Raw genomic sequence first — 57671 nt, 5'->3', positions numbered from 1 at the left:
TACTACAACAACGAGAAGATCTTCGACGTCTTCGCCGCATCGTCCAAGAAGGTCGACACCAGGTTCGCCTGGGGTCCCACGCAGAAGACGGTGAACCTGGCACTGCAGGACGCGATGGCCAAGGCGGCCGCCGGTGACGGCACGCTCACCGATGCGCTCGCGGCCGCCCAGACGGCAGCGCTGAAGTCGATGAAGGACCAGGCGATTCCGGCCGCGGCGGGCAAGTGACCGCAGCATGACCGACATTGCAACCCGCGCGACTCGCGTGGTGGAGTCGTCCGTCGGCCGCCACCGTCGTTCCAACGGCGGCGGCCCCCGGGCGGGCACCGTCGCCGCGTTCCTGACCCCTTTCTTCCTCCCCTTCGTGCTGTTCTACCTGGTGCCGGTCGGCTACGCGCTCTGGCAGAGTTTCCGCGTCGTGCGCCGTACCGGCGGCCAGTACGGGACGTCGTACACGACCTTCGGCGGTTTCGAGCAGTACGTGGAGGTGCTCCAGAACAGCGAGTTCTGGGCCAGCATCGGGCGCATCGGGCTGTTCGGCATCGTGCAGGTCCCGGTCATGCTGTTCGTCGCACTGATCATGGCGCTGCTGCTGGACACTCCCCTGCTGAGGCTCAAGTCGTTCTTCCGCATCACGGCGTTCATGCCGTACGCCGTGCCCGGTGTCATCGCCGCCATCATGTGGTCGTATCTCTACTCACCGCAGCTCAGCCCCGTCGTCGACCTGTTGAAGGGCATCGGCCTGGAGCCCGACTTCCTCGGCCCCGGTGCCGTGTTGTGGTCGGCGGCCAACGTCTCCACCTGGCTGTGGACCGGCTACAACATGCTGATCATGTACTCGGCCCTGCAGTCGATCCCGCAGGAGCTCTACGAGGCCGCCAGGATCGACGGTGCGAGCAACTGGACGATCGCATGGTGGATCAAGGTCCCGATCATCGCCCCGTCGATCGTCCTCACCACGGTGTTCTCGATCATCGGCACGCTGCAGCTCTACGCCGAGCCGGCTGTGTTGCGTCAGATCTCCTCGAACATCTCGAGCACGTTCACACCGAACATGCTCGCGTACGCGGTGGCCTCCGGGAACAACTACCAGCAGGCCGCGGCGATCTCCGTGATCATCGCCGTCATCACCTTCGTCCTGAGCTTCGGCTTCATGCGACTGACCTCGAAGAAGGCCGGGCTATGAGCAACCAACCCGTGACCAGCGAAAGCCGCGTCAGCCGCACGGCTGTCATGGCTTTGATGTCCCTTCTGGCGATCTACTTCCTGCTGCCGGTCTACTTCCTGATCGTCGCGGCGACGAAACCACAGGGCGACCTCGCCTCCACCAACGGGCTGGCGTTCTCGCACTTCAACCTGTTCGAGAATCTGCGCGTCCTGTTCACCCGCAGCGACGGCATCTTCGGCCGGTGGGCCGTCAACACCGTCATCTACGCGGTGCTGGGCGCGGCCGTGGGAACCCTGATCTCCGCGCTGTGCGGCTACGCGCTCGCCAAGTTCCGCTTCCGGGGCCGCGAGTTCCTGTTCTCGGTCATCCTGGGCGGCGTCCTCGTTCCCACCACCGCGCTCGCGCTCCCGCTGTTCCTCCTCTTCTCGGCAACCGGGCTCGTCAACACCTACCTCGCGGTGTTCCTGCCCAGCATCGTCAGCCCGTTCGGCGTCTATCTCGCGCGCATCTTCGCCAACGCCGCCGTCCCCCAGGAGCTCATCGAATCGGCGCGCCTGGACGGCGCGGGTGAGTTCCGCACATTCTTCTCGGTGGCGTTCAAGCTGATGACGCCGGCGCTGGTGACGATCTTCCTGTTCCAATTCGTCGCCATCTGGAACAACTTCTTTCTGCCGATGGTGATGCTGCAGAAGGAGTCGCTCTTCCCCATCACGCTCGGCCTGTACCAGTGGAACGGTCAGACCGCTCGTGCCCCGCTCCTGCAGCAGTCCGTGATCACCGGCTCGCTGGTGTCGATCGTGCCCGTGATCATCGTGTTCATCCTCCTCCAGCGGTTCTGGCGCTCCGGCCTCGCCGCCGGATCCCTCAAGTGACCGCCCGCCCTTCCCCCGACCAGCACAGAAGGTCCGTATCACCATGCCCGACTCCGCCGTCTTCGTGCCCCATTTCCACTGGGACCGGGAGTGGTACGAGCCTTTCCAGGTGTTCCGGCACCGGCTCGTCGCCGCCCTCGACACCGTGCTGGAGACGGCCGAGGCGAACCCGGACTTCCGGTTCACCGTCGACGGACAGATGGCCGCCATCGAGGACTACCTTCAGATGCGGCCGGAGAACCGCGACCGTGTCGTGGCCCTGGTCAGCGAGGGCCGGCTCGCCATCGGGCCATGGCTGATCCTGCTCGATGAGTTTCTCTGCTCCGGTGAGACCATCGTGCGCAACCTCCAGATGGGATGGGCGGCTGCGGAGGGCCTCGGCGGTGCGATGTCCATCGGGTATCTGCCGGACATGTTCGGCCACATCGCGCAGATGCCGCAGATCCTGGCGCGCGCCGGGATCGAGCATGCGGCGCTGTGGCGCGGGGTGCCCGGCTCCGTCGGCGGTCACGCCTTCCGCTGGCGCGCCCCCGACGGCTCCGAAGTGCGTACCGAGTTCCTCTTCGACGGCTACGACAACGGCCTCGACGTCCTGCTGGTGCCCGACCAGATCGGCCGCGCGCTCGGCGAGTACGCCCGGATGACGGCCGAGCGGTGGGGCGGCGATCCGGTGCTGGCCATGGCGGGCACCGACCACAACGCGCCCGACCCGCAGCTGGCGGCCTGGCTGCGTCGCGCGTCCAGCGAGGAGCGCCCCATCACCATCGCGACGCTCGACGAGTACATCCGCAAGCACGTACATGACGACGTGGACACCGTCGTCACCGGTGAGCTGCGCAGCCATGTGCGCGGCAACATCCTCCCGGGCGTGCTGTCCGTACGGCTCGGACTCAAGCAGCGGATGGCCGTCGCCGAGCGCACCATCGACCACGCCGAGCGGGTGAACGCCTTGTGGTCCCGGCGCGATGACTCGCCGTTCCTCTCGCTGGCATGGCACAAGATCATCGAGTCGACCGCGCATGATTCGGTGGTCGGCTCGGGCACCGACGAGACCTGCGACCAGGTCGAGGCGCGGCTCGCCGAAGCCGCGCAGGCCGCACGGGCCGTTCGGGACGCGGCCCTCGCCGAGCCCGCCGCCTTGGTGCCGAGCGACGGCTACCTGGTCGCCAACCCGCTGCCGTCGGCGCGTACAGCGCTGGTCGAGGTGGATGTGGTGGCCCCGGCGGAGGGAACCACGCTGGTCGCGACCGCCGCCGACGGATCGGTGCATCCCGTGCAGCTGATCTCCCAGGCCCCGACCGTGCTCAGCGACGAGCGCATGGACGCCTCGCAACTCGAACGGGTGCTGCGCCGTATCCACCGTCGCGAGCTGTTCGGCCTTCTGATCGACCGCTACGAACTCACCGCGGGCTCACTCGTCTTCCACCTCGCCGAGGTGCCGGCCGGTGGACCGTTCGACCTGCTGATCCTGCGCCGCGAGGTCGCTGCCGCGGCCGCCGCGCATCCGGGTGAGTGGCAGGTGCGGACGCTGGCGGAGGCCCGGGCCACCGCGCTGGTGCCCGTGCACGTCCCCGCCTGCGGGCTGACGAGTTTCCGGGTCGAAGCGACCGACCGGAACGCCGCGACGGCGATGCAGTTCGCACCCGCGACGGCGACGGCCGACGCGCTCTCGAACGGGCTGGTCGAGGTTGCGGTCGCCGCCGACGGGACCCTGGACGTGACCGGCGCCGACGGCACCGTCCTGTATGGAGTCGGCCGTCTCGTCGACGGCGGTGACCGCGGCGACAGCTACAACTATGCTCCCCCGGCTCTGGACGTGCTCGTGTCGGAACCGACCCGGGTCACCGTTGACTTCCTCGAGAGCGGCCCGCTGCGTGCCAGGTTGCGTGTCACCCGCGTCTACGAGTGGCCCGCCGCGCTCTCCTCCGACCGTGATCTGCGCTGCGGCCGGACCGTGCCTACGCCGGTGGAGATGCTGGTGGAAGTGCACGCGGGCGAGCCGTTCGTCCGGGTCTCCACGTCGTTCCTGAACCAGTGCGCCGATCACCGGCTGCGCTTCCATCTGCCGCTGCCCGAGCCGGTGGCCAAGTCCGCGTCCGCTGGGCAGTTCGCCGTGACCGAGCGTGGGCTCACCGCCGAGGGCGGCTGGGGCGAGTACCCGATCCCGACCTTTCCCGCGAGTTCGTTCGTGTCGGCCGGCGCCGCCAACGTCCTGCTCGACCACTCCAGTGAGTACGAACTCGTCGACGACGGCTCCGCACTCGCCATCACCCTGCTGCGCGCGATCGGCTCGATCAGCGTCAACATCCATCCCCTCCGCGACGAGCCCGCGGCGAGCGAGATCCCTGCACCGGGGGCGCAGGATCTCGGCATGCGGATCGAGAACCGTTTCGCCGTGGTGCCCTCGGCGGCCGGCTGGCAGGGTGCGAACGCGATCGCTCTCGCCGAGGAGTTCCGCAACGACGTACTCGTCGCCCGCGGGACCGCGCCCGCCGCAGACCACCTGCCCCCCGACGCGAGTGGTGTGCGGGTCGACGGCAATGACGTCCTCGTCTCAAGCATCCGCCGCGTCACCGACAGCGATTGCGGGGTTGGCACCGAGGTCCGGTTGGCCGCGATGAGCGACACCGCGTCGACCGTCTGCGTGACCGGCACGTTCACCGAGGCCACCACGGTCGACCTGCTCGGCCGGCCACTCTCCCTGGCGCCGGTGCGGGACCGGCTCGAACTCGTCCTCGGGCCATGGGAGATCCGAACTGTCGTGCTCCGGTAGCCACCAACAACCCCACGCACAGATCGAGCTTCCCCTTTTGCTACCACGAAAGTTGTGACCTCTTGTCCTCCGAGCTCTCCGCATATGTTTCGGACACCGCACCAGGGCGTGGCGCGCTGCGCCCGGCTCGCTCGTGGCTGCACTCCGACGCCCCTTCTCGTTCGCTGAACGGGCTTTGGCGTTTTCGTCTGTCGCCCACGGCGTCGGTGGCGGAGGGCTTTGCGACCGAAGGCTTCGACGACCACGGCTGGGACAGCATCCCCGTGCCCTCCCACTGGGTGCTCCAGGGCGACGGAGCCTATGGCCGACCGATCTACACCAACATTCAGTTCCCGTTCCCGATCGACCCGCCGCACGTCCCGGACGAGAACCCCACTGGCGACTACCGCCGTCACTTCGACATGCCCATCGACTGGTCCGATGCCGACCGTGTCGTCCTGCGGTTCGACGGTGTCGAGTCGCTGTTCAAGGTGTGGGTGAACGGCGTCGAGACCGGCAGCGCCAGTGGCAGCCGGCTCGCCCACGAATTCGACGTCACGTCCGTGGTGCGCCCGGGCGACAACGTCGTCGCTGTGCGGGTGCACCAGTGGTCGGCGGCAAGTTACGTCGAGGACCAGGACCAGTGGTGGCTGCCAGGCATCTTCCGCGACGTCACTCTGATGGCCCGACCGACCGGAGGCATTGAGGACGTCTGGCTGCGCACTGGTTTCGACGACGGGCACGGGCGCATCGACCCGGAGGTCACCGCCGATGCGGCGGCGTTCCCCGTCACCCTACGCATCGCCGAACTCGGCATCGAGCAGGTCTGGGCGACGGCGGCCGACGTGGCCCCCCTCGACGTCGCCGGCGTGGAGCCCTGGTCGGCCGAGCAGCCGCGCCTGTACGACGCCACCGTGTCAACGGCCGCAGAGAGCATCGCCCTGCGTGTGGGTTTCCGCACGGTCGAGATCCGCGGCGACCGGTTCCTGGTCAACGGCCGTCGCGTGGTGTTCTACGGGGTGAACCGCCACGAGACCCATCCCCAGCGCGGCCGCGTCTTCGACGAGAAGCACGCCCGCGAGGACCTGGCCCGTATGAAGCGGTTCAACGTGAACGCGATCCGCACCAGCCACTACCCACCGCATCCCCGACTGCTCGAACTCGCCGACGAACTCGGATTCTGGGTCGTCCTCGAATGCGATCTCGAGACGCACGGCTTCGACAAGGTCGGCTGGGCCGGCAATCCGAGCGACGACCCGGCGTGGCGCGCGGCATATCTGGACCGCATCCAACGCACCGTCGAACGCGACAAGAACCATCCCAGCATCGTCATCTGGTCGCTCGGCAACGAAGCGGGAACCGGCAGCAACCTCGCCGCCATGTCGGCGTGGGTTCACGCCCGCGACGCCGGACGCCCCGTGCACTACGAAGGTGACTACACCGGCGAGTACACCGACATCTACTCGCGCATGTACACGTCGGTGCCGGAGACCGAGCAGATCGGCACCGACGGCGCACGCTCGGCACTGATGAACTGCACTCCCGCACAAAGCACCCGGCAGCGCACCAAGCCGTTCCTGCTCTGCGAGTACGCCCACGCGATGGGCAACGGGCCAGGAGCGCTCGACCAGTACGAGGCGCTGGTACATCAGTATCCGCGGCTGCACGGCGGCTTCGTCTGGGAGTGGCGCGATCACGGCATCCTGACCACGGCCCCGGACGGGACGCCGTACTACGCCTACGGCGGCGACTTCGGAGAGGTCGTGCACGACGGCAACTTCGTGATGGACGGCATGCTGTTGAGCAACGACGTCCCGACGCCCAGCCTCCACGAGTACAAGGCAGTTGTACAGCCGGTCCGTTTCGTCTTCGACGGTGACACAGTCGCGATCACGAACCTGCGGCACTCGGCCGATACATCCGACCTGCGCTTCCGCTGGCGCGTCGAGCACGACGGAACACCCGTGGATTCCGGGGACTTGGAGGTCCCCGTCGTCCCGGCGGGCGGGTCGTGGTGGGTCCCGCTGCCCCAGATCCCGGTGTCCCCGGACGCCGAAACATGGCTCACGATCGACGCGGTGCTGGCCGCTGGAACCCCTTGGGCACCCGCAGGGCATGTGATCGCAACTGCCCAACTGGACCGTTCCATACGTCGTCCCGTTCCTGCTGTCCGGCTCCGGACCGGTTGGCACCCGGACGAGGGCACGCTGACGCTCGGGATCGCCGAGTTCGCCAACGGATCCCTCGTCCGCCTCGCCGACCGGGCTGTGACGGGTCCACGGCTGGAATTGTTCCGTGCGCCGACCGACAACGACGAAAGCCCGTCCGACGGAGTCGAGGAGAGCGACGCCAGCATCGCCGGGGTGTCCAGCGCCGACCTGTGGCGTCGCGACGGTCTCCACCGGCTGGCCACGCGACGCATATCGGTGGAGCGCGCCGCGGAAGCCCTCCGCACCACCGACAAAGTCTCCGCGGCCGACTCCGCCCTGTCGGTGATGGTGGAGTCCGTGTGGTCACTCGTGGACGACGAACTGGAACTGCGCGTGGAGATCGAGCCTTCGAGCGGCTGGCGGACAGTGTGGCCCCGGATCGGGGTCCGTTTCGACCTTCCCGACGGGACGGCTCCCGTCGACGGCGCCGAGTGGTTCGGCCTGGGACCCCTCGAGTCCTACCCCGACAGCCTCCGTGCGGCACGCACGGGCCGTTTCTCCTCCTCCATCGGGGACCTCTCGGTCGACTACGCGCGCCCCCAGGAGACGGGGCACCGCTCTCAACTGCGTCGGCTGACGCTGACGAGTGGCAACATCAAGGTGCTGCACATCGTGGCCGTCCCCGACACGCACGGACGCCGCCCCGGCTTCACGCTCAGCCGCCACACCCCCCAGCAGATCGCACAAGCCGGACACCCCTTTGAGCTTCCTGATGCCACGACGAGTCACCTGATCATCGATGCGGCCCAGCACGGGCTTGGCTCACGGGCCTGTGGACCGGATGTGTGGCCCGAGTTCGCGCTTCGCCCTGAATCTCGCACGATCAGGCTTCGCATGGCAGCAGGCTAGTGCCGCGGCAGGCGTACCCGGTCCCGGGGATATCCGTGGAGGAGGCGGGCGCCGTCGTCGCATGCCGTTCACCGCCCGCGGGTCTCCTTGCGGATGGCGGGGGGCGACTTCGGTGGCGAGGAGTTCGATGGAGTCGTTGACCATGGCGGCGGGCACGCCGCCGAAGTCGATCCGGCCCATGAAACGGTCAGTGCCCAGGAGTTCGTGTTCCGTGAGGGTCTTGTCGATGGCTTCCTGCGGGCTTCCGGCCAAGAGGGCGCCGTACGGGCTGGAGACGGCCGCGAACTCGTCGGGGCCGATGAGCCAGCCGCGTCCGCCGGGGATCTTGGGCCTCAGGTACTCCCAGGAGTAGGGGTAGAGCGCCTCGCGGGCTCCCTGGGAGGTCCTGCCGACGTAGAAGTGGCTGGTGGGTTCAGCTCCCGTCCGGCGCGAACGTCGAGGCGAACGTCCACGTACCGGAACCGACTTCGTACACGGCCGTTCCGTTCTCCGTACGCAGCAGACGCGCATCGCCGTCGGCGCGGACCGTGCCGGAGCTGACCGGTACGCGTATCTCGGCGGTCGTCCCGGCCGGGACCGTGGTCTCCAGGCGGAAGGCGGAACCCTCACGCGACCACTTCGTGCGGACCGTTCCGTACGGGGTGGTGTACGAGCCGGCCGCCGAGGCCAGATCGCCCACCACCGCCGGGGCGATGAGCAGTTCGCGGTAGCCGACGGAGCCCGGACGCTGCTGGATCCCGGCGAGGCGGCCGGTGAACCAGGCGTCGATCGCGCCGAGCATGAAGTGGTTCTGGGACTGGCCCGGGCCGCCGTCCCAGGTCTCGCCCAGCGTGGTGTTGCCGGCGAGGACCTGGTAGCCGTAGCTGGGGCTGGTCGTCTGCGTGGCGATCCGGTACACGATGTCGTCGCGGCCCGCCTCGGACAGCACGCGGATCGCCGCGGGCAGCGAGATCTCGCCGAGGATCAGATGGTGGTCCGCGGCCACGACCGACTGCGTGAAGTGGTCGAGCAGCCGGGCCCGTTCGCCTTCGGGCACGGCTCCCATGTCGAGGGCGAGCGCCTGCGCGCCGTGGCCTCCGCCGCCGAAGGTGCCAGTGGCCGGGTCGTAGTACCGGTCCGACAGCGCCTTGGCACTGGTGTCCGCCTTCTGCCGGTAGAGCGCGGCGTCGGCGTCCTCACCGAGCACCTTTGCGATCCGGCTGAGGCCGTCGACGACGCGCCAGTAGCCGTACGTGCCCGCCACCGCGCGCGGGAAGGTGCGGTCGGGGGTGATCCAGTCGCCGAGACCGTAGTCGAGGATGCCGCCGGAGACCTTCTGCTCCAGGAAGGTCACGTACTGCTTCATCCGCGGGTAGTAGGTGCGCAGCGTCTCCTCGTCGCCGTAGGTGGTGTACAGCTGCCAGGGCACGAGGACGAAGGCGCCTCCCCAGTTGGCGTCGTTGCGGTAGCCGCCGGCGAGTTCGACGTAGTCGGGGACGGTGCTCGGGATCAGGCCCTCGGGTGTCTGCGCGTCGGCCATGTCGCGGACGATCTTCCTCAGGTACGCCCGCATGTCGTAGTTGGCTGCGAGAGTGGGGAAGACGAGCTGGTTCTGCTCCAGCCAGCCGAGCTTCTCGCGGCTGGGGCAGTCGGTGAGGACGCTCATCATGTTGCCCTGCACGGCGCGGCGGACGAGCCCGTGGATGCCGTTGATCAGCTTGTTGGAGCTGGTGAAGCTGCCGGCTGAGGCGTTGTCGGTGTGCAGGACCTTGCCGCGTACGGAGACGGTGGCGCCGGCCGGGAGGCCCTGCAGCTCCAGGTAGCGGAAGCCGTGGTAGCTGAAGGTCGGGTGCCAGGTCTCCGCACGGCCCCCGCCCTTGGTGGTGTAGCTGTCCCACAGGGGTGCGCCGACGTTGCTGATGGACTGGAAGGCGTGGCCGTCCTTCAGGCTCTCGGCGGGCAGGATGCGCACGGTGGTGCCCGCGGGGGCGGTGACGGTGATCTCCGGCCAGCCGGCGATGTTGCGGCCGAGGTCGAAGACGCGGCTGCCCTCGGCGCCCGCCACCTCGGTGCCGTTCAGGGTCTCCATCACCCGGACCGGTTCGGTCTCGCGGGCGCTGAGGACGGCCGGTTCCTCCGCAGTGCCGGGGCGTCCGAGGGCGACGGCCGAAGGCCAGGCGGAGCGGTCGCGTCCGGGCTTGTCCCAGCCGGGAATCTCCCGGCGGGCGTCGTAGTCCTCGCCGCCGTACCAGTTGGACGAGGTCGTCGGGCCGAGGGTGGTGCGCCAGTCCGTGCCGCTGGCGATGCGGCGGACGGTGCCGTCGTCGAGGGTGATCTCCAGCTGGGCGACGAGCTTGGGATCGCTGATGTTGCCGTACAGCTTGCGGTAGCGGTCGGCGGTGCTCACCACGTTGGAGATGCCGTTGCCGAGCGCGACGGCGAGGGTGTTGCCGCCGCGCCGCAGCCGCTCGGTGACGTCGTACGTGGCGTACTGCACGCGGTCGCGGAAGTCGGTGTTGGCGGGCTCGAGGACGGCGTCCCCGACGGGCTTGCCGTTGATGCGCGCCTCGTGGATGCCGAGCCCCGCCGTGTAGAGGCGGGCGCTGCGGGTGCCCTTGGGGAGGGTGAAGTCCTTGGTGAAGAGGGGGAGGCCGGACGGCAGATAGGGCTTGGGCGCCTGCTGTCCGGTGATCTTCGCCGCCCTGGTCCATGGCCCCTCGGCCGCGTCGGATGTGGACACCGTGTAGTCGACGGGGAAGTGGGGCACCCGGCCGTCGCCGGTGAGAACGTCGGCGCGCGGGTAGAGCAGGACCTGGTCGAAGGACTTGGCGGCCTTGAGATCGAGGGTGAGCGTGACCGGGGACGAGGACACGTCGGGGCCGGTGTGCTTCGGGCTCGTGTAGCCGGCGGCCCGGTCGAGGGCGCTGTTGGTGAGTCCGTCGACGGCGAGCGCGGGCTCCCAGATCTTGCGCACGGTTTCGGTCTCGGAGGCGGTGACGGCGGCGCCCTGCGCGTGGTTCACGTCCGGCGCGGCCGAGTCGCGGATCTCGATCTCGCCGAGCTGCAGGCGCCGGGCTCCGTCGAGCGGCAGGCCCAGCTTGGTGACGTCGAGCCGGACGTGACGGGCGGTCGTCCTCGGCAGGGTGATGACGACGGGTTCGAGCTGGTGCTCGCTCAGCCGCCACGCGTCGTGGGTGATCCACTGCGCGGACCAGTCCTGGGCGCGGGTCAGGCCCGTCTCGAAGACGGCGATGTCGCTCCACTGCGAGACGCGGGTCCCGGACCACAGCTGGACGCGCCAGTGGACCCGGTCGCGCGAGCCCAGTGCCCGGCCCGCGTAGACGGCGTGCGGCTCGGCGGAGCGGACCTTTCCGGAGTCCCACAGGTCGGGGCGTCCCTGTTCCAGCTTTTTCCTGCTGGTGGCGGCCTGGACGCGGTAGGCGCTCTGGAGGACGTTCCGGCCGCGGCCGGCCGGCTGCCAGGTCAGGTCGGGGGTGGTGTCGTCGATGCCGAGGGCGCTGCGCAGGTGCTGGGTGCGCAGTGCGGTGGCCCGGGCGCTGCCGCCCTGCGAGGCGGAGGCGGGCAGGGCCGACGGCACGACGGTGACCAGCGCGGTCAGCCCGGTGGCAAGGATCAGCGCAGGTCTGGCGAGTGGACTCATACCGGTCTCCATACGGGATTGCGGGTCAGTGCAGGTCGGCGGTGACGGGGCGGCGTGGGCGCAGGAACACCGGGCCGAGCAGCCCGGAGGGCAGGGGCTTGTTGCGTTCGTTGGAGAGGGTGTTGGAGACGCGCACGGCGATGTGGTTGGTCCCGGGGCGCAGCGCGTCGGTGACGTCGACGACGTAGGGGGTCCACAGGGCGGGCGGCAGGGCCGTGCCGTTGACCGTGACCTGGGCGACCTCGCGGACGGTGCCGAGGTCGAGGTGGAGGCGGCGGCTCTCGAGGGCTGCCGCGTCGAGGGTGATCGCCTTGGTGTAGGTGGCGCTGCCGGAGAAGAGCCGGGCGATGTCGCTCCAGCTGCCGAGCGGGCGTACGACGGGTTGGGCACCGTCCTGGTGGAGGGTGAGGGTCCAGTCGCCGTCGAGCGGGATCGGCTCCAGCGGGTCGGTGACGCGGACGGTGGCGCGGTAGGTGCGCCGGCCGTCGGTGCCGGTGAGGGTGTGGCTGCCGGGGTTCTCGGCCAGGGCCTCGACGCGCAGTGCGCCCCGGCGGGCGGTGACGGAGGTGACGGGCAGGCTTCCGGCGTCGGTGAGGTGCGGGGGCTCCGGGGCGGGGTGGCGGAAGACGACGCCCACTGTCCGGTACGGCCCGAGCTTCAACGGCACGGCCACGCCGTCCCGTTGCGCGCGGTACATGGGCGCGGGCACGGCCGTTCCCTCCTCCGGGTCCCACCACTCCGGCGTGCCACGGGCCGGCAGCGTGGCCCAGGTGTCGACGGGTGTGGCGCTCTCGTTGTTGAACAGGAAGGCGATGTCGCTGCCGCGCGTGGTGCGCAGGACGCGCACGGCGGGCGCCGCCGGCTCCAGGCGTGCCGCAGCGAACTCCCGGGTGACCGCGCCGAGTTCACCGGCGGCCGGCACGCGGAGGGCGCGACGGTGTCCGAACAGGTCGTCCAGGGCGCGCCGCAGGTCGTCGTCATGGCCGTCCGCCTCCCGCTCCGGCAGCGCGCCGACGGCCACCACGGTGCCTCCGGCGCGGGCGAAACGGGCCAGGGCGCGGACGGCTTCCGCCTCCAGGACGGGGGTCTCGGGCAGCACCACCAGGTCGTAGCGGGCCCGGCCGACGGCCAGCCGGTCGTCGTGGAGGCGGGCGTGGAGCAGCAGTTCGGGATCGCCCGCGAGCGCTCCCTCGTGGAGGAGGTCGAAGTCGACCTGGGCGCTCTCCAGGGCGTAGGCCGCCGCGGCGAAGGCGTCGTCGACCTCGCCCTGCCGTTCGGTGCCGGTCAGCTGCTCGGCGGCGCGCTGCGGCTGGAGGAGGGCGCTGCGGGCGGCCGAGGTGCCACGGGCGAGCTCCATGACGCGGCCGGTCCAGTCGGCGATCGGGCGCATCGCCCACCACCAGGGGGCCCGGGGGCCGAACGGCGGTGGGAAGTAGACCTTGGCTTCGTCGGTCCACAGCGCGTGCAGCACGGTGAGGTTGCAGCCGCGGGTCGCGAACGCGCCGAGCAGCGCGTGCACGAACTCGGGCGCCACCTGCCAGCCCATGTTGCCGAAGGCCTCGATCACCACCCGCTCGCGGCCGGTCTGGTGGGCCACCGACGCCGGGTTGCGCGGGTCCATGGTGGGCTCCCCCGCCACGTACTCGCCGGTGATGACGTCGCCGCCGGGGATCTGCGCCCACTGGTTGGCCTTGTGCAGATCACCGGTGGAGAGGATGCGCTTGGCGGGGCCCGTCTCGTCGTAGAGCGGATTGGTGATCAGCCGGACGCGCCGGTCGGCGTACCAGTGGGCCTGCTTCTCGAAGTACCGGGAGAAGCGGTTGGACACGGCCCGCCAGTAGCGGCCGCGCAGGATCTGCCCTGCCGTGCCGAGGTCGTCGAAGCTGCTCGTGTAGGCCTTGCCGGGCTCGGCGCCGACCTCGTGCAGGGCGGCGGCGAGCGTGGGCGACCAGGGCAGCCGCTTGAAGGGGTGCGGTCCGGCGGAGGCGATGAACGGCTCGTCGTCCCAGAAGCCGGGCACGACGGTGCCGAAGTGGCGGCCGAAGCGGCGGTGGTACTCGCCGGGGACCATGTCGAGCATCAGCTCGACCGGCTCGTCGTCGAGCAGGTCGAGATAGGCGCGCGTGTAGCCCTGGGTGTCGTCGATGAGCGTGGCGCCGCCGAAGAGGTCGATCTGCCAGCGGCCCTCGGGCACCTGCCAGGCCCGCCCGGCCTCCAGGTCGCCGGTGAGCTCGACGAGTGCGACGGCGTCGGCGAGGCCGGCGGGACGCGCGGCCCCGGCGACCGGTGCGGCGGCGGCCGCCGGGATCGTACGGGTGTGGAAGTCACCGGCCGATGCCGGGTCGTCGAAGGCCGTGGCGTAGCGGGGGCTGCCGTCGGCGGCCGTGACGGTCAGGTCCTCCCACAGGGCGCGCTGCCCGTCGACGGCCCGGACGCCGACACCGCCGCGCTGGTGCGCGTCGTCGGTGACGGTGCCCTTGTCCTTGCCGTCGAGGGTGACGGAGAGCGTGGCACCGCGGGCGGTGACGGCGAGAGTGTGGAACTTGGTGCGGTTGAAGCCGTCGGTGCGGCTGCTCCTGGCGAGCTGCTGCGAACTGCCGCCCGTCAGCCGGGAGATGGTGACGACACCGGTCCGGTCGAACTCCACCGCGTAACCGTCGTCACCCGATGCGGACGCCCTCACGACGAGCCCCACGGATCCGGTCTCCGTCTTGGCGTTACCGATGACGTCGTAATCCGTCCACTCTCCTCCCCCGCGCAGCACGGCGGCCCCGGCGAGCACGGCCGCGTCGGCGACGAGTCGGCCGGAGGCGACCGCGACGCCCGTGGTCTGCCGCAGGTCGACGCGTGCCGGTCCCTCGACGACGGCCGTGGACCGCCACAGGCCCTTCAGCCGCAGCTCGGGGCGCGGGGCGTAGGTGCGGGAGCCGACGGTGCCGCCCTGGGCGACGAGGTAGGCGGCCCGTCCGCTGGGGAAGTGGTTGTCGTTGAAGATCCACACCCGCATGCTGGTGCGTTCGGCCTCCGCCAGCACGTGGCCGACGACGTCGAACCACTCCTCGCTGAAGAAGACGGGCTTCATGTCGGCGTTGTCGTAAGGGAAGAGGACGACCTCGTACATCCCCTTGGCGCGCAGGTCGGCGAGTTGGGTGTCGACGAGCTCGTGGGTGACGGGGCCGTTCCAGTACCAGTAGACGGTGGGGCGGGAGTCGCGGCGGGGGTCGGCGAAGGCGGCGGAGCTGAAGCCGGCGGACCCGGCGGCGGGGGCAGCCAGGGCGGTGCCGGGAGCGCGCCGCCGATCGCGGCGGCGGCCACTCCGGCGGCGACGACGAAGTTCCGTCTGGACAGCTCGGATTCGGGCGGGGGAAGGGACATGGGCATGGGAGGACTCGCTCCTCAGCGGCAGGAAAAGGGGAGACGGATTCAGGGGCGGGCCAGGGCGCCGATCTCCGCCGGGGACAGGGCGCGGTTGAGGACCCGAAAGTCGCGGACCGCGCCGTGCAGGTACGGGTGCGTGGCGTTCTGCGAACGCCCCAGGTGGTTCCGGGTGGTGGCGCCGAGCAGCAGCGGGCTCATCACGAGCGCGTCGTTCCGGCCGGCCTCGGTCCCGTCGACGTACAGCACTCCCCTACCGCCGCCCGTACGCCCGACGCGGCCGCCGGCGAGCGTGACGGCGACGTGGGTCCAGCGGCCCTGCGGCAGGGGGCCCGGAGCGTCGATGACGTCCTCGCCGTCCATGCCGGAGATCTTCAGGGCGGCGCGGGCGCGGCCCGAGCCGGTGCGCGGGGTGAGGAAGAAGTACGTGCTCTTGTGGAAGCCGAGGTCGAAGACCCGGGCCGAGTTGGTGAGCGTGTCGATCCGCACCCACGCGCTGACGGTCAGCTCGGTCAGTCCGGTGATCAGGCCCGGCGGCAGAGCGACATGGCCGTCGACACCGTCGAGCCGGACGCCGTCCGGCGTCCACTGCGCGCCCCCGGCGAGGGTCGCGGCCGGGAACGTCCCGGTGGCGTCGGCGCCGACGCCGTCGAGGGTGAAACGGGCGACCTCGCGCGGTGGGCGCAGGCGCGGGGGCACGGCGAAGTAGACGTTGTAGCGCTGGTGGTGCACCCGGTGGAACGGCAGCAGCGGCACCGCGGCTCCCTCGGCCACGGCCGTGAACTCCAGCTGCTCCCCGCGGACCTTGCGGACCGATGCGGGGTCGAGGGCGGGGATCGTGGGCGACTCGACCTCTCCGTACGCCCCGGCCAGCACCACCGGCCCGTAGGTCACCGCCTGGACGTGCGGGTTGTCGGGTGCGGGGCGGCGGACCAGCTCCATCGGCAGCGTGAGTTCGACGGTGTCACCGGTGCGCCAGTGCCGTTCGAGGACCGCGTAGCGGCCCGGGCGGGCGCCGGCGTCCGTCGTGCGGCCGTTCACCCGTATCGCCGCCCGCCCGGAGAGCCAGCCGGGGATGCGCACCCTCAGCGCGAAGCGGCCGCCTCCCCGGACGACGGTGAGACGAACGGTCTCGGCGTCCGGGTAGCGAGTCTCTTGACGGAGTGTCACACCGCGTTCGTCCCAGCGGACCTCGGACGGGATGAAGAGGTTGACGTACAGGGTGTCGCGCCTGTGCGCGTAGACGGTGTCAGCGAACTTCGTCTGGGTCTCCAGCGCCGTGCCGTGGTCGCAGGAGAAGTTGTCGTAGTCGCTGCTGTAGCTGCCGGGCGCGGCACCGAGGCCTCCTTTGGGCTGCCGCTGCGAACCGGCCCACAACCCGGTGTAGTAGGTGACGTAGCCGTGGGCGGAGTCGGGGTCCTGCTCGCCGAGCATCTGGTTGAGCAGGGTCCACTCGTAGTGGTCCATGTAGGCGGCCGTGCCCGGGTCGTGCAGGAAGAGCTGCCGGCCCAGCTTGAGCATGTTGTAGCTGTTGCAGTTCTCGCAGGTGTCCTCGGAGAGCCTGCTGACGATCTCTCCGGGCGGGCCGAAGAACTCCTGGTTGGAGTTGCCGCCGATGACGTACGAGTGGTCGCGCACGACCGTGTGCCAGAAGTACTCGGCGAGCCGCAGGTAGCGCTCGTCGCCGGTGGCCTCGTACTCGTGGACCGCGCCGACCATCTTCGGGATCTCGGTGTTGGCGTGCCGCCCGGCGAGCTCGTCACGACCCGCCGCGAGCGGCCCGAACACCTCCTCGTGGTCGAAGCGGCGTGCGGTGCGCAGATGGGCCGGGTCTCCCGTGACCTGGTGGAGCCGCGCGAGCACGTCGTTCATGCCGCCGAACTCGACCTTGAGCACCGACTGCATCGTGGCGTACGGCAGCGCGGCGGTGCGCCGCTCCGCCCAGGCGGCCATGGCGCGCAGCACGTCCAGCGCCTGTGCGCTGCCGATGAGTTGGTGGCAGTCGAGCAGCCCGGCCATGCTCTTGTGGATCGTGTAGTACGGCGCCCAGGGCTTGCCCCCGGCCTCCAGCTGGTCGAAGACCTGCTCGGGGAAGGCGGAGAGGTAGCCGGGCCCGTATCCGGCGGCGGGCGAGGCCGCCTGGCACTCGGCGAGCGAGGCGACGATCCGGCGGGCCTTGGCGGCGTAGGCCTCGTCGCCGGTATGGGCGTGAGCGATGGACAGACCGGAGAGCAGATGCCCCGTGGTGTGGCCGCGCAGCAGCACCGTCGGCGACTCCCAGCCGCCGCACGGCTCGGCCGCGGAGGGCAGACCGACGTTGGTGCGGAAGGTGTGCAGCAGCCGGTCGGGGTCGACGGCGAGCAGATAGGCGCTGGTGCGGCGCATGTTGGCGCGAAACGGGCTGTCGAGGAGCGTGATGGCGCTCAGTGGGAACGGGGACAGCATCGGGCGACGGAAGGTGTGTCTCGTGTCAGTGGGTGCGGCGGTGGCCGTATCTGCGGATCCCAGGGCGGCAGCTGTGGTGACGGCACCTGTGCCCGCGATGAAGTGACGCCGCGTCAGCGGATTTGGGGGCATCGGGATGGAGCTCCTTCGGGCAACGTGATTGAAACGTTTCGCAGAGCTGACGGTCACTCTGGGGCCGCACGGTGAGCCCGGTCAAGGGGCCTGCTTGAACGGAAAGTCCGCGAGAAGGAGCCCAACCCCTTGTCGCGATGCACCCGTGCCCGTATGTTTCCGCCAGATTTCTTGAATCGTTCAAACCGGAAGTGCGCAGAACAGTGCACAGCGAGGGGGCGGGCATGAGCCTGCGGCGGAGAGCGCTGCTGAAGATGGGGGCCGCGGCCGGTGCGGCGATGGCCCTGTCCTGGGGCACGGCCGCGGACGCGGACGCGGCACCGTCCGCCGGGCACGCCCCCTCGCCGGGCGTACGGGGTGCCGTACCGCGCGCCTTCGCCGCCCCTGGCTCCGCCGTGCGCCCGAAGTTCCGCTGGTGGTGGCCCGACGCCCTGGTGGACACCGACGAGATCGCCCGCGAGATCGACCAGATCGCTGCCGCCGGCTTCGGCGGTGTCGAAATCGCCGCCGTCACCCACAGCATGCGGGGCGGCGAGACGATCGACCCGGTCCGCTACGGCTGGGGAACCCCCGCCTGGGTCAGAGCGGTCGAAGCGGCCCTGCGGCAGGCGAAGAAGCGGGACATCACCGTCGACCTGACGCTGGGACCCGCGTGGCCGAACTCCGTCCCCTCCCTCACTCCCGACAGCCCGGCCGCCGTCAAGGAGCTCGCGCACGGCACCGTCACGCTCACCGCGGGCCAGAGCTGGACCGGCGCGCCCCCGGCTCCCGGCACCCCGCCCGCCGAAGGCGTCACGAAGCAGGAGCTGAAGCTGGTCCAGGCAATCCGGATCACCGACGCCGCCGCCCGGCCCGTGCTGCTGGACCGGACCACGGTCACCGACATCACCGGCGCCGTCGCCGACGGCGAGCTCCGCTGGACGGCTCCCGACGACGGCGGCGCCTGGCTCGTCATCGCCTACTGGGAGCGCGGTTCCGGCCAGCGCCCCGAGGGGCCGCACCACACCGACCCGCTCTCCTACGTCATCGACCACTTCAGCGCCGAAGGCACCCGCGCCGCCATCGACTTCTGGGAGCGGCACCTCCTCCCGCCGAGCACCCGCAAGCTGCTGCGCGAGACGGGCGGCGCCCTCTTCGAGGACTCCATCGAGCTCGAGACGGACGAGACGATGTGGACACCCGCGCTGCCGGCCGAGTTCGAAAAGCGCATGGGCTACTCCCTGCTGCCGTACCTCGCGACCGTCGTCGAGCGCGACGAGGACCCGGTGCACGCCTTCGGCCCGGAGATCGACAAGGCGGTCCGCCGCGATGTCATCGAAGTCCTCACCGTGCTGTACGTCGAGTACCACCTGAAGCCCTTCCAGGAGTGGGCCCACCGGCTCGGCCTCCGGCTGCGCGTCCAGCCGTACGGCCCGGGCACCGACTCCGTCTGGTCGGCCGCCGTGCTCGACGTCTCCGAGGGCGAGTCGCTCGGCTTCAAGAACCCCGACGACTTCCGCTGCCTGGCCGGCGGCCGGGACATGGGCGGCAAGCGCGTCCTCTCCAACGAGGCGGGCGCAACCGCGGGCGGCGCCTACGCCACGACCTGGGACGCCACACTGCGCAAGCTCGTCACGCAGTACGCGGCCGGGGTCAACCAGGCCGTCTTCCACGGCTTCGCCTACGCCGAGGCGCCCGGTGCGGCCTGGCCGGGGTTCGCCGCGTTCTCGCCGTACAACGGCGGCGCCGGGTACGGCGAGGCGTGGGGACCGCGGCAGCCGACCTGGGGCCATGTATCCGACATCGCCGGGTACTTGAGCCGTACCCAGCTGATCCTCCAGACCGGCGTCAACAAGGCCGACATCGGCATTCTGCGGCAGAAGGGCCCTGCCGGAACCGGCCTCGGGGCACCGTGGTTCACCGCGGAAGGCGTGCCCGTGGGCTGGACGCACCTCTTCCTCAGCCCGCGGCTGCTCGACCTGCCGTCCGCGAAGGTGCGCGACGGGCGGCTCGCCCCGCAGGGCCCGGCGTTCAAGGCACTCGTCATCGAGGGCGACGTGCTGAGCGGCAAGGACCGCACGATGCAGATCGACGTCGCCGAGAAGCTCATCGGCTACGCGAAGGCCGGCCTGCCGCTCATCGTCATCGGCGACTGGTCGGACGCCCACGTGCCGGGCCTCGCCGGTCCCGGCGACAACGAACGGCTGCGCGTGCTGCTCGCCGAGCTGCTGGCCCTGCCGAAGGTCCGCGTCGTGCCGGACCGGCCGTACGTGCCGGAGGCCATCACGGCGCTGGGTCTGCGGCGCGACGTGGAGTACGCCCAGCGCTCGTGGCTGGTCCACGCCCATCGCGCCGACGAGGACGCCGACTACTTCTTCTTCGCCGCCGACTCGGTGACCAAAGGCGCGGCCAACGCCCGGGTCGACCACGACGTCACCCTCACGACGCGCCGGCGGGACGCGGTGCCCTACCGCCTCGACGCCTGGACCGGCGCGGTGGAACCACTCCCCTTGTACTCCCGTACGGAAGACGGGCGGATCCGGCTGCGCGTCACCCTGGAGCCGGGCGCGACCGCGATCGTCGCCCTGGTCCGGCCGGGCGCATGGGCCGACCACCCCTACGTGTCCGCCGCCGACAGCGAGGCGGCGCAGGTGCTCCGGGACGCGGGCGGCCGTCTGGAGGTCCGCGACGTCCGACCGGGCACGTACCGTACGACCCTCCACGACGGCCGGACCGTCGAGACCGTCCTGGGCGGGCTGCCCGAGCCGATGCCGCTGACGCGGTGGTCCCTGACGGTCGAGGACTGGCAACCGGGCGCTCGCCCCTCCCAGACTCTGAAGCCGCGCCGCGCGTTCGTCCTCGACGCCCTGGCCCCGTGGCCCTCGGTCCCGGGCCTGGAGGACGTCTCGGGCATCGGCCGCTACCGCACCACCGTGCACCTGCGCGCACCGTGGACGGGCGGATACGGGGCGTACCTCGACCTGGGAGAGGTCTTCGACACCTTCCGCGTCACCGTCAACGGCCACCGGCTGCCTCCGGCGGACCAGTTGACGCCGCGGGTCGATGTGGGCCCGTACCTGCGGCGGGGCGCCAACACCGTGGAGGTGGAGGTGGCGACCACGCTCCTGAACCGCCTGCGGGTGGCGAACGCGTCGGTCTTCGGCGTGGCAAAACGCCAGAACTACGGGCTGGTGGGCCCGGTACGTCTGGCACCGTACGGCCGCGCACCGCTGATCTGACCTGGGCGTTCGGGCTCCGTAAGCGCGACGCGTGCCTCGGGGCGCGCTTTCCCGTCCTCTCAGGTCCGCTCTGCCTGCGGATTGTTGTCCAGGCTCATGGTGTGCAGTGGCAGCAAGTACTCGGATTCGTGCTCGCGGTCACGCCTCTCACGTTGATCCCAGGGACCAGCTTCACCCTCGTCACTCAAAGGGTGATCGCTGGTTCGCGGTGTGATGGCGTGCTCGTCGCGTTCGGCTCGGTGTGCGGGTTGCTGGTGCACGCGGCGTTCGCCGCGGTTGGCCTGTCGGCCTTGGTCATGGCGTCGGCCCGGGCATTGACGGTGGTGAAGATTCTCGGTGCTGTCTATCTCATCTGGTTGGGCGTCATCACATGGCGTTCGGCGCAGCACAGCCCCGAGCCGACGGACCAAGTGCGATGGCGCTTGCCGTGGGCCCGGCTCGGGGGATTCGGGCAGGGTCTGTGGTCCAACGTCCTCAATCCGAAAGCCTCGTCGGTCTATCTCACGCTCGTCCCGCAGTTCCTCGCCCCCGGCCGCCCGCTCGCACCGCAGATCGCGGCGCTTGCGGTCGCGCATATAGCTGTCGTCCTCGTCTGGCTGCTGTTCTGGACGTCGGTGGTCGCTGCGGCGCGCAGGGCGGTCGACACCCCTCAGTTCCGGCGTGGGATGAGTCGGCTGGCAGGAGCTGCGTTGATCGCCCTGGGTGTTCGAACCGCAACGGCCAGGTAGGCTCCGCAGGTTGGCGCTGTGCTCAGCACGATCGCGAGCCCTGCTCGAATCCCCGAGCCGGGCCCACGGCCCACGGCCCACCAGCACCACACACCAATGAAGGCGCCGACGCCAATGGCATCCCCGGCAAAGTCTCGCTCAGCCGACTGGGCGAGCGGACCGACTTGTTCTTGGTCGTCGCCTGACGACCACCGCCCCGCCACGCCCGCTCACCCGCTCGCCCCCCGTTCGGCCCCGCACCGTCTCCGAGTCCCTCGCAACCGTCGTATGGCGAGGTCCGCGGAGCGGTGCAAATATTGGACTCGTGTCTGTTGGACGGCACATCTCGGCGGGCGGACCGGGACAAGGTACTCACGCGGCGTCGTTCACCACGCGCGGGCTCTGCGGATGCTCCTCCCTCACGGAAACCTGACTGACAGCCGGCGGCAGGGTGTTCCGGACTCGCCGGGAGGGACGGGACCGGCCCTTCATTCTCGCGAGGAGGGATGGTCATGGCCAAGCGTCTGGTCGTCTGCTGCGACGGAACGTGGAACTTCGCCGACCAGCCGAGCAAGACCAACGTCACCAAGGTCGCTCTGTCCGTACGCCCGGGGTCCGCTGCCGGGAAGGACCAGCGTGTCTACTACCACAGGGGCGTCGGTACCCACCGGTGGGAGCGCCTGCGCGGCGGCGCGTTCGGCGTGGGCCTGTCCCGGAACGTCATCGACGCCTACCGCTTCCTCGTCGAGACGTACGAGCCCGACGACGAGCTGTTCCTCTTCGGTTTCAGCCGGGGCGCGTTCACGGCCCGCAGCCTTGCGGGCCTGGTGCGCAACTGCGGCATCCTGCGCCGGGACCACGCCGACCGGGTCAAGGAGGCGTGGGCCCTCTACCGCGACCGGATCGAGAAGCCGAGCGGCGCGGCCTCCACGTTGTTCCGCCGCTCGTACGCGCACGAGACAGAGATCCGCTTCATCGGCGTATGGGACACGGTGGGTGCCCTGGGCATCCCGGTTCCGGGTCCCGGGTGGCTCGAGCCGGTCGTGAACCGGTTCAACCGCCGCTGGGCGTTCCACGACACCCAGCTGAGCAGCTGGGTCATGGGGGCCTTCCATGCGCTGGCCATCGACGAACAACGCTCGGCGTTCCGGCCAACGCTGTGGCACCAGCAGGCCGGCGCCGCCGCGCAGGGCCAGGAGCTGAAGCAGGTGTGGTTCGCCGGGTCGCACTGCGATGTCGGTGGTGGCCACAAGGAGACGGGGCTGTCCGACATCACCCTGCTGTGGATGGTCGACCAGGCCCGCAGATACGGGCTGGAGTTCGACCCCGAGGCGCTCAGCGCGGCCGGGCCGAGTGAGATGAAGCCGGACGAGAGCATCGACTTCCGTGTGCGGCCGGACGCCCTGGGCAAGCTGCACCCCTCGCGGACGGCACTGTACCGACTGGCCAAGCCGCTGCACCGGCCCCTCGGACAGGCGGCGGACGACGAGGGCCGGCTCGACGGGAGCGAGTTCCTGGCCGTGCCGGCCAAAGAACGCTACGACGGGGACGCGGGCTACCGGCCGCCCGAGCTCGAGCGGTATCTCGCCGGTCAGGAACGGGTCCGAATGGAGCCGGTGCTGCTGCCGGGCCTCGACGCGGGCCTGCCCGTGGCGTCCGGCTCGTCGGGCCGGTCCGGCCCGGGGACGACGGTCGGTGCGCCGGACAGACTCGACCGGGCCACGTGACACTGCGATCCCGAAGAGCCTGGCCAAAACCTGACTGTACGTGGGCGTGGGTACCCGACAATTTTCGAGGGCGCCATGCCACTCGTGAGCCGTCCGAGATGGCAGCTCCCCCTCCCCGGAATGAGTAGTCACCACCCCAGGCCACAGCGCCCAGTCTCCGGCCGGCCCCGCTTCGGAGCTGTCCGCTTGGCCACGAGACTGCGCCAAAGGCTTCGGTGACCCATGCGCGCCGATCGCGGGTTTCCGCCAGGTCCAACCGGTCCAAAGCCGGCCAGGCCCCGAAGTCGCGGCCTCAGGGCCACATCGGCTGCGTGTGCCGGCGGCACTCGGCACACGCAGCCGATCGGTCAGAAGGTCAGCTTCCAGCTGTCGATGTAGCCCGTGTCCTGCGAGGCGACGTCCTGCACGCGCAACTGCCAGGCTCCGTTCGCCGTCTCGGCGGACGTATCGACGGTGTATGCGGTGATGACGTTGTCCGCGGAGTCCGAGCTGCTGGAGTTCTTCAGCCGGTAGGCCGTGCCGTCCGGCGCCAGCAGGTCGACGACCAGGTCACCGCGCCAGGTGTGCTTGATGTCCACCCCGACCCGGAGCGCCGTCGGCGCGTTTCCCGTGCGGCCGGAGACGGTGAGGGCCGAGGTCACCGCAGCCGCGTTGTCCGGGATGGCGACGTCGGTGGTGTTCTCGTACGACTCGCCGGGCGGCAGCGGCTCCGTCGTACCCAGCGTCCAGATCGCGTGGGCGAGAGCGTCGCTGTTGCGGTCGAGCGCGGTGTCGCTGATGTTCGTGCTCGTGTCACAGGAGGAGTGGTAGCACCGGTCGAACGTCTGGCCGGAGGTACCGCCCCATTTGGCGGCCTGCGCCGCCGTCTTCGTACGGCTGGCGCCGGTGAACAGGCCGCCGACCGGTATGCCGACGTTCTTGAAGGACGCGTGATCGGAGCGGCCGTCGCCCTCCGTCTCTGTCTCGGTCGGTATGCCGATGCCCGCGTACCAGTCCTTGAAGACCTTCTCGATCGCCGGATCGTCGTCGTAGACGAAGTAACCCGGGTTCGGGGAGCCGACCATGTCGAGGTTGATGTACCCCGAAACTCTGGCGCGGTCGTCGGCCGTCAGGTTGTTCACGTAGTACCTGCTGCCGACCAGTCCCAGTTCCTCGGCGCCCCACCAGGCGAACCGCAGGTGCTTCGTGGGCTGGAGCTGGGCGCGGGAGACGGCGAGGGCCGTCTCGAGTACGGCCGCGGAGCCGGATGCGTTGTCGTTGATCCCGGCGCCGGAGGAGACCGAGTCGAGGTGCGCGCCGGCCATGAGGACCTGGTCCGGGTCCCCGCCGGGCCAGTCGGCGATCAGGTTGTACCCGGTGCTGCCGGAGGAGGTGAACTGCTGGACGCTGGTGGTGAATCCGGCCGCGTCGAGTTTGGCCTTCACGTAGTCGATCGAGGCCTTGTAGCCGGTACGGCCGTGAGCCCGGTTGCCGCCGTTGGCGGTGGCGATCGACTGGAACTGCGTGAGGTGCGCTTTGACGTTGCTGATCGGGATGTCGGGTGGCGCCAGGGTCCCGGCGTCGGCGGCAGCCGCCCGGGGCCGGTCCGGCGTGGCCGAGGAGGCGGGCGAGGCGGCGAGCAGACCCGCCGCGGCCACGAGGGCCACGGCGGCCGTACATCTGGAGGTGGTCCTGGGCAGGCTGGATCTCGGATGCGTCATGTGGGGAGCCGCACTTTCTCGTCGATGTGGGGAGTCGAGCGATGCCTGGATCGGTGGTGCCAGAGCTGTGCGGGTGCTGTGTGCGCCTGATGTTCAGTCAGTTGTTGACATCCCGTCAAGGGTTATATCCGGTCACGGCCGTCCGTTCAGCGGACACCTGGACCGGAAGGCAGTCCTGGTCGTCGTCGGCCGGAGTGGGGCCTGCCGTCGGTCTCCCGGATGGTTCGGCGACGCCGCGCAGCGGGCACGGCCCCTTTCTCCCTCCCTTGAGCGACGATTCCCCAGCGCATCGCCCTGTGGTAGGCCACGTCGGGCCGACCCTGCCGAGCGCGGACAAGTGCTGCACCGGGCGCACGAGACCTTCACCGAGGCCGGCACGGTGCCGCGGACGTCCCGCACGGCCGCGCTGTGGGCCGGTGGCGTCCATCAGTTGGCGGGCCAGGATGCGCAGATCCTCATCGTGTGCGGACGGCTCCACCAGGCGCGCGTCGTCTTCCAGCTGCAGTTGCCGGCGAACTTCGCGTGCGCGTCAGCGAGCAGGCCACCTGGTCGGGGCGGCGCAGCAGCCGCCCGACGCGGACTACGAGATCGAGCGGGGCGGCCCCGTGCGTGTGCTCGGGGCCGGCTCGTGGCATCAGTACGGCGTCACCATGCCTGCTGGTCGGTCACTTCACCTGGGCGAGCCAGACCGCGTCGGGGCCGGCCGGGAACCGCAGCTGGCCGGTCCTGTCGTGCACGGCTCGCCACACCGTCTCGGCGACGTCGCTCTCCTTGGTGAACACGTCCTGTGCCATGAAGCCGTCCATGGTCTTCTTCGCGAAGGCCGCGTAGGGCGTCGGGACCAGCTCGTCCGGCGAGGCGCCGTTCGTCGCCCTGGCCCCGAAGTTCGTCGTCAGGCAGGCGCCCGGCTCAACCGTCTTCGCCTGCACACCGAAGGGTGCGAGCTCGAGCGCGAGGGATGCGGTGAACCCCTCGACGGCCATCTTGCTCGCCTTGTAGATGGCCGAGAGCGGCATGTGGCCCAGCACCACGCTGGAGGTCACGTTGACCACCACGCCGGAGCCGCGCTCGCGGAACTGGGGCAGCACCGCCTGGGTCGTCGCCATCACGCCGAACGTGTTGGTCTCGAAAACCTCCCGCACGTGCGTCATGGGGGTGCCCTCGAACACGCTGATCGACGGGACGCCCGCGTTGTTGACCAGGACGTCGATGGGCCCGGCCGCCTCGAACGCGGCGGCGATGCTCTCGGGCTCGGTCACGTCGAGCTCGACGACGCGGAGCCGGTCCGACTCGGGAAGGACGCCCGGACGCGGGGTGCGCATCGTGGCGATGACGTTCCACCCCTGCGAGTGGAAGTGGAGGGCGGTCTCCCGCCCGTATCCGGAGGAACTGCCAGTGATCAGAACTGTCTTCATGCTGTGACCTTTGCGATGTGGTGGGATCCGCGGATGGACAGGCATTTTCCTGCTCCACGGGAGAACCGGTGATCCCATTGAATCGCTCTGGCCTGCGGAAACAGTAGAACTATCCTCGCTTCCCCTTGCACGATCCTCCTGCATGGCCAGCCCGCTCAGGGCAGGATGCCCACGGGGGTGCGTACGGTTTTCCGCAGGCGGGCCGCGTCCAGGCTCGGGGGCGCGCCGAACTGGCGACGGTACTCCCTGCTGAACTGCGACAGGTTGTCGTAGCCGACGCGCCGGCCGACCCCGGTGACGTCGCCCGGGTGGGTGGCGAGCAGCAGGCGGGCCTCCTGCAGCCGGATCTGCTTCTGGAACTGGATGGGGCTCATCGCGGTCACCGCCTGGAAGTTGCGGTAGAACGCGGAGACACTCATGCCGGACATCCGCGCCACGTCCTCCACCCGGAAGGGCTCCGCATAGTTCTCGCGGATCCAGCGCACGGCCCGGGACACATGGCTCAGGCCACTGTCGGCCAGGCCGAGTTGGCGAACCGTCGCCCCCTGCTCGCCGGTGATCAGGCGCCACAGGATCTCGCGTTTGACCAGCGGTGCCAGTACGGCCAGGTCGCGGGGTTCGTCGAGTAGGCGCAGCAGCCGGACCACCGCATCGAGCAGCGCGGCTGAAGCGTCGCTGACGGCGATCCCCGACGGAACGCCTCCGCCGCCACGGGGGATGTCTCCGGGCCCGGCCTGCAACAGCAACTCGGCGACGGCGGACGGTTCCAGCGTGAGACCGAAGCCGAGGGCCGGATGCCCGGGTTCGACCTGAGTGAACTGCCCCGTGACGGGCAGGTCGACGGATGCGACCAGGTACTGCCCGGGGCCGTACTCGTAGACCCGGTCGCCCAGCGCGAGGCGTTTGGCGCCCTGGGCGATGACCGCGAGCACCGTCCCGGACATGGAGGGCGCCGGCGGATCCGTCCGGTCGACCTTCGAGATGAGTACGCCGTCGATGGCGGTGGTCCAGTCGGGACGGGCATGCCGGGCCAGCAGCGTGCGGAGCTCTTCGAGGCACATGCGTCCATTGCAGCACCGTTCCGCGCCATCGCTCCCGCACCCGCGAGGATCGTGCAAGGGCGAGCGAGCATCGTTCTAACGTTTCCGCAGGTCAGCTCGGTTGAATGGAGTCACCTCACTCCCTCACCGAGAAGAAGGAAGCCATGATCGCCAACTACGGCTTCAACGCCACCCTGACCGCCAAGCCGCATATGGGCGACCGGCTGGTCGACCTGCTGCTGACCGGCCTGCACGAGGGCAGCCCCGGCGCGAGCGAACACTGCGTCGTCTACCTCGTCTCCCGTTCCGCGTCCGACCCCGACGTCGTCCACGTCACCGAGGGCTGGACCAGCGAGAAGGACCACCACCGCATCTTCGCGGGCGAGGCAGCCCAGACCATCGTGGCCCGGATCGACGAGCTGCTGGCCAAGGAGCCCGAGTACACCGACTACGTCCCGGTACGCGGCAAGGCCGACTTCTGAGCCCCGGCCGGCCGCTGCAGAAGCGGCCTGCATTTCTCTCCTGACCGTCCGGCACCATCCCACGAAAGGCAACGCCATGACCACGGCACGACCCGCCATCGACCCCGAACTGCGTGAACTCCTGGCCGACATGCCCCTCATGTCCCGGCTCAACGCGGAAGTCCTCGCGCAACTGCGTCAATTCCCCTCGCCCCCCATCGAGTCCCTCCTCGCACACCGGCAGATCGACCAGCGCGAGATCACCGTGCCCGCCAAGGACGGTGCCCAGATCCCCCTGTCGGTCTTCAGCCCCGCGCACACCGATCGCACCACCCCCGCCGCACCCTGCATCTACTGGATCCACGGCGGCGGGATGGTCATGGGCGACCGCTTCTCGCAGCTCGACATCCCGCTGGAGTGGCTCGACCAGTTCGGCGCGGTCGTGGTCACCGTGGACTACCGACTCGCCCCCGAGGCCACCGGCACCACCCTGGTCGACGACTGCTACCAGGGACTGCTCTGGGTCGCCGGACACGCCACCGAACTGGGTGTCGACCCCAGCCGGATCGTCGTCGCGGGCGCCAGCGCGGGCGGCGGCCTCGCCGCCGGTGTCACCCTGCTGGCCCGCGATCTCGGCGCCCCGGCGATCGCCGCGCAGGTGCTGGTCTGCCCCATGCTCGACCACCGCAACACCACCACCTCCAGCCGCCAGTACTCCGGCGCGCCCGGCGTCTGGACCGGCGAGATGAACGAGTTCGGATGGCGCGCCGTCCTCGGCGACCTCACCGAAGAGGAGATACCCGCGTACGTCTCACCTGCGCTGGCCGACGACCTCTCGGGCCTGCCGACCACCTACATCGACACCGGCTCCGCCGAGGTCTTCCGCGACGAGGACACCGACTACGCCACCCGCATCTGGGCAGCCGGCGGCCAAGCCGAACTCCACGTCTGGGCAGGCGGCTTCCACGGCTTCGACGCCCTGTTCCCACAGGCACACATCTCAGCCACAGCCCGCCGCACCCGCACCGACTGGCTCGCCCGCCTCCTGTTCCCGACCTCCACCGCACCACGCCACCACGCCTCCACGACCTGATGATGAAGTGGGCCTGCCGGCAGCAGGCTCCAGGACCAGGACGCGCAACGTCCATCCGGTCCGACAGCACAACACCACCCGTGGTCGGCCGACTTTTGCATCGTCCGGCGGCGCCCCGTCTCTGCCTCACAAGAGCGGGTGCGCGGGCTCGAAGGCTGCCCGGCTGGGGGCACAGTCTTTCCCTGGGGCATGACCGCAACGCGGACACCACCGGGCCGGCGGCCGCACCAGCACGCCAAATTGCCGCATACGGCACGAGCGCGAGCAGCGGCCTCGGCACTCCGGTACTCCGGGCTCCTCAGCGGTGCTGTCCGTTCTCGCGAACAGAGCCACCCGCCGGTATCAAGGGATGCCGAGCCGACGGGAACCTGCCAGACCAGCGGCAGGCGCATGGAGACCATGCCCGACGCCTCGACGATGTCGATCGCCGCCACGTGTTCCATCAGGTCCTCGGCTCTGCCGATCTCTTCGGGTTCCGACTCCCGTCCCACCTCACTCCCCCGAACGTGCCGATAGGCGGCGGCTGCCCGTGGAGCGGGAGGGGACGACGAGATTCTGCACGGCGTGCTCACGGCACCAGTGCACAACCCCTCGGCCGGCTCGGGCGTCAGACTGATTCGCGGGATCAACCCCCAAGGCACTTCCGACGTCGACGGACAGCCGCCAACCCGATTTCCACGCCGCAAGGCGTCCCGGCAGGGATACGTGGAGTGTTTCCGAACTTGAAATGTCAGGAGAGGCAGCAGCCGTGGACCGACGGGAAGGGCGAGGGCTCCGTCGTGCCGGATCGCGTGCTCTGCCGAAACCCCTGGCGGCCTGGCTCAGTACGCGGCAGAGATCCGGGTGCGCAGATGTGCGCTGCTCTCGAGTTCGTCCACGAAAGCGGCCGCGTAGTCCTCGGCGCTGATGCGGCTGTGGCCCTCGGCGTCGCTCAGCAGCTGGTCGCCACCGATGCGGAAGTTGCCGGTCCGTTCGCCCGGGGCGATCTCGGCCGGCGGGGACACGTAGGTCCAGTCGAGATCGCCGACCGTGCGGTAGAAGGCGAGGACGTCGCGGTGCGCGAGGGCTTCGCCGAGGAGGTCGGCGGGGAAGTCGGGCTGGTCCACCAGCGCCTCGCCGGGCGCCACCTCCAGACTGCCCGCACCGCCGACCACGACGAGCCGCGAGACATTGGCGGTGCGCACGGCGTCGACCACAGCTCGGTTCAGGGCGAGGAAAGGCTCCCTCGGGTCGCTGCCGTCGCGCGGCGGTACCAGGGCGGAGGCGACCGCGTCGTGTCCGGCGGCGAGGGCGGCGACCCGGGGTGTGTCCGCCGCGTCCGCGGCGGTCGAAGCCACGCCCGGGACAGGAGCCTCACCGGAGCGGCTGACGCACGTCACCTGGTGGCCTCGGGCGACGGCCTCGGCGGCGATACGGCTGCCGACCATGCCGGTGGCGCCCAGCAACACGATCTTCATGTCCGGCTCCTCTTGTACGCGCCGAGGTCCCGGCGGAAGCCCGGCTTCTCGTAGCAGGCCTTGGTCCGGTCCGTGTCGGAGACGGGCAGCACGACGACTTCGGGCTTCAGGTCCAAGGGGTTGCGTCCTTGCATCGAACTGTGGAGCTGTCCGTACCGTGTCCGTCCACCGCTCAAACCGACGCGGGACATTCGGCGGATGGGCCCGGCGGCCCTGGTCCATTCGGACACCCTTCGCCACGGCGTCGAGCCAGTCGCCGGGCCCGGACCATCACCGATCTACCACGACAGCTGCCCGCCATGGCGATGACTGTCCGGGGCGCGGCGGGCGTTCCCTCGATGTCCGTCCAGTCCAAGATGTACCCGGAGGCGGAACGAGAGAAGGGCGGAATCACTATGCGAATCGCCGTTGCCGGCGCGACCGGGAACATCGGGACCCTCACCGTCGCCGCCCTGGAGCGGGCAGCACACGACGTCGTTCGCATCAGCCGCTCGCTCGGCGTGGACCTGACCACCGGCGACGGCCTCGACGCCGCCCTGACGGGCGTCGAGGCCGTCGTCGATGCCACCAGCTACACGGGGGCGGACCGGGACGCGGCAGTGGCGTACTTCGGCACCGCCACCCAGAACCTGCTCGCTGCCGAGAAGCGGGCAGGGGTCCGTCATCATGTGCTGCTCTCGATCGTTGGGGTCGATCGTGTTGCAGGCAACGCGCACTACGCCGGCAAGCGGGAGCAGGAGCGCCTCGTGACCGAGGGCCCGGTGCCGTGGACAATCGTTCCGGCCACCCAGTTCCACGACTTCGCCGCGACGGTGACGGGCTGGACCGAGCAGGACGGCGTCGCCACGATCCCACCGCTGCTCGTACAGCCGATCGCGCCCGAGGACGTGGCCGATGTTCTCGCCGAGATCGCCACGGGCACGCCGCAGGGGCGTTACCGCGACGTCGCCGGCCCGGATCTGCAGGACCTGGTGGACATGGCCCGGCGTACCAACGACGCGCGCGGCCACGCGGTCAAGCTCGTGCCGACGTGGTCGTCGGTGCTCGGCCCGGAGATGGCCGGTGACGTATTGCTGCCCGGCGAGGGCGCCCGCATCGCGCCGACCACCTTCGACGAATGGCTCGCAAGGCAGTGACAGGGCCGCCGGGGAGGTCCCGCTACCGCCCCGGGTGGGCCGGACTGAGTCGCTGCAGCCGATCGGGACAACAGTGTCCGGCCGCAGCCTTGAGTTGACGTGCAGCACGCTGTTGATCCGCAACTCGCAGCGCGCGCCGGCCACGGCGCCGGGGAACATCGACACACCCGTCGCCACGAAGACCTCGTCTTCGACAGCTGCTCCATTGATATGCGCGTGCGGGCCGATCAGCACCGCGTCTCCCAGGAGTACCGGGTACTTCGCCCGGCCACGGACCAACGCGTTCTCCATAACCACCACGCCCGCACCCGTTCGCACTTCTCCGCCCTCGGCAGTGAGCACAGCACCGTGCAGGACGCGCGCCCGTTCGCCCAACACGACCGCCCCGCAGAGAACGGCCGATGGAGTACACAAGCTCGGCCGTTCACTGCCGAGAAGGTGACGTCGTCAAGCGCTTGGCACGGGCTCGCGCCGCCTCAGCGGCATGGCGTGCCTGCCGTGCAGCGCGGCCTGCCCGGGCGGCTCGGTTGCGTGCGTCGTCCCAGGCCACCGCCCCCGGACGCTCGCCGACCAACTCACCGCTCCTCCAGGCCAGCACCCAGTTAGGGGTGGTCGTGGGGTCCGCCGGTGTGGGCGAGGGCGCTGGGGGTTCGGCAGCCGACGATCGCCGGGGCCTGTCGGACGAGCGTGTCGTCGGTGAGCGCTTCCACCATGAACAGCGCGAAGTCCACCCGGCGTGTCAGGTTGCTGGCCAGTACCGGGTCGCCCACGTGCCGGCTCCAGACGGGCAGGCCCTGGCTCTCGCCCTCCTCCAGGGTGCTGCCGCGCACCACGGTCCACCGGCTGTCGCTGGCGAACACCCGTCGGCACGCCTCCACCTGGTCGTCGATCTCGACGGCGCGGACGAGCTTGCCCAGCACGGCGGCGATCCGCACGCCCATGGTGAACATCCGCGAGTACTTGTCCTTTCCGTCGCGCGTGATGTGCCAGCCGCAGGAGAAGACCAGGCGCGCGCCCGGCCGTGCGTGGTCGAGCACTGCCTGCGCCGTGCCCGACGCGTACTGCTGCACGCCCCAGGGCACCAGCACCGTCAATACCCCGTCGCACCCGGCGACCGCCCGCCGGATCACCTCCGGGTCGTTCGTGGGTCCGGGGACGACGGTCATGCGGCCTTCGAACGCGGCCAGCTTCGGCACGCTGCGCTCCCGGCACACGCCGACCACCTCGTAGCCGCGTTCCAACGCGTGCCCGACCATGTACTGCCCGAGCTTTCCCGAAGCCCCGACGATGCAGACCTTCTTCACACGATCCGTGCCCATGGCGCAGCCCCTTCGCCGGCATGCTGACCTTATGCTGTAAGGCAAGCTAGCCTTATACTGTAAGGCAGTCAATAGGAGCGAAAAGGAGGGGCGGATGCACGAGGGAGGCAAGGGCCGGCGCGGGGCGTCGGCGCGCACCCCGCTCAGTCGCGAGCGCGTGATTCGTACGGCGGTGGCGGTGGCCGACGAGAAAGGATCGGCCGCGCTCACCATGCGGGCCATTGCCGAACCGCTCGGAGTCGAGGCGATGTCGCTCTACCACCACGTCGCGGGCAGGGAGGACATCCTCGACGGCATGGTGGACGCGGTGTTCGGCGAGATCGACCTTCCGCCGCGCGACACCGACTGGAAAAGTGCCATGCGGCACCGCGCCCTCTCCGCCCGTGCCGCCCTCCGGCGCCATCCGTGGGCCATCGGCCTGATGGACTCCCGCTCCCAGCCCGGCCCCGCGACCCTGCGCCACCACGACGCCGTCATCGGAGCGTTGCGTGCCGGAGGATTCTCCGTCCCGATGACCGCGCACGCCGTCTCACTGATCGACAGCTATCTGTACGGCTTCGTACTCCAGGAGCTCAGCCTGCCGTTCAAAGGCGCGACGGAACTGGACGAGGTCGCCGGCGCCATCCTGCGCGAGATGCCCGCCGACGCCTACCCCCACCTCACCGAACTGGCCACCGAGCACGTCCTCAAGCCCGGCTACGACTACGCCGACGAGTTCACCTTCGGCCTCACCCTCATCCTCGACGCCCTCCACCCGGACGAGACCGCGAGCGCCTGATGCCGTGACCGCACAGGTTCGCCGGGTCGGTGGTCGTGGCGGTTGGATGTGAGGTGACGTCCGATCCGACCGCGGGAGGCGCGGTGGCCGGGCCTGCCCGAAAGCGGGATCGTCACGCATTCCTGGACCGGCCCACAAGGCCTTCACTGAGAGTGGCGGGCGGCCCTGCTTCATCCAGCCGCGGGACAGCGGTGTTGGTGGCTGCGCGGACACCGAAGGCATCCCTCAAGCAGACACGGTCCGCCGAGACCTCAGCCGGGAGGGGAGCCTCTTCGGCACCTCCGCGGCCGCCAACACTGCCCCAGTGACTACTCGTTGGAGCTCGTGGTACGAGCCCGCCCTACGGTGACCTCTCATACGACCCGAGTCGTCGACCCCCGGTCAAGACCGCGGGGCATGCTGCACTACGGCGTGGACGAACTGCTGGAGATGTGGAAACCACGCGGGGCAGCCGTCGTCTGATCACGGTCTCACCACTGGTCGGCCGCATAGGGCTGGAGCCAGAGGGCGGTCTGCAGCGTCACCGACTTGAACCATGCCTGGTGCATGCGTTCCACTGCCTCGTCGGCGTGCCCCTTGTTCGCCAGGAACTGGCGCATCGTGGCGGTGATCGGGTAGATGAACGCCACCATGTAGCGCAGGGGGACATAGGGCACGGAGTCCACCGCGTCGGCTTGGTTCTTCTTGTCCTTCGTGTGGCGCAGGCCGATCTCGTGGGCGTAGGAGAGCCAGTTCTCGTCGTGGGGGCGGCGGCAGGTGTCCAGGATCCACTGGCCGAACCGTCCGCGGACCCGCGTCAGGTAGTCGTTCAGGACCGTGCCGTCCGGGGTGGCGAAGTAAGCGACGAGGTGGGGGTGCGAGGCGACGAATCCGTACCAGACGTCCAGGACGTCCTCGACCTGGTCCTCCAGCACGTCACCCGCCATGCGCAGCGCCTGCTCGTCCTCGGCGGTGAACAGGACACTCGCCTCCAGCTTGGCCAGGTCGTCCCTGGTGACAGGGCTGGGCGGGGTCGAGCCGTAGGTGTAGCCGGCCGGGGTCTGCGTGCTCATAAGCCCTCTCCTCATCCATGGTCACCACCATTGAAGGCGACATAACGACTGAAAGCAGACAACGGACACCGTCGCGTGTCGGGCCGTGGGCGCATTCCCGCCAGGTTGCGAAACGGCCGCGGTGGTCTTTGCGCGCTCGTCGGCCGGCGTCTACCGACCACCAGCCATGGGTTGTCGCGGTACCGCGCCACCGTGCTCTGAAGCCTGGCCGCGAACTCGACCGCCGGGCCGAAGCCCAGCTTCGTGATCCAGCCGAAGTCCAGTGAGTACCACAGGTCGTGACACTTGCGGTCGGCAGCGTGTCGGATCATCGCCGGGTCGCGTCGCACAGCTCGACCAGGCGCCGGGCGCACGAGGCGTTGGCAACCTCGACGCCGCTGCCGCCGTGATATCAGGGTGGCCCGTCAACCGCTGTGTCAGCAGCGACGCCACTGGCGCGGTACGGCAGCTGATTCCGGTGCTGGTGGTGTCGGGCACCGGATCACAGCGACGAGGAGCGTGGCGACGATCCCGCCCGCCACCACGAACATCGCGGTGCTGATTCCGTCTGCGGCCGCGATGCGCAGGCGATCGCCGGTGAGGTCCTCGAGCCCCGCGGTCGCTACAAGGACGAGGAGGGCGAGGCCGACTGCGGCACCGACGCCGGAGCCGGTGGAGGCGATGCCTGAGGCGATGCCTTGTTCTCGGTCTGCCACTCCGGTCGCGGCCGCGATGAACATGGTGGTGAACACCACGCCGTCACCGATGCTGAGCGCAATAAGTCCTGGGATCAGTTCGGCGTACGAGCCGTCCGGCGAGATCGCAACGCCGAGCAGCACAGCGCCGAGCGCGCCGAAGGCAAGAGCAGCCGCCAGCGTGATTCTGAGCCCGAACCGGGTGACGAACTGGCCGGCCGCCGTCGAGCCTGCCACCACGATCGCTGTGGGGATCAGGAATCCGGCGCCGGTTTGCAGGGCGTCGTAGCCGAGGATCTGTTGAAAGTAGATCGACAGGAAGTAGAGCACAGACCCGAAGGTCGCCATGAACATGAACGCTGTGACGACGCCCGTGATGAGGTTTGTGTTCGACAGCAGCCGCGGGGGCATCAGCGGGTCGGAGCTGCGCCGCTCGATTACTGCGAACGCTCCGATCAACAGCAGGCCGGCCACGGCGCTGATCAGAATGCCCGGCGAAAGCCAACCCACCTCGGGTCCTTGAACCAAAGCAAATACGATCAAGGTGACGCCCAGAGTGACACTCAGCGCGCCAGGCAGATCAAACGTGCGGCCCTTCTCACGTTCACCGTCGGGCGGGATCAGTACGAACGCAAGCAGCAGTGCCGGACCCGCCAAGACGACATTGACCAAGAAGACAGCTTCCCAGCCGAAAGCCTGGGTCAGTAGTCCGCCGAGCAGTACGCCGATCACAAGTCCGGCCGCGCCTGCACCGCCCCAGATGCCCAAAGCGCGGTTGCGCGCCTGACCTTCAGGAAACGTGGTGTTGATGAGCGCCAGCGTGGTGGGGAAGACCAAGGCCCCACCGAGACCTTGAAAAGCGCGTGCGGCGAGCAACATGCCCGGCCCGGTGGCAAGTCCGCCCGCCAGTGACGCTCCGGCATACAGAGCAAGTCCGGTCGCCAGGATCCTGCGCCGCCCGAGCAGGTCCGCAGCGCGACCGCCGAACAGCAGGAAGCCGGCCGAGGCCACCGCGTAAGCGCTGATCACCGACTGAAGCGTTTGCGCCGAGTAGCCCAGATCGCGTGCGATGTCAGGCAGCGCCACCACAACGATGTACTGGTCCAGTGAGACGATCAGCATCGCGAACGACAGCAGCGCCAGTGCCGCGGTCTCACGGTTCCAGCCAAGACTGCCAGGCGCTGATGAGGCTTCCCCAGATCGCAAGTCACCACTCCTGGTCGGCCGGGCAAGTCCGTTGCTACCCCGGCCTCGGACATCCTGCCGAGCAGGACAGCCGGCACCGCTGGAAACGCCCCGAGCACGGAGCACCGACACCAAGACCGTAAGGACCGCGAGCCCCCAACTGGCGCAACAACACCCACGTTGGGCCAAACGGGCCACGCCTGATCTTGGTTCGTGGCGCGTGGAGTTCTGACGGACGAGCAGTGGGCGGTGCTGGAACCGTCGTTGCCGAAGGGTCTGAAGCTCGGTCGGCCGCCGACAAGGACGAGACGCCAGCTGATCGAAGGCATACGATTTCTTACTGGGAAGCGACATCGTGTGCCTGACCGTCGAGGATCACGGTGTCGTCAAAGCCGCCGGTTGCCCGGGCGCGGGTCCTCGTCGGAGCGGTTGTGCCGACACTCATGACTCCTCTCGGGAACTTCCTGGGTCCTCTGGGCGGGTCCATCTGTTGCTGCCTGCACATCCAGGCTGCCCCCGCCACTGTCTACTTGCTCCTGAAGAAGCCGGGGTGGTCACTGCGTTGACCTGTGGGGAGAGCTGGCGCGGGCTGTCGGTGGCCGCGACAATGGAGGCGGGTGACGTCTGAAGGAGATCTCACGCACCTGCGCAGGCGCACCGGCCAGACGCTGGGCGAGATCGACCGGCTCACCGGTGAGATCGCCACCGTGGCCCGCGCGACCTTGCGGAACGTTGCCGCGGTGGAGCACAACGCCCGTCGTGCGCTGGGCAAACAGCCCTCGGGTCGGCTGACGCACCTGGTTGGCGAGCCGGCCGAGACCGTGGCGGGCACGTGCCGGCTGCTGGAGCAGACCGCTGTGCGGCTGAAGGGGGATCTACGCGATTCCCGACCGGCTGGTGTCGTGAGCCGACCCCGATGCCCAGCCCATCCGCAGGGACAAGCCCCAGCACCCCACCCAGTTCGGCTGCAACACCGCCCTGGTCGCCGAGGACGAAGGCGGTTGCATCCCTCCCCTACACCGCCGCCGCGCCCCCGCCCGGCGCCGGCCGCGCGCTCCGGGCGGCCTGCTCAGGCTGCGCCGGCGGCACGGCCTGAAGGTGCTGGACGCCCTCGGCGGCGGTGTAGGAGGAGGCGAAGGTGAACGCGCGCGGAGACGGCCCGTGCACCCGCAGGTCCGCCAGCCGCTCCAGGGCCTCGCCGACGGTCGGGAGGTGACCGGCGGGGACCCACCAGAGCACCAGGTGCGCCTCGACATGCCGCTCGAACCATTCACGGCGTCGTCGCATCACCTCCAGGTGCCCGCTGCGGTAGGTGAAGTCCCACAGGGCCTCCTGGGTCTCCCACACCGTCAGGTTGACGATGACGTCCTCACCCGCCGGGCGCAGGCCGGTGGCATCGGCCGCCCCCTCCTCCATGAGCCGCCACACGAAGCCGGGCGCGCCGTCGGCAGCGGCGTTGACCGGGTCGAGCATCTCGACGAACGGCGCCATGCGCGGGTCGTCGAGGGGGTGGCGGAGCGTGGCGACGTTGAGCTGGGCGAGGTGGGCGGCATGCGGGGATGCGGTCATGGCCACATCCCAGCACGGCCCGATTTCTATGTCAATCACGATTGTTTTTAGAAGCCTCGACCACCACGCAGCACTCCCCCGGCCGGGCGTCCATGCGGGCGCGGACGGGACCGTCCGTGCCGAGCAGCCCTTCCAGCAGCGCGAGATTCATGCCGCAGACGAGCGGCGGGAAGCGTTCGGCGACGGCGTGGAAGGGGCAGTTGCGCATACGGACGACGCGCGCGGCTGCCCCGGTCGTCCCTTCGGCGCCTTCCAGGTGCGGTTCGTAGCCGCGGGCGGCCAGCATCTCCATGGCCTCTTCGAGGCCGCCGCAGGGCGCCGCCGAGCCGCGCAGGGCCTCGCCCCGGCGGCGCGCGGCCGCGCAGAGCCCGGCGTCCAGCCCGGCCTGCTCGGCGGCCTCGGCGAGCAGCTCGGCGGCGGTGCGGTAGTCGCGGGCGGGCAGCGACACCGCCCGCTCGGCCCGCGCCCGCGTGTACACCTTGGCGGGACGGCCCGCCCCCGGTCCCGAGCGGCCCGTCAGGCGGCGGCTACTGCTCTCCAGCAGCCCGACCTCGGCCAGCTTGTCCAGATGGTGCGCAGCGAGCGTGCGCGCCACCCCGGCTGCCTCGGCAGCCTCGTTGCGGCCGACCTCGCGGCCCTGCGCCGCCACGTACTCGTACAGGCGGCGGCGCACCGGATCCTGCAACGCCGCGATCGCGTCGATGTCCTTCACCCGGCCATTCTAGGAACAACACAGATTGGAGATAGAAGGACGGGACGTGCCTGAAATGTCTCCAGAGATCAAGGTCGGCGGCGGCGACGTTGGTGTCCTCGGCCACTGGACGACACCGGCCGGGGCCGACGGCGGGATTCGAACCCGCGTCTCCCTCTTGACAGGAGAAGTAGCCGCAGCCTGCGCACCTGGACGCGTCCACCGTAGCCGTGTGCTGGAACGCAGGCACGTGAATTTCCCCGGCAGCCCGTGGCGACGTCGTACAGGGCACCTGGTCACTGTTACGGAACAGCCCGCCGACCAACACCGCCTTCACCGACGACCACCTCGGACACACCCTCCGCCGGGGCTTGCGCCACATCCAGCAACGCCCCGACCTCATCGACGGCTGTCTTGCCGGCACTCACCCGCCACCCGACAACAATCCGAAGAGGTCAGTAACTGGCTTCCGGTTCGGCGTACGCGAAGTCGTACGGGGCCCAGTCGGTGACCCGGCGGTACCCGAGGCGCTGATAGAGGGCGTTGCTGGTGGGGTTGCCCGCGTCCGTGAACAGCACGACCTCCGTGGCGCCCGCGGCGAGCGCGGCCCGGCTCACCTCGGCGGTCACGGCGGCCGCGTAGCCGCGGCCACGAAGGTGGGCCGGGGTGTAGACGGGATCCACCCGGACCATCCCGGCGACCATCGGGGTCACACCCGCCATGGAGACGGGGGTGCCGTCCGGGATCTCCCAGAAGGTGTAGCGCTTCTCGGCGAAGCGGGTGCCGGCCCAGGAGTCGGCGTCGATGGTGACGGCCTCCCCGAGGTCCGCGGCGAGTTCACGGCACCAGCGCATGAGGTGCTCGTGGTCCTGCTTGCCCACGCTCCGGCCGTGGCCCTCCGGGTGCGGTTCGGGCGGGGTGAGCGTGCCGAGGCGGTACAGGTGCATCCGGACGCGGAGCGTGGGCGTCGCGCCGGTGTGCCGTTGCCAGGCCTCGGCGAATGCGGTGGCGGTGTCGTGGTCCGCGGTGACGCCGGAGAGGGTGTGGCCGAGGACGGTCAGTCGGGCGGCGAGGGCGTCGGCCCGCTCGGGGGAGAGCGGGGTGAGGGTGAGGCGGCGGGTCGGAGGGCGGTAGAAGATCGCCTGGGCCTCGCCGTCCGACTCCAGTCGGCCGAAGAGGACGGTTCCGGGGTCGAACGCGCCCGGGCGGGTCCGCCATTTCTCCATCACGGTGAGCGGGGTGTTGTGCAGGACGGGGCGCGAGCGGAGGAAGTCTCCGGCCCGGGCGAGGAAGTCGTCGATGTCTTCGGTGAGGTGCCAAGCATCCGGGCGCATGCTTCATGATCTCGCATGCACTCGACTCCGAGGAGCCGATACCCGAAGATGAGGCGTCGTCATACCTCGGTCGTCATACCTCGGTCGTCATACCTCGGTCGTCATACCTCGGTCGCGCAGCCAACTATGGTCGGCTACCCAGGATTGTCCTTGTCCAGTGGCTGGTGTTGGGACTCTTGCAGGTCAGACGCCGGGTCATCACGGTGATGAGCGCCCAGTTCAGGTGGTGGGCTTCGGAGTGCTGGGGCAACCGTTCACAGTCGGTGCGTTTCGGCGGGCGTTCACGCACCAGCCGATCGTGCGCTCGTCTTTCCAGCGGCGGGGCAGGACGACGAAGTGAGGGGCCCGAATTTTCCGGACAGGGACCCAATAGGGTTGTGAGAAATACGCATACGGCGTCGAGTTCATGTGCGGCCGATTCGGCGTATCCAGATCCGGCTACTACGACTGGCGATTTCGCGATGACCCGGTGCCGGGTCCGCCTCGCCGGGCCAGACCCCACTGGTCGTGTGTGGCCTTCGTGATCGACCCCGCCCACCGCGAGGAGGACTGCCCGGTCACCACCCTCTTGCGCTCCGCCCACGCATCGCCGTCGTGATCCAGCCCGGCCGTGCAGCGTGCCTTCAGGTCGCGGGAGGCGAGCGAGCAGGTCGCGGGAGGCGAGCGAACCGAGGTGGTCGCCGACCGAGCGGAGCACCTGCTCGTCGTCGGCGGTCAGGTGCTTGAGCCCGTCACGGACCGCCGCCCCGGACGGGCCGGGCACCACGAACGGCGCCGCCACCTCCCGCAGCACGCATTCGACAGGCGAACCAACGTTCCCTGAAAGGACTCTTCCGCCGCCGGCCACCCACTCATGCACACCAGAACACACTCGTGCACCGACGTACGACAGCAGCGCACAACCCCCGGGCGTGTCACCTGTCACAGTAGGGCGGCGACTCCGTGAACCCGAGGGGCGCCGACGCCTGAGCAGCAACGCGTGATGCTTCTGTGCCGTATGCCACATCAGTCATCTTGCGATGAGGCGTAGTGGCGCCCAGAAGTGCAGGCCGCGACGGTACTCCGATGCCTCCGAGAGGATCCGGCCGAGGCAGTGTGTGATGTAGCCCACTCCAGAGAAATCGACTTATCGACTTAGATTCCTTCAACGCGCATGAGGTTACAAGCGCGTTAACCGGAGAGTCGCCGAAGGCGCGTGCGCCCTGGAGAGGAGTCGCTGTGGCGAGCATCCCCCCACAGCCTGGTGAGCGCGCGCAATTGCGTGTGATCCATCAGTCCATCCCGCGCCAGTACCGGGTCGTGCACGGCCACCGCTGGGCGTTCCGCATGGTCGGCGAGGGCCCGGCCGTGCTGCTGATCCATGGCATCGGTGACTCGTCCGACACATGGGCCGATCTGATTCCCGCGTTGGCTCGCCACTACACGGTGATCGCTCCCGACCTGCTGGGCCACGGATCCTCCGACAAGCCCCGCGGCGACTATTCGGTGCCCGCCTACGCCAACGGGATGCGGGACCTGCTGGGGGTGCTGGACATCGACAAGGTGACACTCGTCGGGCACTCACTGGGCGGCGGGGTGGCCATGCAGTTCGCCTATCAGTTCCCCGAGCGCACCGAACGGCTGGCACTGGTGAGTACCGGTGGGGTGGGCCGCGGCGTCACCCCAGCGTTGCGCGCGGCCTCGCTGCCCGGAGCCCATCTGGCCCTGTCCTGGCTGCGGCTTCCGACGGTGCGGACGCAGACCGCCCTGGCGATCCGGCTGCTGAAACTGCTCGATACCGGACTGGGCCAGGACGCCCCGGATCTGCTGCGGCTGGTGGATGCGCTGCCCGACGCCGCCTCGCGTGATGCGTTCCTCCGCACGCTGCGCGCAGTGGTCGACTGGCGCGGCCAGGTGGTGACCATGCTCGACCGCTGCTATCTGACTGCCGGTATGCCGACCCTGCTGGTCTGGGGCTCGCGCGACCAGGTGGTGCCTGCCCGGCACGCCGGGACGGCGCACGCGGCAATGCCCGGCAGCCGCCTGGAGGTTTTCGAGGGCGCGGGCCACTTCCCGTTCCACGCCGATCCGCAGCGGTTCCTGGCCGTGCTGGAGGACTTCATCGCCACGACGGAGCCGGTCACCCGGAGCGCGGAGGAATGGCGGGAGCTGCTGCGCTCGGGCGGCCCTGATGCGGGGGTGCCCACACCCCCGAGCACGGCGGTCGCCGCGACCAGGCACGAAGGTCAGGCCGCCGCGAGGCCGAGGATCAACCGTATCCCGGTCCAGCGCAGGGGCGCTCCCTGACAGCTCCGGCTTCCACCAGCGGAAAGAGTCGTGCGCTGGGTCATGTTGCCGTCGGCGTTGCAGGTCCCGGGGTGGGTACGGGGCGGACACCCGGGTGGGCGTCGCGCTGCACGGGCTCGGGCTTCCGCACCTGGATCACGGCAGGCTGCTGGGCGCCTTGTCCGGCGGTGAGCGGTCCCGCCCGGCACTGGCCGCCACGCCGGCGTCGGCACCTGAGCTGCTGCTCCTGGACGAGCCGACGAACGACTTGGACACGACCGCCGGATGCGGGCCCGGTTCACCGGCTCGCGCCTCGAGCTGCGCGACGGCCGCATCGCCACGCGTCAGGCAGCGGCCTGCCCCCCTGTTGCGGGCCAGGTACTCCCGAAGCTGCGCTGCTTGTCGCTTCGGCGTCGCTTCGGAAGCGCACAACCGGCCGCACCCTGGCCAATGGGAAGCAGATCCCATGGCCCTGGCGCACCTTCTCCCACGGCGTCATCCAGGCCCACGACACCCTGAGCTGCGCTGATCCCACAGCTGCCGTGCCCGTCTTCCTCTGCCCAGACACCGGGAACCCAACAACTGGTGCAAGCCGCTTGATCACCAAGTGCTGCCCAAAGCCGTCGGCAAACGTTGCCCGGTCCCGTCTGCCCAACCACGTGACGCCGTGCTGTGGCGCGGCTGCCAACCGGTTCCGTCCGCCCTAGCATGGAGCCTAGGGCAGGAAGGAGAAGCCACCGCGTGCACGTCGTGCTGCGCATGCGGTACGTCACCGGGCGGCTGTCACCCGCGCCCTCGCCACTTCCGTTCGAGCCGACCGTTCCCGTGCCGAACACCGCCCGCCCGAAGGCGCGGAAATCCCGGAAGGGCATGGGCGCCACGGAAGACCGGAAGGGCAAGACCGATGCCTCCCACACATCCACCCGACTTCGAGCACGCCATCCACACCGCCAACATCTGGCTGAAAGCGGTGTCCGAAGCCCTGGGAACCGAGGACCGCCACCTCGCCCACCGGGTGCTGCGCACCTGGCTGCACACGCTCCGCGACCGGGTCACCATCGACGTGGCCGCCCACTTCGCCGCGCAGCTCCCCGACCTGCTGCGGGGCGCCTACTACGACGGCTGGGACCCCAGCACCGTACCGATCAAGTACGACCGCGAAGGCTACGTGAACCGCTTCGTCCAGGAAGCGAAGGTCACTGCCGAAGAAGTGCCCCGGATCGTTCCCGCGGTCACCGCCGTCGTACGCGACCACGTCTCGCCCGGGCAACTGGAGGCGGCAATGGAGCAACTTCCGCACGACATCCGCGCACTCCTCCTTCAGCCGACTGCCTGACCGAGCGCTACGCACGAGCCAGGTACCAGCATGGCGACGCCCCGGCACGGAGCGGGCCAGGACCTGACGGACACTCAGGGTGACAACTTCCTTGCGTCGCTCAGTCATCGGGCGCAGGTCGTTGACCGGCACGAAGTCAACGACCTGCACTCCGGGACGGGGAGCCTCCGGTCGATGAACCGACGTGTGGCACCTCAGCGGCGTGACGACAAGTGGCCTACAGCCTGATCGCCCCGCCGAGTAACGGCCCGGCCCGTCATCACCTCGTTAGGGAGCACGACATGACGCAGAACCGTTCCCCTGAACCCGATGCCGCGCCCGGGCCGGAGGCCCGACTGAGTCGGCTGGAAGCACAGGTCGCGACCCTGGCCGAGGCCGTCCGGGCACTCGCCCGCGGCTTGGAGAACATCCCGTCGGAGGACGTTCCGCCCGAGGAAGCGGCACGCGGCGCACGACTCGCCCACGAACTCCTGCTCTCCCAGGGCCTGTAGACGCACCGGCGCGCCGGAGAAGACGGAGTCGGCCGCGGTGACTGCGCCTGCACCGGCCGGTACGGGGGTCGACGTGCCGATAAGAAACCACGGAGTCGGCGATGACGCATGCACAAGGACGTAAACCCATCGTGGCCGGCGTCGACCCCGATCCCGGCAAACGCACGGCACTCGCCTGGGCCGCCGACGAGGCGGACCGGCGCCGCCTGCCCCTGCTGCTGGTCCTCGCGCAGAACGTGCCGACCCCCGGGTACCGGCCGACGGGCGGGCGGCCGTCCTGGGAGGAGTGGAACGAGGCGTTGCACGCGACGGGGGATCGGGTGCTGAAGGCGGCGGTCGCCTTCGTCGAGTCCCGGCATCCGCAGGTACGGGTGACCGGGCTGCTGGCGGAGGGGCATCCGGCGTGGGTACTGCGCGAGCAGGCGCAAAACGCCACAGAGGTCGTGCTCGGTTCCTGGCACCTGAGCGCTGTCCGGGAGCTCTTCACCTCCGCCGCCGTCTCCCTCCCGCTCATCGCCCACGCGCCCTGCCCCGTGGTGGTCGTACCGGAGCCGGAACACAGCGCCCAGCCGCAGCCGTACTTCGTGGTCGGGGTCGACGGCAGCCCTCAGTCCGCGGCCGCCGTCGACTTCGCCTTCGAGGAGGCCGCCCTGCGCGGTGCGGCCCTGCGGGCCCTGTACGTGTGGCACCCTCCACGGCTCGGAGTTCTCGACGAGGACGCGGCCGTCCAGGAGTGCCACAGGCTGCTGTCGGAGACGGTTACGGTGCGTACCGCGGCCCGTCCGGAGGTGGAACTGCACCACGAGGTCGTGAGAGGTCACCCGGTACAGGTCCTCACCAAGGCGTCCGAAGACGCCCTCGGCCTGGTCGTGGGCGCACGCGGGCACGGCGGCTTCACCGGCATGCTGCTGGGCTCCGTCAGTCAGGGCGTACTGCACCACGCACACTGCCCGGTCATCACCGTCCCGCATGCGCACGACCAGTAGCCCGCGGTCGGTTCTCCAGAAGGAGGGACCTCACTCCGGAAGGCGAAACGGCAGGTCAGCCGTGCTTGCGCCGCAACACATCGGCAGAACGGCCCAAGCCCACTGTCCTCTGGGGCGACGCCGGATGCCAGGTGCCGGCCGTGACTCTCGCTGGGACAGTGCGGCGGCTCTCCAAGGAGCGGACAGAGGAGAGAACCTGTGCCGCGAGCGCCGGACATAGGGATCGGTCACCGCGCCTATGCAGCGGACGTCGTGCCGCGGCGCGATCGAATTATCCGGAGGGACGCGGCCTGGAGGGGCGGGGACTTCCCTGGCTTGATCGCTGCTGGCGCGCTCGGCAGGGCCGTGAGGCGGAGCTGCGGCTTGCGCGTGTGGGTGGCGCAGCGCTGATGCGGATCCCACGGGCTGAATCTAGACTGGCGAAGGTGTGAAAAGTCCTGATTAGGGAGATACGCACCATGGCCAAGCGAGGCAACAAACGACGCGGCCGCAAGAAGAAGAAGGCCAACCACGGCAAGCGCCCCAACGCCTGAGCCGACCGAGCGCGCCGACGAACCGGCCGGGCCGCCTGGGGCAGACCGAGTCGCCAGGTCTGCCCCGTTGCCGACAGTCTTTGGGCCAGGTGTACGGCAGGCTTACTGCCGGTGGTGGTTGCCGCCGTGGTGGTGACGGTCTCGGTCGTGGTGGTGGCGGTCTCGGTCGTGGCCCCACGCGTGGTCGTCGATGAAGCGGCCGCGGTCGTTGCGCAGGGTTGCGGTGTCGGAGCGGTTGCCCCAGACGTAGTCTCGGCTGTCCTGGTAAAGGTCGCTGTCGGTGTCGCGGCCGAAGCCGGTGTGGATGCGCACCGTTGAGCGGCCTTCGAGGCGGTAGCGGTCGAAGGTGTAGGTGTCACCGTCTTCGCTCTTCAGGGTCCAGCCGTCCAGGTCGACGTCGCGGCGGCTGTTGTTGGTGATCTCCACCCATTCCCTGTTCAGCGAGCGGTTGGAGCCGTCGTCGTAGCCCGGGGAGTCGTACTGCACGGCCGAGATCTCCGCCTGTGCGCGGTCCGGGCGGGGGTAGCCGGCGCCCGACGCCGGCAGTGCCGTGGCGCCCAGGACGGCAGCGGCCGTGAGCGCTGCGGCGGACAGACGACGGGCGGTCGCAACGGAAGAAGACACAGAGCCTCCTGCATGTACGGGCACCGATCCCTTGTCTCGGTCCGTGAGCGGCCGCGGAGGGGACGTCATGGTGCGGGTGCGAGTGGCGGCCGGACGGGCCGCGCATGCACACCCTGGCCGCGGCTGCGGCAGATGACCACGGTACGCACACTGTGTTACGAATTGCCCACATCACCGTTACTCTCACCTTCGATGTCCATCTATGCGGTAAATACTCTCGAGTTGATGGCCCGCCCGGCCCGCACCGCCCGGCCCCGCCGCTGCCGCCCGGCGCGCAGGCTGGCGACAGCCCGCCCTCCTCACCCGAAAGTGCGTAACAGAGCCCTCCGCCACGCACCACGACAACGCACCCCGCCGGTCGGACCAGACGATGACCCGCCGATGACGCCATCCGCGTGAAGCCCCGCCACGCCCGCAACCGCCACGGTCCCCAGGCGCCTCTGGTCCTGCATCTGCAAGCTGCCCGTCTGCCCGTGAGGAGAGCGACGTGACCACCACTGCCTTCGAGCACAGCGCACCCCGTTCGCCCGCCGAACCCTGCGCCGTCGACGAGTCCGCCCCCACCTGGCCGGCCCCGCCGGCCAGCCAGGGGACGCCGACTACCTGCTCCCCCCCGAACCCCGCCCACCGCCTCACCTTCACCATCGACCCACGCGACCAGCGACGCCTCGACCTGCACGCAGCCCTGACCGCGGCCGGCATCCCACCCCACCCCGACGACCGCGACGCCATCGACCAGCTCAGCGCCCTGCCCGCCAGCATCAACGCCGCCCTCCAGCGCTGGCTGCACCACACCCCATGAAGCCCTCGGTGCTGTCCCCACCAGGTCCACGTGGTCATGCTGACCTGGCTGTTCTCCGGACAGCGCAGCGATGAGACAGCTCGGCTCCGGACCGGCTGCATCCGCCGGCAGCACGACGGGACCGAGATCCGGGCGACTCGAAACAAGTTGCCCTGCCGCAAAGCCGGCGTCCCCGCCACTGACGTCCGCGGAACATCATCAGCCACCGCGCCCAGTCCACCACGCCGGCCGGCTTCACAACGCCAAGGAACCGATGAAGCAGTTCGAGCTGCAAGCCCGGCTCGGCCACCGCTCACCGCAGTCCACGCAGTTCTACGCGAAGATCAGCCCGACCACGCTCACCCGGGCCTACGCCGACGCCGGGTACTTCTCGCGCAACATGCGCACCGTCGACGTCCTTGCGACCGCGACGCGGTCGCCTCCGGCGCCGCCGCGGCCGGGGTGCCCTGGCAGCACTACGACCTCGGCCACGGCGGCTGCTGCATCTACACCTTCTTCGAGCAGTGCCCCCACCGCATGGCCTGCGCACGCTGCGACTCCCACACCCCAAGGCCTCCACCAAGGCTCAACTCATCGAAGCCAGAGCCGACTTGCAGAAGAGGCGCGCCGCCATCCGCTCACCGAGGACGAGCAGGCTGCCGTCGACGACGGCCAAGCCGCCCTCGACCGCCTCCTGGAACGACTCACCGACGTTCCCACCCCATCCGGGGCGATGCCACGTCAGCTCGACATCCCGGCGACTGCCGCCTTCCTGCCGATCGTGGACGTCAAGCAGGGCAGGGAGATCTCGACGCCGGCTGATATCGGAATGCGAACACGCCCAGGGGCGTGTCACAGTCACTGCCGTGCTCTTGATGGACGTCCTCGTCGCCTTCGCCCGCACCGGCCGGATCGGGCCTCTTCACTGTGGAATGCCCCTGACCGAGGCCGAGGACCTCCTTGGTCCGGGGCGCCCGCACCCCGCCATCCTCATGAAGGGGCCTGATATCGACGGCTACCCGTACTCCTGGGCCGGGCTCGAACTGGTCGTCACCCAGCGGGCGGTCAGCGGCATCTGGATCAACCTCCGGCCCGGCTCGACCGCGAAGCTGCCCTCTCTCGTCCTGCCCGCATCAGAGTCGTTCGAGGCCACCGTGCTCCGCGAGGAACTGGTCATGGCCCTGGACACGGCAGGCTGTGAGCACCACGTCAACGACACCCTCACGTTCGGCCGGCAGTCCAGCATCCTCACCCGGCCCGCTGACGTCTGCGCGGTCTTCAGCCTCCCGGGCCGGGACAACCACGTGCCTCACCGAGGCCGTCACTACCTCGACGTGATGCACAAGCACACGGCTTGACATCGCTGATCCCACAGAATCAGCCGGTTGGTGTTTCCTTCAACGGGGCCGGAAGCGTGGGGCAGGGGCAGGCCGTTGCGGACGGCGTCGAGATCACGGCGAAGGTTGCGGGCGAAGGACGCCGGCGGGGCCAGGGTGTCCTGTTCGGTGTCGGCGATCCAATGCTCGAGACGGTCGCCGTGGCGTCCGGTCATCGTCGCGGCGAACTTCCTGACGTGGCCGGTGAGCCGGTCCCGCTCGGGATTGCGCTCGCGCAGACGGTGCAGCTTGTCCGCGTCCTCGTCCCGTAGGTGTTCGGGGTGGGCCATGATCCAGGAGGTGACCTCGCGGACCGACGGAGCCTGGGTTCCGGGACGGGAGCGTGTCCGCGCCCTGTTCGGTAGCGTCGCAGATGATGTTGGACGGCCATCTCGCCACCGGGGTGACCCAGTTCGTGGATCTCGCGGTAGAGCTGTGCGGCGTTTCTGCCGCCTTCGTTCCAGCGCTGGTGCAGGGAGCCGCCGTACGGATCGGCGACGCGAGCCCGCTGGGGGCTTGTGGCGACGACATCGTCGGCTCGGGATGATCGCGCAGCCAGGCGGCCAGGTCCTCGCCCTCACGGCCGTCGAAGAGATGAAGAGGACGGTGGGTGACCATGTCGATCAGGACCGTGCCGTCATGGCGGCCCTTGCGGAAGGCGAAGTCGTCCACGCCCAGCCCTTCAACGTGGCCGGCCTCGGGCTCGGGCAAGGCCCTGACCAACCGCAGCAGCGTGTCCCTGCCCACGGGGCTGCCGACCGCGGCCGCCGGGCGGGCTCCTGCCCGGCCGGCAAGGGCCAGGCCCGCTGGACCAGCCGCTGGAAGACCGCACTGAACACCTTCGACATGACCTTCGACGGCCGCCTGTCGGCAGCCCGTCAGTAACCCCAACAACCCTGGTTGCACCGTTCATTTGCCCCTGTGCCCTGCTCCGCAGCGCGCCGAGCGCCTCGTACAACTCACGCTGTGCGGGTCGCACCGTCTCTCCCTCCGCGCCCGCCCTCCGCCGGTGGGTACGGGCCCGCCATCAGCGACGTTCATGTCCCTGTGCCTGCCCTGCCAGCTCCTTGGGACGGGCAGCCCGTGCGGCCCCCTCTCGTGCCAACCCACGAAAGGAGCACCCGGTGGGCGGACGTCGAGGGATGTCTCGGGCTCGTGCTCGCCGTCAGATGGCTTCGAACGAGCCGTCGCATGCGACTGGCAGGCCTTGCGTCGATCCGTGAAGGCGGCAGCTCCGAACAACCTGTAGGGGCCTCGTTCGCCCCTCTTCATCCGTTTTACGGCCGTGCTCCCGGTCGCCTCCGGCAGAAAGGTGAATATGTCAGGCGGACGGCTCCGGACGAGGTGCGTCTTCCTCGCTCAGGGGCCACTGTCGAGCAGAGCTGAGGAGCGGTCATGAGGCGTGGAAACGACGCGGACGTGGAAAGCGACGCGCCGGCCCGGCGGACACGGTCATCGGACGATGCCCGGGTGGACGAGCTGCTCATCCGTGCCGCCGACGGCGACGAGCAGGCATTCGTCGGCGTGTACGACGCGCTGGCACCGCCGGTGATGGGACTGGCCTACCGGGTGCTGAGGAACGAGGCGCAGGCGGAGGAGGTGACCCAGGACGTGATGGTGGAGGTGTGGCGTACCGCCGCCCGCTTCCGTGCGGAGCGGGGCCCCGCCCGCGCCTGGGTGCTCACCCTCGCCCACCGCAGGGCGGTGGACCGGGTGCGGTCCGTCGCCGCAGGCAGGGCCCGCGAGCTGCGCACCGCGACCCTGGAGCACGAGCGGCCCTTCGACGCGGTGGCCGAGGAGGTCGAGGTTCGCGAGGACTACCGGGTCGTCTTCCGCTGTCTGTCCGAGCTGGCCGGGCACCTGCGGTTGCCCCTGGTACTGGCCTACTACGAAGGGCTGACCTACACGGAGGTGGCCGATTCTCTGGCCACTCCCGTCGGGACCATCAAGTCGCGGATGCGTCAAGGGCTGCAGCGCTTGCGTGAGTGTCTGGAGGGCGGATCATGAGCGTCTCCGAAGACCCTTGCCTCGGCGTCGGCGCGTACGCACTGCACGCTCTGCCTCCCGGCGAGGAAGCCGCCTTCGAGAACCATCTGGCGAGCTGCACGGCGTGCCGGCGCGAAGCCGACGAGGTGACGCAGGCCGCCGCCTGGCTGGGCGCCCTCGAGGTTCGGAAACCCTCCGCCGACCTGCGCCGCGGTGTCCTCGAACGGATCGCGACCGTACGTCAGGAGCGGGCCGTCGCCTCGCGGCGACATCGCCGGCAGCAGCGGGGCCTCGCATGGGCACTGGCGGCGTCCGTGGCGGCAGCCGCAGCTCTGGGGGGTGTCGCCTGGTGGCAGCACTCCGAGGCCGACACCGCCCGCGAGCAGGTCGCCGACGTCCGTGGCGGCACCGATGCACTCGCCGATGTCCTGACCGCCGCGGACGCCACGATCAGCACCAGCCGGATGCCGCACGGCGCGACGGCGAGCGTGATCGCCTCGCGGGCCCAGAGCCGGACCGCGTTCGTCGCCTCGGGCCTGCCACCCCTCACCGGCGACCGGGTCTACGAACTGTGGTACGGGTACGAGGGGCGGTACCGGCCCGCCGGCCTGCTGTCCTCCGCGGGCGGCTCTCAGGCACAGGTCCTCGAAGGGCGGCTCGGTGAGGCCACAGCCGTCTGTGTGACCGTCGAACCCGCCGGTGGCTCGCCCCAGCCGACCACCGGCCTGCTCGCCATCATCCCGGTGCCCGCGTGAGGAGGTGAGGAGGCGTCACCGTGGTCGCTTCGCCGGCGATGCCTCAGCGACCGCGACGGCAGCCGCGTGATCCGGACCGGCCGCGACGTCATGGATCGCCCAGCCCGGCACACGGCTGGGTGCGTGCGGTGAGGTGCTGAGGTGGTCGAGGCGGAGGTCGCGTCCGAGTCCGGGGCCGAGACCTTTCAGGTAGGCCTCCTTCCGGGTCCATGCGCGGGCGAAGGCAGCGGGACGCCGCTCCGGCGGACAGGCGGCGAGCTCGGCGGCCTCCCGGCGATGCAGCAGGGCACCGACGTCGTCGACGACGCCGGAAGCGGGCAGCTGCTCGATGTCCGCGCCGACCGCGGTGGCCGCGAAGGCGAGAAGGCAGAGCCCGCCGCTCCGGGAGAGGGAGAAGCAGAGGTCGGCGCCGGGCACGGCGGGCCGGCCGTGCGGGGCCTGGCACATAGGGCACGGCTGTCGCACCAGCGGCACGTTCGCGGGCTCGATGCCGAGGTAGGCGCCGAGGAGCAGCCGCAGCCCGATGTGCGCGACCCGGTAACCGTCCCGGTCCGCCGCCGACCGGAGCGCCGCCGCTCTCGCCTTTTCGCCGCTGTCCAGCACCGACTCGGCAAACGGGGCAACGACGTCGCGCAAGACCTCCACCCGTGCCAGCCACAGTCGCGGCGGCCGGCCGGAGCGGGGTGGCGTCAGCGACCGGGCCCAGACAGCGGGGACAAGCAGCTCCGGCAGCAGCACCGGATGCGGGGCTGCCTCCGCCGGTTCCTCGGCCGGGTGCCTGGGGAGCATGGGGTCGTCCGCCTTTCGCCGCACGTCTTTCACGGCAGGTGAGCGGATGTCTGTCAGAGAGCCCGGCCGTTCGCCGTGCTCGACTCGCGGGCCGCGGCACCGTGGTCGGGTGGCGCATTCGGGACGAAGACCTGGTCACCGTAGAGGGCTTGCACCCAGTTGGTCTGGTAGATCGTGTCGAGGTAGCGCTCGCCGAGGTCCGGGGCGATCGCCACCGGCGTGAGGCTTCGGGCCTCGTGCCGGGCCAGCCAGCTCATCGCCCCGCTGACCACCGTGCCGGTCGACCCGCCGAAGAGGAAGCCCCGCTTCGCCAGGTTCCGGCAGGTACGGATGGTGTCGGCCTCCTCGACGCGCACCGCTTCGTCCACGTACGCCTCGTCGAGCAGCGGCGGCCGGACGCTCATGCCCAGGCCGGGGATCATACGGCGGCCTGGCGGGTCGCCGAAGATGGCGGAGCCGACGCTGTCCACGGCGACGATGCGCACCGGCCGGTTCCAGGACCGGAACCAGCGTGCGCACCCCATCAGGGTGCCGGTGGTGCCGACCCCGATGAACAGCACGTCCAGCTGCGGGAAGACGCGGGCGATGGCCGGCGCCGTCCTGAAGTAGTGCGCCTTCCAGTTGTCGGGGTTGGTGTACTGGCTCAGCCACACATAGCGGTCGTCCGCGGCGCACAGGCTGCGTACGTACTCCAGCCGCGCTCCCAGAAGACCGCCGGTGGCGTGTTGGTGGGAGACGACGTGCACGTGGCTGCCGAGGGCTTCCATCATCTGCCGGGTGGTGAGATTGCAGCGGGAGTCCGTCACACAGACGAAACGGTAGCCCTTGCTCGCCGCAATCACGCTCAGGGCCACACCGAGATTGCCCGACGAGGACTCCACCAGGATCGAGTCCTGTGTCAGGATGCCGCTCCGCTCGGCGGACTCCACCATCTCGGTCGCGGCTTTCAGCTTGATCGAACCGGCGAAGTTGAACCCCTCGCACTTGAGGAACAGCCGCTGTCCGAACATCGGCTCCAGGTCGATGTACAGATCCTCCTCGTTGAAGGCCTGGGGAACGGATATGACGGGCACGATGGCCTCCGAGTCCGTGACCGGAACACCGGCCGAAAGGCGGGTGGTGAGCCGTCCTCAGCCGTACCGGCGCAGTTCATGGAAGAAGTTGTCGATGATCCGCAGTTCGCCGGAGCGTGCCACCTCCTCGTAGACGAACTTGCCGACCGCGAGGTCGAGCACGCCGAGGCCGAACGGCGAGAACACCACCGGCCGGTCGGCCGGCACTGTCACCCGGCCGGCCATCACGTCGTCCAGCGTGCCGAGCAGGAAGCGACGGTTGCCGGTGAGGCTTTCCGTGAGGTGCGGTGAGGTGGCGGCCCTGAGACAGTGGTCGATGTCGTCGACGACATTGGTGGCCGACAGCAGCACCTGCGGCGCGAGGTCGCGCAGTGACACGTGCAGCACCACCGGGTTGTGGCGGAACCACGACGGCTCGTCGATGTGCGGCCGGTCGGCGACGGTGGCGAAGACGATCAGGTCGCTGTGGCGGATCAGCTCCCGCGCGCTGCCGTGCACAGTGACGCGTCCGACGGCTCCTGACTGCTCCAGGTACGTCCGGAATCCCGCCGCGCTGTCGGCGGACACGTCGTGCACACCGATGGCGTCGAAGGACCAGCCGGTGCCCTCCAGGTACGTGTGGATGTACCGGGCGATCAGACCGGCTCCGACGAACCCCAGACGGGCGGGGCGCGGTCGCCCCCTGCTGAGCCGGTCGGCCGCCGAAGCGGCGGACGCGGCGGTCCTGGCGGCGCTGATGATCGAGCTCTCCAGGCACGCGAAGGGGTAGCCCGTGATCGGGTCGTTGAGGATGAGCACGGCCGACGCCCTGGGGATGCCCGACTCGACGTTGGCGGGAAAACTGGAGATCCATTTCAGGCCGTCCACCCGGCTCTCGCCGCCGAGCGAGGCGGGCAGGGCGATGATCCGCGACGACGGCCGGTCGGGGAAGCGCAGGAAGGAGGACGGCGGGTTGACCGTACGGCCTGCCCCGTGCAGGCGGTACGTCGCCTCGACGACCTCCACCACAGCCTTCTCACGTCCGTCGAGCACGCTCTTGACCTGGGCCCCGGGGATGACGGCGAAGGACGGTACGGCCGGTACGTCGGCCCGGGCCGCTTTCCCGGGGGCGGGGCGCACGGTGATCATGCCGCTGTCCTCCCGGTCGACGCCGTGGGGTGGTGGTCCATGCGTACCGGGTCCGCCATGGCGACCACCACGTTCCGCGGCCCTTCGTAGGCGTCCCGGCTGTGCGCGGTGCGGATGTTGTCCACGAGCATCAGGTCTCCGGAGTGCCAGGCCCGGCGTACGGTGTGCGCGTCGTAGGCGTTGTTGATCTGCTCGACGACGTCCCGGGACACGGGGTCGCCGTTGCCGTAGCGGGTGTTGAAGGGAAGGTCGTCGGGGCCGTACTCCTCGACGAGGAACTCCCGTACTTCGGGCGCCATCGTCCACTCGTTGAGGAACGCGATCTGGTTGAACCAGCAGCGCCGACCGGAGACCGGGTGCCGCACCACGGCGCGTCGGTGCTGCCGGGTGCGCAGCGAGCCGTCCGGCTGCCAGGACCAGTCGATGGCGTTGGCACGGCAGTACGCCTCGATGGCGTCGCGGTCCTCGGTGCCGAAGGACTGGCTCAGCGTGGCACCGATCTCGTTGGTGTAGGTGCGGGTGAGCAGCCAGCCTTCCCGCTCGAACCGGTCGACGAGTTCGGCCGGCAGCGTCTGCAGCACGGCGGCCGAGTCGGCCACGGCGGTGGCACCGCCCGCGGTGGACGGCTGAAGGCACGCGAACAGCATCAGGCCGGGAAACTCCAGCGCGTAACTGAGCTCGTGGTGCATGCACATGGGCTGGTTGGGCGGCCACGCCGACGGCGAGTAGACGCCCTCCGCGTGGCGGTCGCGGGCGGCGAACGCCTCCCGCTCGGTCGCCGGACGGTCGGCCACCTGGTGGAGGACCGACTCGACGTCGGCCGGAGTGCGCAGACCGAGGCCCCGGACCGTGACAGCGCCGTGTTCGACGAGGAGGTCGCGCAGTCGGTCGTGCCGGACGGCCACCCAGGCCGCCGCGTCCGAGGCGGCCTCGGCCTGGAGGAACGGCGGCTCGCCGGGGGCCGCAGGCGTGGTGCTCCCGGCGGTCGGAGGCGGCGCGGCGGGGGCCGGGTGCTTGCGGAACAGTGCGGACAGCATGGGTTCTCCTCGGGATGCGCGGATTCACGGCTCGGCCTGCGGGAAGGCGGCTCGGACCAGGGTCTCGGCGGCCTCCGCCGGGCGGGTGCGCAGGAAGTGGTGACCGCCGCCGGGTACGTCCCGCACCTCGACGCGCTCGGCCAGGAAACGCCAGTCGCCGGGCGCCCGGCGGGCCATCGCCGCCTCGCCTGCCTCGCTGCCGGCTTCGACGTCACCGGGCGTGTCGGCGGCGACCAGCACGGTGACGGGGGCTGTCAGCCGCTCCGCGTCATGCAGAGAGCCGAAGGGGGACCGCACGGAGAGGAACACGCCACGGACCCGGACCCCGCGCTGCTGCAGGGTCCGGGCCGCCTCCACGGCCGACCCCGCACCCGAGCCGTCGCCCCACAGCAGGATGCCGGGCGCGCCGAGCCGGCCGGTCTCCGCAGCGACCCGTGCCGCGTCCGGCTGCGCGGCGATGTGGACCGTCAGCCCCCTGCCGTTGTCGCTGCCGCGCAGTGCTTCGGCCAGCGGCAGGAATTCCGCGCCGGTCCGGCCTGTGTCGGGGAAGCAGACCAGGGCGGCCAGCAGGGGTCCGTCAGGGGTCAGCAGAGGCCGCAGGACCCCCCGGGCCTCGGCGCCCGTTCCGGGCGGGCCCGATGTCCGGGTGTCGATGAGACGGGCCAGCTCGGCCAGCACCGGATGGCGGGTGAGGTCACGCAAAGAGATCAGGCGGTCCAGGGATACCGCGAGCCGGACGGCCGACAGGGAGGTGCCGCCCAGGTCGAAGAAGCTGTCGCCCCGGCCGATGCGGTCGGACGGCATGCCGAGGACCGTCGCAAACTTCTCCGCCAGTCGCTGTTCGGTCGGCGTCCTGGGTGCCTGGTAGGCGTCGCCGGCCGTGCCGAGTTCCTCCGCCAGCGCCGTGAGCGCCTTCGTGTCGGTCTTGCCGTTGGCCGTCAGCGGCAGGCGCGCCACCTGGTGGAAGGAGGCCGGGACCATGTATTCGGGAAGCAGGTCGCCGAGCCGCTCGCGGACGTCGTCGGTGGTCAGGGTCTCCCCGCTCGTGTAGAAGGCGGCCAGTTGCCTGCCGTGCCCCTCCCCCGTCACCACCACCGCGCCGTCTCGGACGCCGGGGACCCGGAGCAGCGTGTTCTCGATCTCGCCGATCTCGACGCGGAACCCGCGGATCTTCACCTGCGCGTCCCTGCGGCCGAGGTACTCGAGCTTCCCGTCGGGCAGCCAGCGGCCGAAGTCGCCTCCCCGGTAGAGCCGTTGCCCCGGACGGTACGGATCGTCCAGATAGGCGAGCCGCGTGCGCTCGGCGTCGTTGACGTACCCGCGGCCGACGCAGACACCGGAGAAGACGATGGCACCGGGGGCGCCGAGCGGCACCGGCACCAGGTTGTCGTCGACGACATAGACGCGCACGTTGTTCACGGGCCGGCCGAGCGGCACCCGGTCGGCGGCGGGCGCGCGGTCCATCACCTCGTGGTTGGTGTCGTCGGACGTCTCGGTCAGTCCGTAGGCGTTGACCAGAGGGATCCCGGGCCCGACGGTGAACCACCGCTGGGCCAGCTCGCTCTTGAGCGCCTCTCCCGTGACCGACACACAGCGCAGGTCCGGCAGGTCGCGCGGGGCGCGTTCGAGGGCGGAGAGGATGACGTCGAGGTACGAGGGCACGACCTGGAGGATGTTGACCCGGCGCTCGACGATCGTGTCGAGGAACCGGTCGGCGTCGAGGATCGCGTCCTGTTCGACGAGCAGGGTCCGGCCGCCGGTCAGCAGGCCGGCGAGCAGCTGCCACAGCGAGATGTCGAAGCACTGCGAGGCGGTCTGCGCCACGACCGTGCCCGCGCCGATGTCCAGGTCGTCGATCTTGGCGTACAGGTGGTTGAGCAGGCCCGCGTGCTCGCACATCGCGCCCTTGGGCTCACCTGTGGAGCCGGAGGTGAAGAACACGTACGCGAGTCGGTCGGCCGGCACCTCGACTCCTGAGTCGGTTCCGTCGGTGGCCCGCTCGGTGATCTCCGGGACGAGCAGCGTACGGGTGCCGGGCAGCACGTCCAGCGCCTCGTCCAGGTTCGTGGTGGCGCCCGGCTCGGTGAGCACGAACCGGCAGGCGGCCCGGGTGAGCATGGTGGTCATGCGCCCGGGCGGGTAGTGCGGGTCGACGGGGAGGTAGGCGCCGCCTGCCTTGAAGACGGCGAGCACGCCGGCCAGCCAGTTCAGGTCGCGCCCGGTCACCACCGCGACCGTGTCCTCGGGGCCCAGCCCCTGCGCCAGCAGGGCACGGGCCAGCCGGTTGGCCCGCACGTTCAGTTCGCCGTACGTCCACTGCCGGTCGCGGTGCACGGCGGCGACGGCGTCCGGGTGGCTGCGCACGCGCTCTTCGAACAGTTCGTGGCAGCGCCGGTCGGGCAGTTCCCGGGGCGGACCGGCGAGTCCGTCGATCTGGAACCGGATCTCCTCGGCTGACAGCAGACTGTGCCGGTGGTGCGGGGCGTCCGGGTCGGCGGCGATCTGTTCGAGT

43 protein-coding genes and 4 pseudogenes (2 of these 47 cut by a window edge) are annotated in these 57671 nt (G+C 70.0%); 24 read left to right on the top strand and 23 right to left on the bottom strand.

The window, feature by feature from the left end; genetic code table 11:
- The 5 genes from StrepF001_RS11305 to StrepF001_RS11285 form a co-directional block, all read left to right on the top strand.
- Window positions 1–228: the end of an extracellular solute-binding protein gene (locus StrepF001_RS11305; protein ID WP_129798135.1), read on the top strand. 1107 nt of this gene lie to the left of the window's left edge; only the last 228 of its 1335 coding nucleotides appear in the window; the start codon falls outside the window, past its left edge; the stop codon is at window positions 226–228.
- A gap of 7 nt (window positions 229–235) precedes the next feature.
- Window positions 236–1186, top strand: a complete 951-nt coding sequence (locus StrepF001_RS11300) for a sugar ABC transporter permease (RefSeq protein WP_129798134.1) — start codon at window positions 236–238, stop codon at window positions 1184–1186.
- Complete coding sequence (locus tag StrepF001_RS11295; RefSeq protein WP_129798133.1) at window positions 1183–2040, top strand: carbohydrate ABC transporter permease; 858 nt, start codon at window positions 1183–1185, stop codon at window positions 2038–2040. Before StrepF001_RS11300 ends, StrepF001_RS11295 begins: the two co-directional genes overlap by 4 nt.
- Window positions 2041–2083: 43 nt before the next feature.
- Window positions 2084–4813 (top strand): alpha-mannosidase, encoded by a 2730-nt coding sequence (locus tag StrepF001_RS11290; protein ID WP_129798132.1) that lies wholly within the window; start codon window positions 2084–2086, stop codon window positions 4811–4813.
- Between the two features lie 62 nt (window positions 4814–4875).
- Complete coding sequence (locus StrepF001_RS11285; protein ID WP_240797388.1) at window positions 4876–7851, top strand: glycoside hydrolase family 2 TIM barrel-domain containing protein; 2976 nt, start codon at window positions 4876–4878, stop codon at window positions 7849–7851.
- Window positions 7852–8263: 412 nt separating this feature from the next.
- On the opposite strand, the gene StrepF001_RS11280 is transcribed toward StrepF001_RS11285, so the two are convergent.
- The 4 genes from StrepF001_RS11280 to StrepF001_RS11270 are packed head-to-tail and all read right to left on the bottom strand — an operon-like array spanning window position 8264 to window position 17443.
- Window positions 8264–11491, bottom strand: a complete 3228-nt coding sequence (locus StrepF001_RS11280; protein ID WP_240797387.1) for a family 78 glycoside hydrolase catalytic domain — start codon at window positions 11489–11491, stop codon at window positions 8264–8266.
- A 25-nt stretch (window positions 11492–11516) separates the two neighbouring features.
- A complete protein-coding gene (locus tag StrepF001_RS11275) occupies window positions 11517–14612 on the bottom strand; it encodes a glycosylhydrolase-like jelly roll fold domain-containing protein (RefSeq protein WP_240797386.1) in 3096 nt (1031 codons plus the stop codon).
- Entirely contained in the window at window positions 14570–14866 is a 297-nt protein-coding gene (locus StrepF001_RS47505) for a twin-arginine translocation signal domain-containing protein (protein ID WP_240797469.1), read from the bottom strand. The genes StrepF001_RS11275 and StrepF001_RS47505 overlap by 43 nt, the downstream gene beginning before the upstream one ends.
- 48 nt (window positions 14867–14914) lie before the next feature.
- Window positions 14915–17443 (bottom strand): beta-L-arabinofuranosidase domain-containing protein, encoded by a 2529-nt coding sequence (locus StrepF001_RS11270; protein ID WP_129798129.1) that lies wholly within the window; start codon window positions 17441–17443, stop codon window positions 14915–14917.
- A gap of 224 nt (window positions 17444–17667) precedes the next feature.
- On the opposite strand from StrepF001_RS11270, the gene StrepF001_RS11265 reads away from it, so the two are divergent.
- From StrepF001_RS11265 to StrepF001_RS11255, 3 genes are all read left to right on the top strand, one after another.
- Complete coding sequence (locus StrepF001_RS11265; RefSeq protein ID WP_240797385.1) at window positions 17668–20661, top strand: glycosyl hydrolase; 2994 nt, start codon at window positions 17668–17670, stop codon at window positions 20659–20661.
- A 101-nt stretch (window positions 20662–20762) separates the two neighbouring features.
- Window positions 20763–21389 (top strand): LysE family translocator, encoded by a 627-nt coding sequence (locus StrepF001_RS11260; protein WP_129798128.1) that lies wholly within the window; start codon window positions 20763–20765, stop codon window positions 21387–21389.
- 491 nt (window positions 21390–21880) lie between these two features.
- The gene (locus StrepF001_RS11255) at window positions 21881–23095 is read left to right on the top strand and encodes a DUF2235 domain-containing protein (RefSeq protein ID WP_129798127.1); all 1215 of its coding nucleotides are present in this window, start codon (window positions 21881–21883) and stop codon (window positions 23093–23095) included.
- Window positions 23096–23442: 347 nt separating this feature from the next.
- On the opposite strand, the gene StrepF001_RS11250 is transcribed toward StrepF001_RS11255, so the two are convergent.
- The 3 genes from StrepF001_RS11250 to StrepF001_RS11235 form a co-directional block, all read right to left on the bottom strand.
- Window positions 23443–24795, bottom strand: coding sequence for a M28 family peptidase (locus tag StrepF001_RS11250; RefSeq protein WP_129798126.1), 1353 nt, complete (start codon window positions 24793–24795; stop codon window positions 23443–23445).
- Between the two features lie 665 nt (window positions 24796–25460).
- Entirely contained in the window at window positions 25461–26210 is a 750-nt protein-coding gene (locus StrepF001_RS11240; protein ID WP_129798124.1) for an SDR family oxidoreductase, read from the bottom strand.
- A 155-nt stretch (window positions 26211–26365) separates the two neighbouring features.
- Window positions 26366–27271: an AraC family transcriptional regulator gene (locus tag StrepF001_RS11235; protein WP_129798123.1), complete on the bottom strand. Its 906-nt coding sequence runs from the start codon at window positions 27269–27271 to the stop codon at window positions 26366–26368.
- Window positions 27272–27414: 143 nt separating this feature from the next.
- Between StrepF001_RS11235 and StrepF001_RS11230 the strand changes: the two genes are divergently transcribed.
- Together StrepF001_RS11230 and StrepF001_RS11225 are read left to right on the top strand one after the other, a co-directional pair.
- Complete coding sequence (locus tag StrepF001_RS11230) at window positions 27415–27732, top strand: antibiotic biosynthesis monooxygenase (RefSeq protein ID WP_129798433.1); 318 nt, start codon at window positions 27415–27417, stop codon at window positions 27730–27732.
- 76 nt (window positions 27733–27808) lie between these two features.
- Window positions 27809–28804, top strand: a complete 996-nt coding sequence (locus StrepF001_RS11225) for an alpha/beta hydrolase (RefSeq protein WP_129798122.1) — start codon at window positions 27809–27811, stop codon at window positions 28802–28804.
- A gap of 821 nt (window positions 28805–29625) precedes the next feature.
- Here the strand turns inward: StrepF001_RS11225 and StrepF001_RS11220 are convergent.
- Together StrepF001_RS11220 and StrepF001_RS11215 are read right to left on the bottom strand one after the other, a co-directional pair.
- Window positions 29626–30261, bottom strand: coding sequence for an NAD(P)H-binding protein (locus StrepF001_RS11220; protein ID WP_129798121.1), 636 nt, complete (start codon window positions 30259–30261; stop codon window positions 29626–29628).
- A 26-nt stretch (window positions 30262–30287) separates the two neighbouring features.
- A pseudogene (locus tag StrepF001_RS11215) lies at window positions 30288–30377 on the bottom strand (glyoxalase); the annotation flags it as partial.
- Window positions 30378–30560: 183 nt separating this feature from the next.
- Here StrepF001_RS11215 and StrepF001_RS11210 point away from each other — a divergent pair.
- Window positions 30561–31397, top strand: a complete 837-nt coding sequence (locus StrepF001_RS11210; RefSeq protein WP_240797384.1) for an NAD(P)H-binding protein — start codon at window positions 30561–30563, stop codon at window positions 31395–31397.
- A gap of 602 nt (window positions 31398–31999) precedes the next feature.
- On the opposite strand, the gene StrepF001_RS11200 is transcribed toward StrepF001_RS11210, so the two are convergent.
- Window positions 32000–32716, bottom strand: coding sequence for an NAD(P)H-binding protein (locus tag StrepF001_RS11200; RefSeq protein WP_129798120.1), 717 nt, complete (start codon window positions 32714–32716; stop codon window positions 32000–32002).
- A 94-nt stretch (window positions 32717–32810) separates the two neighbouring features.
- Between StrepF001_RS11200 and StrepF001_RS11195 the strand changes: the two genes are divergently transcribed.
- A complete protein-coding gene (locus tag StrepF001_RS11195; protein ID WP_206306816.1) occupies window positions 32811–33494 on the top strand; it encodes a TetR/AcrR family transcriptional regulator in 684 nt (227 codons plus the stop codon).
- A gap of 470 nt (window positions 33495–33964) precedes the next feature.
- Here StrepF001_RS11195 and StrepF001_RS11185 read toward each other — a convergent pair whose 3' ends face one another.
- Together StrepF001_RS11185 and StrepF001_RS11180 are read right to left on the bottom strand one after the other, a co-directional pair.
- A complete protein-coding gene (locus StrepF001_RS11185) occupies window positions 33965–34546 on the bottom strand; it encodes a protoglobin domain-containing protein (RefSeq protein WP_129798119.1) in 582 nt (193 codons plus the stop codon).
- Window positions 34547–34962: 416 nt separating this feature from the next.
- Window positions 34963–36426 carry an MFS transporter gene (locus tag StrepF001_RS11180; RefSeq protein ID WP_240797383.1) on the bottom strand — a complete coding sequence of 488 codons (1464 nt, stop codon included), beginning with the start codon at window positions 36424–36426 and terminating at the stop codon, window positions 34963–34965.
- 600 nt (window positions 36427–37026) lie between these two features.
- Between StrepF001_RS11180 and StrepF001_RS11170 the strand changes: the two are divergent.
- A pseudogene (locus StrepF001_RS11170) lies at window positions 37027–37413 on the top strand (ISNCY family transposase); the annotation flags it as partial.
- Window positions 37414–37419: 6 nt separating this feature from the next.
- Here StrepF001_RS11170 and StrepF001_RS11165 read toward each other — a convergent pair.
- From StrepF001_RS11165 to StrepF001_RS47495, 4 genes and pseudogenes are all read right to left on the bottom strand, one after another.
- A complete protein-coding gene (locus StrepF001_RS11165; RefSeq protein WP_129798118.1) occupies window positions 37420–37974 on the bottom strand; it encodes a DUF3291 domain-containing protein in 555 nt (184 codons plus the stop codon).
- A gap of 31 nt (window positions 37975–38005) precedes the next feature.
- Window positions 38006–38686, bottom strand: coding sequence for a helix-turn-helix domain-containing protein (locus tag StrepF001_RS11160; RefSeq protein WP_129798117.1), 681 nt, complete (start codon window positions 38684–38686; stop codon window positions 38006–38008).
- A gap of 434 nt (window positions 38687–39120) precedes the next feature.
- Window positions 39121–39999 carry a GNAT family N-acetyltransferase gene (locus StrepF001_RS11155; RefSeq protein WP_129798116.1) on the bottom strand — a complete coding sequence of 293 codons (879 nt, stop codon included), beginning with the start codon at window positions 39997–39999 and terminating at the stop codon, window positions 39121–39123.
- Between the two features lie 480 nt (window positions 40000–40479).
- Window positions 40480–40792: pseudogene (locus tag StrepF001_RS47495) on the bottom strand (IS200/IS605 family accessory protein TnpB-related protein); the annotation flags it as partial.
- 464 nt (window positions 40793–41256) lie between these two features.
- Between StrepF001_RS47495 and StrepF001_RS11140 the strand changes: the two are divergent.
- The 5 genes and pseudogenes from StrepF001_RS11140 to StrepF001_RS11120 all read left to right on the top strand — a co-directional run bounded on the left by StrepF001_RS11140 (window position 41257) and on the right by StrepF001_RS11120 (window position 45077).
- Entirely contained in the window at window positions 41257–42285 is a 1029-nt protein-coding gene (locus StrepF001_RS11140; RefSeq protein ID WP_240797468.1) for an alpha/beta fold hydrolase, read from the top strand.
- Window positions 42170–42538 (top strand): annotated as a pseudogene (locus StrepF001_RS49460) (ATP-binding cassette domain-containing protein); the annotation flags it as partial. The gene StrepF001_RS11140 and the pseudogene StrepF001_RS49460, both read left to right, overlap by 116 nt.
- Before the next feature lie 630 nt (window positions 42539–43168).
- Window positions 43169–43600 (top strand): DUF2267 domain-containing protein, encoded by a 432-nt coding sequence (locus StrepF001_RS11130; RefSeq protein WP_129798114.1) that lies wholly within the window; start codon window positions 43169–43171, stop codon window positions 43598–43600.
- 281 nt (window positions 43601–43881) lie between these two features.
- Window positions 43882–44091 (top strand): hypothetical protein, encoded by a 210-nt coding sequence (locus tag StrepF001_RS11125; protein ID WP_129798113.1) that lies wholly within the window; start codon window positions 43882–43884, stop codon window positions 44089–44091.
- A 101-nt stretch (window positions 44092–44192) separates the two neighbouring features.
- A complete protein-coding gene (locus StrepF001_RS11120) occupies window positions 44193–45077 on the top strand; it encodes a universal stress protein (RefSeq protein WP_129798112.1) in 885 nt (294 codons plus the stop codon).
- Window positions 45078–45712: 635 nt separating this feature from the next.
- Here the strand turns inward: StrepF001_RS11120 and StrepF001_RS11110 are convergent.
- Window positions 45713–46234: a lamin tail domain-containing protein gene (locus StrepF001_RS11110; RefSeq protein ID WP_240797382.1), complete on the bottom strand. Its 522-nt coding sequence runs from the start codon at window positions 46232–46234 to the stop codon at window positions 45713–45715.
- A gap of 487 nt (window positions 46235–46721) precedes the next feature.
- On the opposite strand from StrepF001_RS11110, the gene StrepF001_RS47485 reads away from it, so the two are divergent.
- Both StrepF001_RS47485 and StrepF001_RS11095 read left to right on the top strand, forming a co-directional pair.
- Window positions 46722–47036: a hypothetical protein gene (locus tag StrepF001_RS47485; RefSeq protein ID WP_240797381.1), complete on the top strand. Its 315-nt coding sequence runs from the start codon at window positions 46722–46724 to the stop codon at window positions 47034–47036.
- An 845-nt stretch (window positions 47037–47881) separates the two neighbouring features.
- Window positions 47882–48373 (top strand): hypothetical protein, encoded by a 492-nt coding sequence (locus tag StrepF001_RS11095; RefSeq protein WP_129798110.1) that lies wholly within the window; start codon window positions 47882–47884, stop codon window positions 48371–48373.
- On the opposite strand, the gene StrepF001_RS11090 is transcribed toward StrepF001_RS11095, so the two are convergent.
- Window positions 48340–48681, bottom strand: a complete 342-nt coding sequence (locus StrepF001_RS11090) for a hypothetical protein (protein ID WP_129798109.1) — start codon at window positions 48679–48681, stop codon at window positions 48340–48342. The genes StrepF001_RS11095 and StrepF001_RS11090 overlap by 34 nt on opposite strands.
- An 83-nt stretch (window positions 48682–48764) precedes the next feature.
- Between StrepF001_RS11090 and StrepF001_RS45520 the strand changes: the two genes are divergently transcribed.
- The 4 genes from StrepF001_RS45520 to StrepF001_RS11075 all read left to right on the top strand — a co-directional run bounded on the left by StrepF001_RS45520 (window position 48765) and on the right by StrepF001_RS11075 (window position 51132).
- Window positions 48765–48938, top strand: coding sequence for a hypothetical protein (locus StrepF001_RS45520; RefSeq protein WP_165396221.1), 174 nt, complete (start codon window positions 48765–48767; stop codon window positions 48936–48938).
- Window positions 48935–49276 (top strand): hypothetical protein, encoded by a 342-nt coding sequence (locus tag StrepF001_RS11085; protein WP_129798108.1) that lies wholly within the window; start codon window positions 48935–48937, stop codon window positions 49274–49276. Before StrepF001_RS45520 ends, StrepF001_RS11085 begins: the two co-directional genes overlap by 4 nt.
- Window positions 49277–49786: 510 nt before the next feature.
- Window positions 49787–50398, top strand: coding sequence for an ECF RNA polymerase sigma factor SigK (gene sigK / locus StrepF001_RS11080; RefSeq protein ID WP_129798107.1), 612 nt, complete (start codon window positions 49787–49789; stop codon window positions 50396–50398).
- On the top strand, window positions 50395–51132 hold the full coding sequence (locus StrepF001_RS11075; protein WP_129798106.1) for an anti-sigma factor: 738 nt from the start codon (window positions 50395–50397) through the stop codon (window positions 51130–51132). The genes sigK and StrepF001_RS11075 overlap by 4 nt, the downstream gene beginning before the upstream one ends.
- A gap of 15 nt (window positions 51133–51147) precedes the next feature.
- Here StrepF001_RS11075 and StrepF001_RS11070 read toward each other — a convergent pair whose 3' ends face one another.
- The 5 genes in view from StrepF001_RS11070 to StrepF001_RS11050 are tightly spaced (at most 57 nt apart) and all read right to left on the bottom strand, a layout consistent with a single transcriptional unit that may run on beyond the window.
- Window positions 51148–51921 (bottom strand): 4'-phosphopantetheinyl transferase superfamily protein, encoded by a 774-nt coding sequence (locus tag StrepF001_RS11070; RefSeq protein WP_129798105.1) that lies wholly within the window; start codon window positions 51919–51921, stop codon window positions 51148–51150.
- 53 nt (window positions 51922–51974) lie between these two features.
- Entirely contained in the window at window positions 51975–52994 is a 1020-nt protein-coding gene (sbnA, locus tag StrepF001_RS11065) for a 2,3-diaminopropionate biosynthesis protein SbnA (RefSeq protein ID WP_129798104.1), read from the bottom strand.
- A gap of 57 nt (window positions 52995–53051) precedes the next feature.
- The gene (gene sbnB, locus StrepF001_RS11060) at window positions 53052–54122 is read right to left on the bottom strand and encodes a 2,3-diaminopropionate biosynthesis protein SbnB (RefSeq protein WP_129798103.1); all 1071 of its coding nucleotides are present in this window, start codon (window positions 54120–54122) and stop codon (window positions 53052–53054) included.
- Entirely contained in the window at window positions 54119–55159 is a 1041-nt protein-coding gene (locus StrepF001_RS11055; RefSeq protein ID WP_129798102.1) for a TauD/TfdA family dioxygenase, read from the bottom strand. Before StrepF001_RS11055 ends, sbnB begins: the two co-directional genes overlap by 4 nt.
- 24 nt (window positions 55160–55183) lie before the next feature.
- Window positions 55184–57671 carry the 3' portion of an amino acid adenylation domain-containing protein gene (locus StrepF001_RS11050; RefSeq protein WP_129798101.1) on the bottom strand. 671 nt of this gene lie beyond the right edge of the window, so 2488 of the gene's 3159 nt are visible here — the last part of the coding sequence; its start codon lies beyond the right edge, outside the window; the stop codon is at window positions 55184–55186.

Origin of the sequence: Streptomyces sp. F001, from assembly GCF_004187715.1 — a bacterium.
GTDB lineage: Bacteria > Actinomycetota > Actinomycetes > Streptomycetales > Streptomycetaceae > Streptomyces > Streptomyces flavusporus.
The sequence above is the reverse complement of the archived record's forward strand: the minus strand, read 5'-3'. Positions and strand labels throughout refer to the sequence as shown.

Bases quoted from the DNA above. Each gene is read 5' to 3' on its own strand.
- StrepF001_RS11265 (WP_240797385.1), top strand. From the start codon at position 17,668: ATGAGCCTGCGGCGGAGAGCGCTGCTGAAGATGGGGGCCGCGGCCGGT.
- StrepF001_RS11075 (WP_129798106.1), top strand. From the start codon at position 50,395: ATGAGCGTCTCCGAAGACCCTTGCCTCGGCGTCGGCGCGTACGCACTG.
- StrepF001_RS11235 (WP_129798123.1), bottom strand. From the start codon at position 27,271: ATGTGCCTCGAAGAGCTCCGCACGCTGCTGGCCCGGCATGCCCGTCCC.
- StrepF001_RS11070 (WP_129798105.1), bottom strand. From the start codon at position 51,921: ATGCTCCCCAGGCACCCGGCCGAGGAACCGGCGGAGGCAGCCCCGCAT.
- StrepF001_RS11200 (WP_129798120.1), bottom strand. From the start codon at position 32,716: ATGGGCACGGATCGTGTGAAGAAGGTCTGCATCGTCGGGGCTTCGGGA.
- StrepF001_RS45520 (WP_165396221.1), top strand. From the start codon at position 48,765: ATGATGTTGGACGGCCATCTCGCCACCGGGGTGACCCAGTTCGTGGAT.
- StrepF001_RS11240 (WP_129798124.1), bottom strand. From the start codon at position 26,210: ATGAAGACAGTTCTGATCACTGGCAGTTCCTCCGGATACGGGCGGGAG.
- StrepF001_RS11195 (WP_206306816.1), top strand. From the start codon at position 32,811: ATGCACGAGGGAGGCAAGGGCCGGCGCGGGGCGTCGGCGCGCACCCCG.
- StrepF001_RS11125 (WP_129798113.1), top strand. From the start codon at position 43,882: ATGACGCAGAACCGTTCCCCTGAACCCGATGCCGCGCCCGGGCCGGAG.
- StrepF001_RS11295 (WP_129798133.1), top strand. From the start codon at position 1,183: ATGAGCAACCAACCCGTGACCAGCGAAAGCCGCGTCAGCCGCACGGCT.
- sigK (WP_129798107.1), top strand. From the start codon at position 49,787: ATGAGGCGTGGAAACGACGCGGACGTGGAAAGCGACGCGCCGGCCCGG.
- StrepF001_RS11275 (WP_240797386.1), bottom strand. From the start codon at position 14,612: ATGTACGAGGTCGTCCTCTTCCCTTACGACAACGCCGACATGAAGCCC.
- StrepF001_RS11280 (WP_240797387.1), bottom strand. From the start codon at position 11,491: ATGAGTCCACTCGCCAGACCTGCGCTGATCCTTGCCACCGGGCTGACC.
- StrepF001_RS11165 (WP_129798118.1), bottom strand. From the start codon at position 37,974: ATGACCGCATCCCCGCATGCCGCCCACCTCGCCCAGCTCAACGTCGCC.
- StrepF001_RS11255 (WP_129798127.1), top strand. From the start codon at position 21,881: ATGGCCAAGCGTCTGGTCGTCTGCTGCGACGGAACGTGGAACTTCGCC.
- StrepF001_RS11085 (WP_129798108.1), top strand. From the start codon at position 48,935: ATGATCGCGCAGCCAGGCGGCCAGGTCCTCGCCCTCACGGCCGTCGAA.
- StrepF001_RS11220 (WP_129798121.1), bottom strand. From the start codon at position 30,261: ATGAAGATCGTGTTGCTGGGCGCCACCGGCATGGTCGGCAGCCGTATC.
- StrepF001_RS11225 (WP_129798122.1), top strand. From the start codon at position 27,809: ATGACCACGGCACGACCCGCCATCGACCCCGAACTGCGTGAACTCCTG.
- StrepF001_RS47505 (WP_240797469.1), bottom strand. From the start codon at position 14,866: ATGTCCCTTCCCCCGCCCGAATCCGAGCTGTCCAGACGGAACTTCGTC.
- StrepF001_RS11185 (WP_129798119.1), bottom strand. From the start codon at position 34,546: ATGAGCACGCAGACCCCGGCCGGCTACACCTACGGCTCGACCCCGCCC.
- StrepF001_RS11270 (WP_129798129.1), bottom strand. From the start codon at position 17,443: ATGCCCCCAAATCCGCTGACGCGGCGTCACTTCATCGCGGGCACAGGT.
- StrepF001_RS11250 (WP_129798126.1), bottom strand. From the start codon at position 24,795: ATGACGCATCCGAGATCCAGCCTGCCCAGGACCACCTCCAGATGTACG.
- StrepF001_RS11290 (WP_129798132.1), top strand. From the start codon at position 2,084: ATGCCCGACTCCGCCGTCTTCGTGCCCCATTTCCACTGGGACCGGGAG.
- StrepF001_RS11130 (WP_129798114.1), top strand. From the start codon at position 43,169: ATGCCTCCCACACATCCACCCGACTTCGAGCACGCCATCCACACCGCC.
- StrepF001_RS11155 (WP_129798116.1), bottom strand. From the start codon at position 39,999: ATGCGCCCGGATGCTTGGCACCTCACCGAAGACATCGACGACTTCCTC.
- StrepF001_RS11055 (WP_129798102.1), bottom strand. From the start codon at position 55,159: ATGCTGTCCGCACTGTTCCGCAAGCACCCGGCCCCCGCCGCGCCGCCT.
- sbnB (WP_129798103.1), bottom strand. From the start codon at position 54,122: ATGATCACCGTGCGCCCCGCCCCCGGGAAAGCGGCCCGGGCCGACGTA.
- StrepF001_RS11210 (WP_240797384.1), top strand. From the start codon at position 30,561: ATGGCGATGACTGTCCGGGGCGCGGCGGGCGTTCCCTCGATGTCCGTC.
- StrepF001_RS11300 (WP_129798134.1), top strand. From the start codon at position 236: ATGACCGACATTGCAACCCGCGCGACTCGCGTGGTGGAGTCGTCCGTC.
- StrepF001_RS11120 (WP_129798112.1), top strand. From the start codon at position 44,193: ATGACGCATGCACAAGGACGTAAACCCATCGTGGCCGGCGTCGACCCC.
- StrepF001_RS11090 (WP_129798109.1), bottom strand. From the start codon at position 48,681: ATGGCCCACCCCGAACACCTACGGGACGAGGACGCGGACAAGCTGCAC.
- StrepF001_RS11230 (WP_129798433.1), top strand. From the start codon at position 27,415: ATGATCGCCAACTACGGCTTCAACGCCACCCTGACCGCCAAGCCGCAT.